62 protein-coding genes and 1 other RNA gene (1 of these 63 running past the window's edge) are annotated in these 57,671 nt (G+C 38.8%); 53 read left to right on the top strand and 10 right to left on the bottom strand.

Translation table 11 applies throughout. The annotated features are described in order from the left end of the window. The 8 genes from MLE14_RS03025 to MLE14_RS02990 form a co-directional block, all read left to right on the top strand. Window positions 1-395, top strand: partial view of a ReoY family proteolytic degradation factor gene (locus tag MLE14_RS03025; protein WP_243296827.1) — the 3' portion only. It extends 151 nt beyond the left edge of the window; the window shows 395 of its 546 coding nt (coding positions 152-546); its start codon lies beyond the left edge, outside the window; the stop codon is at window positions 393-395. A 937-nt stretch (window positions 396-1,332) separates the two neighbouring features. Continuing rightward, a complete protein-coding gene (locus MLE14_RS03020; protein ID WP_243296826.1) occupies window positions 1,333-1,794 on the top strand; it encodes a DUF2487 family protein in 462 nt (153 codons plus the stop codon). A gap of 128 nt (window positions 1,795-1,922) precedes the next feature. Further along, a complete protein-coding gene (locus tag MLE14_RS03015; RefSeq protein WP_243296825.1) occupies window positions 1,923-2,438 on the top strand; it encodes a QcrA and Rieske domain-containing protein in 516 nt (171 codons plus the stop codon). Window positions 2,439-2,443: 5 nt separating this feature from the next. Next, window positions 2,444-3,118 carry a menaquinol-cytochrome c reductase cytochrome b subunit gene (qcrB, locus tag MLE14_RS03010; RefSeq protein ID WP_243296824.1) on the top strand — a complete coding sequence of 225 codons (675 nt, stop codon included), beginning with the start codon at window positions 2,444-2,446 and terminating at the stop codon, window positions 3,116-3,118. Window positions 3,119-3,170: 52 nt separating this feature from the next. Then, complete coding sequence (locus MLE14_RS03005) at window positions 3,171-3,941, top strand: menaquinol-cytochrome c reductase cytochrome b/c subunit (RefSeq protein ID WP_243296823.1); 771 nt, start codon at window positions 3,171-3,173, stop codon at window positions 3,939-3,941. A gap of 58 nt (window positions 3,942-3,999) precedes the next feature. Further along, the gene (locus MLE14_RS03000; RefSeq protein ID WP_243296821.1) at window positions 4,000-4,599 is read left to right on the top strand and encodes a DUF1405 domain-containing protein; all 600 of its coding nucleotides are present in this window, start codon (window positions 4,000-4,002) and stop codon (window positions 4,597-4,599) included. Window positions 4,600-4,666: 67 nt separating this feature from the next. Next, complete coding sequence (gene ypjB, locus MLE14_RS02995; protein ID WP_243296819.1) at window positions 4,667-5,458, top strand: sporulation protein YpjB; 792 nt, start codon at window positions 4,667-4,669, stop codon at window positions 5,456-5,458. Between the two features lie 65 nt (window positions 5,459-5,523). After that, the gene (locus MLE14_RS02990; protein WP_243296817.1) at window positions 5,524-6,204 is read left to right on the top strand and encodes a zinc metallopeptidase; all 681 of its coding nucleotides are present in this window, start codon (window positions 5,524-5,526) and stop codon (window positions 6,202-6,204) included. Between the two features lie 100 nt (window positions 6,205-6,304). Here MLE14_RS02990 and MLE14_RS02985 read toward each other — a convergent pair whose 3' ends face one another. Further along, a complete protein-coding gene (locus MLE14_RS02985; RefSeq protein ID WP_243296814.1) occupies window positions 6,305-7,177 on the bottom strand; it encodes a YitT family protein in 873 nt (290 codons plus the stop codon). 218 nt (window positions 7,178-7,395) lie between these two features. Between MLE14_RS02985 and MLE14_RS02980 the strand changes: the two genes are divergently transcribed. The 19 genes from MLE14_RS02980 (at window position 7,396) to MLE14_RS02890 (ending at window position 24,562) form a co-directional block, all read left to right on the top strand. Continuing rightward, the gene (locus tag MLE14_RS02980) at window positions 7,396-7,731 is read left to right on the top strand and encodes a nucleotide pyrophosphohydrolase (protein ID WP_243296812.1); all 336 of its coding nucleotides are present in this window, start codon (window positions 7,396-7,398) and stop codon (window positions 7,729-7,731) included. 1 nt (window position 7,732) lies between these two features. Next, window positions 7,733-8,533, top strand: a complete 801-nt coding sequence (dapB, locus tag MLE14_RS02975; protein ID WP_243296810.1) for a 4-hydroxy-tetrahydrodipicolinate reductase — start codon at window positions 7,733-7,735, stop codon at window positions 8,531-8,533. A gap of 12 nt (window positions 8,534-8,545) precedes the next feature. Further along, on the top strand, window positions 8,546-8,956 hold the full coding sequence (gene mgsA, locus MLE14_RS02970; RefSeq protein ID WP_243296808.1) for a methylglyoxal synthase: 411 nt from the start codon (window positions 8,546-8,548) through the stop codon (window positions 8,954-8,956). A 4-nt stretch (window positions 8,957-8,960) separates the two neighbouring features. Beyond that, window positions 8,961-9,680, top strand: coding sequence for a bacillithiol biosynthesis deacetylase BshB1 (bshB1, locus tag MLE14_RS02965; protein ID WP_313897726.1), 720 nt, complete (start codon window positions 8,961-8,963; stop codon window positions 9,678-9,680). Continuing rightward, window positions 9,677-10,801 (top strand): N-acetyl-alpha-D-glucosaminyl L-malate synthase BshA, encoded by a 1,125-nt coding sequence (gene bshA / locus MLE14_RS02960; protein WP_243296802.1) that lies wholly within the window; start codon window positions 9,677-9,679, stop codon window positions 10,799-10,801. The genes bshB1 and bshA overlap by 4 nt, the downstream gene beginning before the upstream one ends. Before the next feature lie 14 nt (window positions 10,802-10,815). After that, complete coding sequence (locus MLE14_RS02955; protein ID WP_243296800.1) at window positions 10,816-12,006, top strand: CCA tRNA nucleotidyltransferase; 1,191 nt, start codon at window positions 10,816-10,818, stop codon at window positions 12,004-12,006. Further along, window positions 11,993-12,964, top strand: coding sequence for a biotin--[acetyl-CoA-carboxylase] ligase (locus MLE14_RS02950; protein ID WP_243296799.1), 972 nt, complete (start codon window positions 11,993-11,995; stop codon window positions 12,962-12,964). Before MLE14_RS02955 ends, MLE14_RS02950 begins: the two co-directional genes overlap by 14 nt. 266 nt (window positions 12,965-13,230) lie before the next feature. Continuing rightward, complete coding sequence (gene panB / locus MLE14_RS02945) at window positions 13,231-14,067, top strand: 3-methyl-2-oxobutanoate hydroxymethyltransferase (RefSeq protein WP_243296797.1); 837 nt, start codon at window positions 13,231-13,233, stop codon at window positions 14,065-14,067. Further along, the gene (gene panC, locus MLE14_RS02940; RefSeq protein ID WP_243296795.1) at window positions 14,064-14,918 is read left to right on the top strand and encodes a pantoate--beta-alanine ligase; all 855 of its coding nucleotides are present in this window, start codon (window positions 14,064-14,066) and stop codon (window positions 14,916-14,918) included. The genes panB and panC overlap by 4 nt, the downstream gene beginning before the upstream one ends. Before the next feature lie 15 nt (window positions 14,919-14,933). Continuing rightward, window positions 14,934-15,317 carry an aspartate 1-decarboxylase gene (gene panD / locus MLE14_RS02935; protein WP_243296792.1) on the top strand — a complete coding sequence of 128 codons (384 nt, stop codon included), beginning with the start codon at window positions 14,934-14,936 and terminating at the stop codon, window positions 15,315-15,317. A gap of 296 nt (window positions 15,318-15,613) precedes the next feature. After that, a complete protein-coding gene (locus MLE14_RS02930; RefSeq protein ID WP_243296791.1) occupies window positions 15,614-18,175 on the top strand; it encodes an exonuclease domain-containing protein in 2,562 nt (853 codons plus the stop codon). 116 nt (window positions 18,176-18,291) lie between these two features. Then, on the top strand, window positions 18,292-19,134 hold the full coding sequence (locus MLE14_RS02925) for a ComEC/Rec2 family competence protein (protein ID WP_243296789.1): 843 nt from the start codon (window positions 18,292-18,294) through the stop codon (window positions 19,132-19,134). A 136-nt stretch (window positions 19,135-19,270) separates the two neighbouring features. Continuing rightward, on the top strand, window positions 19,271-19,441 hold the full coding sequence (locus tag MLE14_RS02920) for a YpmA family protein (RefSeq protein ID WP_243296788.1): 171 nt from the start codon (window positions 19,271-19,273) through the stop codon (window positions 19,439-19,441). Between the two features lie 48 nt (window positions 19,442-19,489). Continuing rightward, entirely contained in the window at window positions 19,490-19,984 is a 495-nt protein-coding gene (locus MLE14_RS02915) for a cell wall elongation regulator TseB-like domain-containing protein (RefSeq protein WP_243296787.1), read from the top strand. Then, window positions 19,981-21,168, top strand: a complete 1,188-nt coding sequence (locus tag MLE14_RS02910) for a pyridoxal phosphate-dependent aminotransferase (RefSeq protein ID WP_243296785.1) — start codon at window positions 19,981-19,983, stop codon at window positions 21,166-21,168. The genes MLE14_RS02915 and MLE14_RS02910 overlap by 4 nt, the downstream gene beginning before the upstream one ends. 29 nt (window positions 21,169-21,197) lie before the next feature. Next, on the top strand, window positions 21,198-22,490 hold the full coding sequence (gene asnS / locus MLE14_RS02905) for an asparagine--tRNA ligase (protein ID WP_243296783.1): 1,293 nt from the start codon (window positions 21,198-21,200) through the stop codon (window positions 22,488-22,490). 162 nt (window positions 22,491-22,652) lie between these two features. After that, a complete protein-coding gene (locus MLE14_RS02900; RefSeq protein ID WP_243296780.1) occupies window positions 22,653-23,357 on the top strand; it encodes a DnaD domain-containing protein in 705 nt (234 codons plus the stop codon). A 24-nt stretch (window positions 23,358-23,381) separates the two neighbouring features. Next, window positions 23,382-24,035, top strand: a complete 654-nt coding sequence (nth, locus tag MLE14_RS02895; protein ID WP_243296778.1) for an endonuclease III — start codon at window positions 23,382-23,384, stop codon at window positions 24,033-24,035. Continuing rightward, a complete protein-coding gene (locus MLE14_RS02890) occupies window positions 24,035-24,562 on the top strand; it encodes a YpoC family protein (protein WP_243296777.1) in 528 nt (175 codons plus the stop codon). The genes nth and MLE14_RS02890 overlap by 1 nt, the downstream gene beginning before the upstream one ends. Before the next feature lie 57 nt (window positions 24,563-24,619). Here MLE14_RS02890 and MLE14_RS02885 read toward each other — a convergent pair whose 3' ends face one another. Together MLE14_RS02885 and recU are read right to left on the bottom strand one after the other, a co-directional pair. Next, complete coding sequence (locus tag MLE14_RS02885; protein WP_243296776.1) at window positions 24,620-27,280, bottom strand: penicillin-binding protein 1A; 2,661 nt, start codon at window positions 27,278-27,280, stop codon at window positions 24,620-24,622. A gap of 72 nt (window positions 27,281-27,352) precedes the next feature. Continuing rightward, window positions 27,353-27,952 carry a Holliday junction resolvase RecU gene (gene recU / locus MLE14_RS02880; protein ID WP_243296775.1) on the bottom strand — a complete coding sequence of 200 codons (600 nt, stop codon included), beginning with the start codon at window positions 27,950-27,952 and terminating at the stop codon, window positions 27,353-27,355. A gap of 143 nt (window positions 27,953-28,095) precedes the next feature. Between recU and MLE14_RS02875 the strand changes: the two genes are divergently transcribed. From MLE14_RS02875 to MLE14_RS02860, 4 genes are all read left to right on the top strand, one after another. Next, window positions 28,096-29,124, top strand: coding sequence for a DUF2515 family protein (locus MLE14_RS02875; RefSeq protein ID WP_243296774.1), 1,029 nt, complete (start codon window positions 28,096-28,098; stop codon window positions 29,122-29,124). A 341-nt stretch (window positions 29,125-29,465) separates the two neighbouring features. Then, window positions 29,466-29,702: a hypothetical protein gene (locus MLE14_RS02870; protein WP_243296773.1), complete on the top strand. Its 237-nt coding sequence runs from the start codon at window positions 29,466-29,468 to the stop codon at window positions 29,700-29,702. A 135-nt stretch (window positions 29,703-29,837) separates the two neighbouring features. Beyond that, window positions 29,838-30,203, top strand: a complete 366-nt coding sequence (locus MLE14_RS02865) for a YppE family protein (protein WP_243296772.1) — start codon at window positions 29,838-29,840, stop codon at window positions 30,201-30,203. 92 nt (window positions 30,204-30,295) lie between these two features. Continuing rightward, window positions 30,296-30,844 carry a YppG family protein gene (locus tag MLE14_RS02860; RefSeq protein ID WP_243296771.1) on the top strand — a complete coding sequence of 183 codons (549 nt, stop codon included), beginning with the start codon at window positions 30,296-30,298 and terminating at the stop codon, window positions 30,842-30,844. 85 nt (window positions 30,845-30,929) lie between these two features. On the opposite strand, the gene MLE14_RS02855 is transcribed toward MLE14_RS02860, so the two are convergent. After that, entirely contained in the window at window positions 30,930-31,409 is a 480-nt protein-coding gene (locus tag MLE14_RS02855; RefSeq protein ID WP_243296770.1) for an Hsp20/alpha crystallin family protein, read from the bottom strand. A 143-nt stretch (window positions 31,410-31,552) separates the two neighbouring features. Between MLE14_RS02855 and MLE14_RS02850 the strand changes: the two genes are divergently transcribed. The 10 genes from MLE14_RS02850 (at window position 31,553) to MLE14_RS02805 (ending at window position 42,224) form a co-directional block, all read left to right on the top strand. Next, window positions 31,553-33,814 (top strand): DEAD/DEAH box helicase, encoded by a 2,262-nt coding sequence (locus MLE14_RS02850; RefSeq protein ID WP_279326753.1) that lies wholly within the window; start codon window positions 31,553-31,555, stop codon window positions 33,812-33,814. 249 nt (window positions 33,815-34,063) lie between these two features. Further along, window positions 34,064-35,323, top strand: a complete 1,260-nt coding sequence (locus MLE14_RS02845) for a ribonuclease H-like domain-containing protein (protein ID WP_243296769.1) — start codon at window positions 34,064-34,066, stop codon at window positions 35,321-35,323. A gap of 353 nt (window positions 35,324-35,676) precedes the next feature. After that, the gene (locus MLE14_RS02840; RefSeq protein WP_243296768.1) at window positions 35,677-36,183 is read left to right on the top strand and encodes a spore coat protein; all 507 of its coding nucleotides are present in this window, start codon (window positions 35,677-35,679) and stop codon (window positions 36,181-36,183) included. Between the two features lie 185 nt (window positions 36,184-36,368). Next, window positions 36,369-36,917, top strand: a complete 549-nt coding sequence (locus MLE14_RS02835; protein ID WP_243296767.1) for a DUF1273 domain-containing protein — start codon at window positions 36,369-36,371, stop codon at window positions 36,915-36,917. 79 nt (window positions 36,918-36,996) lie between these two features. Next, window positions 36,997-37,299: a cell division regulator GpsB gene (gene gpsB, locus MLE14_RS02830; RefSeq protein ID WP_243296766.1), complete on the top strand. Its 303-nt coding sequence runs from the start codon at window positions 36,997-36,999 to the stop codon at window positions 37,297-37,299. Window positions 37,300-37,378: 79 nt separating this feature from the next. Continuing rightward, window positions 37,379-37,769, top strand: an RNA gene (rnpB, locus tag MLE14_RS02825) — RNase P RNA component class B. A gap of 309 nt (window positions 37,770-38,078) precedes the next feature. Further along, window positions 38,079-39,215, top strand: coding sequence for a THUMP domain-containing class I SAM-dependent RNA methyltransferase (locus MLE14_RS02820; RefSeq protein ID WP_243296765.1), 1,137 nt, complete (start codon window positions 38,079-38,081; stop codon window positions 39,213-39,215). Window positions 39,216-39,381: 166 nt separating this feature from the next. After that, window positions 39,382-39,567 carry a hypothetical protein gene (locus MLE14_RS02815; protein ID WP_243296764.1) on the top strand — a complete coding sequence of 62 codons (186 nt, stop codon included), beginning with the start codon at window positions 39,382-39,384 and terminating at the stop codon, window positions 39,565-39,567. A 104-nt stretch (window positions 39,568-39,671) separates the two neighbouring features. Then, window positions 39,672-41,192, top strand: coding sequence for a carboxypeptidase M32 (locus tag MLE14_RS02810; RefSeq protein WP_243296763.1), 1,521 nt, complete (start codon window positions 39,672-39,674; stop codon window positions 41,190-41,192). Window positions 41,193-41,453: 261 nt separating this feature from the next. After that, a complete protein-coding gene (locus MLE14_RS02805) occupies window positions 41,454-42,224 on the top strand; it encodes an SDR family NAD(P)-dependent oxidoreductase (RefSeq protein WP_243296762.1) in 771 nt (256 codons plus the stop codon). Between the two features lie 248 nt (window positions 42,225-42,472). Here MLE14_RS02805 and MLE14_RS02800 read toward each other — a convergent pair whose 3' ends face one another. Further along, window positions 42,473-42,925, bottom strand: coding sequence for a chemotaxis protein CheX (locus MLE14_RS02800; RefSeq protein WP_243296761.1), 453 nt, complete (start codon window positions 42,923-42,925; stop codon window positions 42,473-42,475). A gap of 238 nt (window positions 42,926-43,163) precedes the next feature. Here MLE14_RS02800 and MLE14_RS02795 point away from each other — a divergent pair, with 238 nt between their 5' ends. From MLE14_RS02795 to MLE14_RS22560, 5 genes are all read left to right on the top strand, one after another. Continuing rightward, window positions 43,164-44,258, top strand: coding sequence for a type III polyketide synthase (locus MLE14_RS02795; protein WP_243296760.1), 1,095 nt, complete (start codon window positions 43,164-43,166; stop codon window positions 44,256-44,258). Next, on the top strand, window positions 44,255-44,818 hold the full coding sequence (locus MLE14_RS02790) for an isoprenylcysteine carboxyl methyltransferase family protein (protein WP_243296759.1): 564 nt from the start codon (window positions 44,255-44,257) through the stop codon (window positions 44,816-44,818). Before MLE14_RS02795 ends, MLE14_RS02790 begins: the two co-directional genes overlap by 4 nt. Window positions 44,819-44,966: 148 nt before the next feature. Continuing rightward, on the top strand, window positions 44,967-48,578 hold the full coding sequence (locus MLE14_RS02785) for a dynamin family protein (protein ID WP_243296758.1): 3,612 nt from the start codon (window positions 44,967-44,969) through the stop codon (window positions 48,576-48,578). A gap of 22 nt (window positions 48,579-48,600) precedes the next feature. Continuing rightward, on the top strand, window positions 48,601-49,443 hold the full coding sequence (locus tag MLE14_RS02780) for a sulfurtransferase (protein WP_243296757.1): 843 nt from the start codon (window positions 48,601-48,603) through the stop codon (window positions 49,441-49,443). Window positions 49,444-49,470: 27 nt separating this feature from the next. After that, window positions 49,471-50,364, top strand: a complete 894-nt coding sequence (locus MLE14_RS22560; protein ID WP_243296756.1) for a 5'-3' exonuclease — start codon at window positions 49,471-49,473, stop codon at window positions 50,362-50,364. Between the two features lie 82 nt (window positions 50,365-50,446). On the opposite strand, the gene sspL is transcribed toward MLE14_RS22560, so the two are convergent. After that, a complete protein-coding gene (gene sspL / locus MLE14_RS02770) occupies window positions 50,447-50,581 on the bottom strand; it encodes a small, acid-soluble spore protein L (protein ID WP_243296755.1) in 135 nt (44 codons plus the stop codon). A gap of 131 nt (window positions 50,582-50,712) precedes the next feature. Between sspL and MLE14_RS02765 the strand changes: the two genes are divergently transcribed. Continuing rightward, window positions 50,713-50,979 carry a DUF6123 family protein gene (locus MLE14_RS02765; RefSeq protein ID WP_243296754.1) on the top strand — a complete coding sequence of 89 codons (267 nt, stop codon included), beginning with the start codon at window positions 50,713-50,715 and terminating at the stop codon, window positions 50,977-50,979. Window positions 50,980-51,028: 49 nt separating this feature from the next. On the opposite strand, the gene MLE14_RS02760 is transcribed toward MLE14_RS02765, so the two are convergent. Both MLE14_RS02760 and MLE14_RS02755 read right to left on the bottom strand, forming a co-directional pair. Further along, window positions 51,029-51,955 (bottom strand): DMT family transporter, encoded by a 927-nt coding sequence (locus tag MLE14_RS02760; protein ID WP_243296753.1) that lies wholly within the window; start codon window positions 51,953-51,955, stop codon window positions 51,029-51,031. Then, a complete protein-coding gene (locus MLE14_RS02755) occupies window positions 51,945-52,355 on the bottom strand; it encodes an RNase H family protein (RefSeq protein WP_243296752.1) in 411 nt (136 codons plus the stop codon). The genes MLE14_RS02760 and MLE14_RS02755 overlap by 11 nt, the downstream gene beginning before the upstream one ends. Window positions 52,356-52,533: 178 nt before the next feature. Here MLE14_RS02755 and MLE14_RS02750 point away from each other — a divergent pair, with 178 nt between their 5' ends. Further along, on the top strand, window positions 52,534-53,202 hold the full coding sequence (locus MLE14_RS02750; protein WP_243296751.1) for a reverse transcriptase-like protein: 669 nt from the start codon (window positions 52,534-52,536) through the stop codon (window positions 53,200-53,202). Continuing rightward, window positions 53,199-53,372: a zinc-finger domain-containing protein gene (locus MLE14_RS02745; protein WP_243296750.1), complete on the top strand. Its 174-nt coding sequence runs from the start codon at window positions 53,199-53,201 to the stop codon at window positions 53,370-53,372. The genes MLE14_RS02750 and MLE14_RS02745 overlap by 4 nt, the downstream gene beginning before the upstream one ends. 145 nt (window positions 53,373-53,517) lie before the next feature. Here the strand turns inward: MLE14_RS02745 and cspD are convergent, their stop codons facing one another. Beyond that, window positions 53,518-53,718, bottom strand: a complete 201-nt coding sequence (cspD, locus tag MLE14_RS02740) for a cold-shock protein CspD (RefSeq protein ID WP_046524220.1) — start codon at window positions 53,716-53,718, stop codon at window positions 53,518-53,520. Between the two features lie 421 nt (window positions 53,719-54,139). On the opposite strand from cspD, the gene MLE14_RS02735 reads away from it, so the two are divergent. The 4 genes from MLE14_RS02735 to mntR all read left to right on the top strand — a co-directional run bounded on the left by MLE14_RS02735 (window position 54,140) and on the right by mntR (window position 57,222). Beyond that, window positions 54,140-54,883 (top strand): metal ABC transporter ATP-binding protein, encoded by a 744-nt coding sequence (locus tag MLE14_RS02735; protein ID WP_243296749.1) that lies wholly within the window; start codon window positions 54,140-54,142, stop codon window positions 54,881-54,883. Next, entirely contained in the window at window positions 54,883-55,728 is an 846-nt protein-coding gene (locus tag MLE14_RS02730; RefSeq protein WP_243296748.1) for a metal ABC transporter permease, read from the top strand. Before MLE14_RS02735 ends, MLE14_RS02730 begins: the two co-directional genes overlap by 1 nt. Before the next feature lie 13 nt (window positions 55,729-55,741). After that, entirely contained in the window at window positions 55,742-56,686 is a 945-nt protein-coding gene (locus tag MLE14_RS02725) for a metal ABC transporter substrate-binding protein (RefSeq protein WP_279326752.1), read from the top strand. A 104-nt stretch (window positions 56,687-56,790) separates the two neighbouring features. Then, window positions 56,791-57,222, top strand: a complete 432-nt coding sequence (gene mntR / locus MLE14_RS02720; RefSeq protein WP_243296747.1) for a transcriptional regulator MntR — start codon at window positions 56,791-56,793, stop codon at window positions 57,220-57,222. Between the two features lie 92 nt (window positions 57,223-57,314). Here the strand turns inward: mntR and MLE14_RS02715 are convergent, their stop codons facing one another. After that, a complete protein-coding gene (locus tag MLE14_RS02715; RefSeq protein WP_243296746.1) occupies window positions 57,315-57,536 on the bottom strand; it encodes a DUF3892 domain-containing protein in 222 nt (73 codons plus the stop codon). Between the last annotated feature and the right edge of the window lie 135 nt (window positions 57,537-57,671).

Here is a 57,671-nt window from a genome sequence, read left to right as displayed (position 1 = left end):
CTCAATACTGTCCACGCGGACTGATCATGTCAACTCATTGTGTGGAAGAACCACCATTTAAGTTTTACAAAGGGAATGTAATGACAACGGATGCAGAAAAATCATTTCATGATATCCGTTTAAATCGGGATGAAGACATCTTTATTCAATTAAATTTTAGGCAGTCGCGCCATTCCTATCAGTATGTGGCGGTACTCGAAGAAAATCCTTACGTTCCAAAGCATCTTCAGGAAAATGAAAAAGACCGGATCATCGCAGAGAAGCTTCTTGAAAATAGTTTAAAGAGTTTTCAAAAAGAGAGACTGTTAAAAGAAATAGACCTGGCACTTGACAGTCAGGATAAAGAGCGGTTTTTAAAATTAACAAAAGAATTAAATCGGATCATCCACGGATAATTTCTTGAATAAACGTACATCGTTATACATAACGGTGTATTTTTTTTTCGTTTTTTGGGATTGCCCTGGTTATTAAGTGCAGTAACCGGATTGGTTCCTTGAAGCAGCTTTTAAAGGAATTTTAATCCATTTTAACTAATTGGTGGAAATGTCCATCATCGTTGGTGTGAAAGACAAAACCGCAGCACTTGGTGCTCGAAATGTCCGTCATCGTTCATATGAAAGACAAAACCGCAGCACCTGGTGCTCTAAATATCCGTCATCGTCCTTATGAAAGACAAAACCGCAGCACTTGGCGCTCGAAATGTCCGTCATCGTCCTTATGAAAGACAAAACTACAGCACTTTGCACTTGAAATGTCCATCATCGTTCATATGAAAGACAAAACTGCAGCACTTGGCGCTCGAAATGTCCGTCATCGTCCTTATGAAAGACAAAACCGCAGCACTTCGCACTTGAAATTGTCCATCATCGTCCTTATGAAAGACAAAACCACAGCACTTGGCGCTCGAAATGTCCGTCATCGTCCTTATGAAAGACAAAACCGCAGCACTTGGTGCTCGAAATGTCCGTCATCGTCCTTATGAAAAACAAAACCGCAGCACTTCGCACTTGAAATGTCCATCATCGTCCTTATGAAAAACAAAACCGCAGCACTTTGCACTCGAAATGTCCATCATTGTCCTTATGAATCGAGAAACGTCCGTGAACTGTTTCAAATGCACATTTTATCCGTTGTTCATATCGAGAAACGTCTTTGTACTCGCTATAAAGACACATTCTATCCTCTTAAAACCAACAAAATGCCTAACTACGATCTAATGAATTATCGAATAATGCTTAAATAAAGCCATGAAGAAAAAGTTCAGAAAACGTTCATAATTTATTTTGGGATTCATGATAAGATATTCTGTAGAAGGATCAGGAGGTGAGAGCATTGCAATGGAATGCGAAGGATCTTTCCTCTTTTAAAGAAGTGAGAGAATACATAGATACAGCTATTATCCCGCTTTTGCCCATTTCCTTAAAAGAAGATTTAGTTCAATCTGGATCAATGGTTGAGTTTACCATTCATGTTACCCGGTCAATTCAAACTCAATTTACCGGAAGAACACTTCTCTTTCCGCCTTATACATATTTTCGTCATGAAGATTTTGCTAAAAAAAGCATACGTTTGAAGGAATGGGAGCAAACTATTGAAAAAGAGGGATTTAGACATATTTTTTATTTCACCTCTGATTTAGAATGGCGGCAATATGAAACAGGGCAATACAATGAATGTTTCATTCTGCCGATGGTTCCGTTTGAATCGATGGAAGAACAATTTAAACGGTCCATGGTGGATGATCAGGTCAAGCAATTTATCCCTTTGATTGTTAAAAAATGGCAGGAACAATAACGATTTAGACAATTGCGATATTATATTGACCTTCATATAAGATTGATATATCATTGTTATGTCCTAGTTTTATAAGTGCAAATATATTGTCCCATCGGACTTACCTTAGAACAAGAGGGGGGAAAGACATGAGCAAGCATCGTGTTTCAAGACGTCAGTTCCTCAGTTATACACTCACTGGTGTAGGCGGTTTCATGGGTGCTGCCATGATCATGCCAATGGTTCGCTTTGCAGTGGATCCTGTTCTTAAAGCAGCAGGCGCGAGCGATTTTATTGCAACCGACGTGAAGGTTGCTGACTTGACAACTGAACCGACTCGTGTGGATTTTTCCTACGAGCAGCAAGATGCATGGTATACATCAACTGTAACCAGTACAGCCTGGGTGTATAAAAATGATAATGGAGAAATCGTAGCACTTTCTCCAATTTGTAAGCATCTCGGGTGTACGGTCGACTGGAATACGGATAAATCGAATCCAAACCAGTTCTTCTGTGCATGCCACTATGGGCGGTATACAAAAGACGGAAAAAATGTTCCAGGAACACCACCGCTTGGACCTTTAGATGTTTACGAAGTTCAGGAAAAAGATGGATATCTTTATTTAGGCGCAACAAAGCCTAATCCAATTGGACAGGGGGCGTAATTTGAATGCTGAATAAGATTTATGATTGGGTTGACGAGCGCTTAGATATTACGCCTCTTTGGCGCGACATTGCAGATCACGAAGTACCAGAGCATGTAAATCCGGCTCACCATTTTTCAGCATTTGTATATTGCTTTGGCGGACTTACCTTTTTCATTGTAGTTATTCAAATTTTATCTGGAATGTTTTTAACGATGTATTACGTTCCAGATGTTATCAATGCTTGGGAATCGGTATACTATCTGCAATATGAAGTAGCGTTCGGACAAATTGTACGCGGTATGCACCATTGGGGAGCCAGCCTTGTTATTGTTATGATGTTCTTACATACTTTACGTGTTTTCTTCCAAGGTGCTTATAAAAAACCGCGTGAATTAAACTGGATTGTTGGAGTTTTAATATTCTTTGTAATGCTTGGACTTGGATTTACAGGGTACTTATTACCATGGGATATGAAGGCTTTATTTGCAACGAAAGTTGGTCTTCAAATAGCAGAATCGGTACCGCTGATCGGTGAACAAATTAAGATTTTACTCGCAGGTGACTCCCAAATTCTTGGAGCTCAAACGTTAACTCGTTTCTTTGCGATCCATGTCTTCTTCTTACCGGCTGCGTTGCTTGGATTAGTGGGTGCCCACTTCCTAATGATCCGGAAACAAGGTATTTCAGGTCCACTATAATCATAAGGCAAGTAATTATAACGTTAGCTAGCAGAAGGAGGGGAATTGCTCGATGCATCGCGGAAAAGGGATGAAATTTGTTGGCGATTCACGTGTAAAAGCAAGTGACAGGAAGCCAAACATACCAAAAGATTATTCCGAGTATCCTGGTAAGACGGAAGCCTTTTATCCTAACTTCCTTTTAAGAGAATGGATGGTAGGAGCTGTTTTCCTGGTAGGATTTTTAATTTTAACAGCGGCACACCCGTCTCCTTTAGAAAAGATAGCGGATCCTACAGATACATCTTATATTCCGTTGCCTGACTGGTATTTTCTTTTCTTATACCAATTACTAAAGTATACTTATGCATCTGGTCCTTATAATATAATTGGTGCTATGGTTATCCCTGGATTGGCATTTGGTGCATTGTTACTGGCGCCATTTATTGACAGAGGCCCTGAAAGAAGACCAGGCAAGCGTCCATTAGCAACAGGTTTTATGCTTTTAGCCGTAGCGTCTGTCATTTATTTAACTTGGGAGTCAGTCGTAACACATGACTGGGAAGCTGCTGCCAAACAAGGTGAAATTGTAGCAGAAGTTGAAGTTGATACAGAATCTGAAGGATATCAAATATACTCCGGTCAGGCTTGTATCAATTGTCATGGTACTGACTTGCAAGGCGGACCCGGTGCTCCAGCCATTGTTGATACAGGACTAACTGCAGAAGAAGTTATTGAGATTATTAATAATGGTAAAGGGGCTATGCCTGCTGGACAATTCCAGGGTTCAGAAGAAGATAAGCAGAAGCTTGCGGAGTTTATCGAAAGTCTAGTAGCTGAATAGGTATTTTATAAGAAGCTGGCGGTTTTTCGCCAGCTTTTTTTCAAAATGGAGGATTAGTATGTTTCCATTACCACTGATTTTAAGAGAGAAATGGTTTCTATGGATATTGCTTATAATCAATGCATGCGGAACGATATACGGATACATATGGTATCAAAGTCAATTAGCTGTTACTCCTGATCATTTTCTAATTTTTGTCCCAGACAGTCCGACGGCAAGTCTCTTTTTTTGTTTTGTCCTAGCAGCGTTTATTTTTGGGAAGAATTGGGGGTTATTTGAGGCTCTTGCCCTCATTACCCTTTATAAATATGGAATTTGGGCCGTTGTAATGAATATCCTCACACTCATTGTAAGCGGAGACCTTCATTGGACTGGCTATATGCTGATGGCTTCGCATTTGGCGATGGCAATTGAAGGGGTTCTTTACGCTCCTTTTTATCGAATCAAATGGTGGCATTTTGTCGTGGCAGGGATTTGGACATTACATAATGATGTGATTGATTACGTCTTTATGATGTACCCCGTATACCATTCGATCTCGATGTATGTGAAGGAAATCGGATATTTTACTTTCTGGCTCTCCATTACAGCTCTGTTTTTAACCTACTTTCTTTGTTTTTCAAAAAATAGAGTTCAATGGTCACTAAAAAAATATTAGGGTTTTAGGGTCTACTCTTGTCCATCCCTTCATAGATATAAAAATAGGAATTATGGGGGGGACAAGAATGAGGATTCGAATTATTGGAGTGGTAATATCTTTATTATTTTGTTGGACATTTGTTGGACAAGCAGCCAATCTAACCCCATTGGAAAGCTTAAGTAACCTTTCTGAAAAAGCACTTCAGCTCACGAAAGCAGGCCACTATAATCGGGCAGAATCAATCATGGAACAGTTTTCAGAACAATTTCAGCAAGTATCAAGCCAAATGGTTTTTACAATGGATCAAGTCCAAGTGATTACAATAGCAGAGCAAGAGGCAAGGAATGCACTTGCTAACTCTGAATTAAGTAAAGATGATAAAGTATCAAGCATGGTTAAATTCAGATTAGTGCTAGATGCGCTTGTTTCCAACCATCAGCCTTTATGGACACAAATGGAAGATTCCATTTTAGGAATCTATAATGAGGCAGTGGGGGCAGCTCATGCAAAAGATATTGATAAGTTTCATATGCTGTACAACTCCTTTTTATCTCAATATAACTTAATCTATCCTAGCCTTAAATTGGATGTACCCGCAGAAGCTGTGCTTAAGGTTGATGCACGTATCCAATATATAGATGAATACCGTCCAGAATTAGTTAATGATCCGAATGGAATAAAAGAATTGGAGGCATTAGCTCAAGATTTACAACAGCTTTTTGAACAAAGCGAAGAGGACGAGGCTGATCCTTCACTTTGGTGGGTGATTACAACCACGGGGAGTATTATTATTCTAACCTTGTCCTATGTTGGTTTTAGGAAATATAAAGGGGGCCAGGAGAAGCAAAGGAGATATTCAAAAAAGCAAAATGATTGACTTTCATGTCTGCAATCCATACTATTTAGATAGAAGCATTCGTTTATATTTTTAAGGAGGTTCCTATGGGATATTTACTTTATTTTGCAATCCTGATTATTGTTCCAATATGGGCTCAGCTCCGTGTCCAATCTGCTTATAAAAAGTATTCAAAGGTAGCCTCATCTTCTTATCTCACTGGAAGTGAAGTAGCACGGCGAATCCTTGATGATAATGGATTGTATCATGTAGATGTTCAAGAAACGAGAGGATTTTTAAGCGATCACTATGATCCAAGGTCTAAAACAGTCCGCCTTTCTTCTAAAAACTATCATGGCCACTCTGTTGCCGCAGCTGCAATTGCTGCGCATGAATGCGGTCATGCGATTCAGGATCAAGAGGGATATGCATTTCTCCGTTTCCGTCATGCTCTAGTTCCAGTTGCGAGCATCGGTTCTAACTTTTCATGGATTTTAATTTTAGCAGGTATGCTAATGGGCATGGCTGATTTGCTATTGCTTGGAATCATTTTCATGGCTGCAGCAGTAGTGTTTCAGGTTATAACACTCCCTGTTGAATTTAATGCATCAAACCGGGCCATGGACCAAGTGGTTCAGTTAGGTATGATTCGCAATAATGAAGAAAGAGCAACGAGAAAGGTATTAAACGCAGCAGCGCTTACGTATGTTGCCGCAGCTGCAGTGGCTGTACTTGAATTACTAAGATTCGTTCTTATGTATGTAGGGATGAATAATAGTGATGATTAAGATATAAAAAAAGGTCATATAGGGAAAAAACCTATATGACCTTTTTTTATACTGCGGTGCTTGTAGCAACTAACTTTGCGAAAAACATCCATAAATTTAATTACCTCTCAATCGGTAATTTATTTTCATCTAATGTAAAGCCTTCACCTAATACATCATGCACAAAGGTAACCGATACGAACGCATGCGGATCAACGGATTGTATAATTCCTTTTAATCGGGTAATCTCATTTCTGGCAACTACACAGTATAAGACTTCCCGTTTTTGTTTGGTAAAGGACCCATACCCATTTAATACGGTTACTCCCCGATCCATTTCTTGCAAAATTTTATTTGCAATTTCTTCGTTTTTATCAGAAATAATCATGGCGCCTCTTGCAGAATAAGCACCTTCCTGAATAAAATCAATGACGCGTGCTCCGACAAAGACCGCAACTAATGTATACATTGCTTCTCGATAATTTAAATATGTAAAAAGGGAAAGAGTAATGACACATGCATCAAAGATAAACATCGTCCTTCCCATACTCCAGCCCATATATTTATGGAAGAGCCTCGCGATAAGATCAACTCCACCGGTGGTGCCTCCATATCTAAAGGTAATCCCAAGTCCAACCCCGATAAAAACCCCCGCAAATAGAGCAGCTAATGCCAGATCATCCTGCAATGGAATGCTGTAGTGGTATCTTTGGAAGATCCACAGAAAAAAGGAGACTCCTATTGTTCCCAATATCGTATAAATCAAGACGGTCCGTCCTAAAAGTTTCCATCCGATGAAAAAAAGCGGGACATTTAAGATCAAATTGGTATAGGAAGGATCCCATCGGAACACAGCGTATAGAAGAAGCGTAATACCGGTAAAACCGCCTTCTGCTAAATTGTTTTGAATATTAAAATGAACGATTCCAAATGAAAAAACCGCAGAGCCTATTAATATGAATATAATATTTTTCAGTTTTAAGCCAAATGGCATTGTTTACGTAAAGCCTCCTTACAATGATAAAGTATGAATATGCAGTCAGGATGAACAGTTTGCGATCAGAATCTATCTATAGCAATGATTTTGATTTGCGCCTTCATTATATATAAATAAAAATAGTGAAGGCAATAGACTAAGAAAAAAGATTTGTCTTTATCTGCCTGTTTCGGGTAACATGAACATGAACAGCCGAATAAAGGAGAATCATCGATATGAACCAGAAAACTATGCAAGAGATGCAAAAAGAAGTTGACGAATATATCGGTCAATTTAAAGAAGGGTATTTTAGTCCTCTTGCCATGATGGCTCGTCTAACGGAAGAAATGGGAGAGCTGGCAAGAGAAATTAATCATTATTATGGCGAAAAGCCTAAGAAACATACAGAGGCAGAAAAGACAGTGGAAGAGGAACTTGGTGATGTTTTGTTTGTCACAATTTGCCTCGCTAATTCTTTACATATAGATTTACAATCGGCACATGAGAGAGTGATGAATAAGTTTAGGATTCGAGATAAAGATCGTTGGACAAGAAAGGACGGCGAAAAATAGAATGGAGAAAATTAAGATTACCATAGCAGGTCCACGCGGGAAAATGGGACAAGAGGCAGTAAAAATGGTTGGAGACACAGTTCAATTTGAACTAGTATCAGTAATTGATTATAAGCATGAGGGAAAATCATTAGCTGCAATATTACCATTTGTACATACAGATATCCCTATATACGCAAATGCAAAAGATGCTTTTCAGAATACAGCACCTGACGTTTTAATCGATCTAACAACACCCGAAGCAGGCTTTCATCATACGAAAGCAGCTTTAGAGTTTGGAGTGCGTCCTGTAGTTGGGACAACCGGTTTTACCAATGATCAGATTGAGGAATTAAAACAGCTTGCAAAAGCAAAAGAAATAGGCTGTATCATTGCCCCTAATTTTGCAATTGGTGCAGTTCTCATGATGAAATTTTCGACTTGGGCTGCCAAGTATTTTCAGGATATTGAAATCATCGAAATGCACCATGATCAAAAGCTAGATGCACCTTCAGGAACCGCCGTTAAAACAGCCGAAATGATTAGTCAGGTAAGAACGGAGAAACGTCAGGGGCATCCAAATGAAAAAGAAACCATACCAGGTGCCAGAGGGGCTGACAGACAAGGGATGAGAATTCATAGTGTGCGTCTGCCAGGCTTAATCGCACACCAGCAAGTAATGTTTGGAGATAGCGGACAAATTCTTACCATCCGTCATGACTCAACCAATCGTGCCTCTTTTATGTCTGGTGTAAAAGTGTCTGTTGAAACGGTTATGAAATTAGATCACCTAGTATATGGTTTAGAAAATATACTGGAGTAGGGGGAAACACGTGTGAACATTGCCCTAATTGCCCATGATAAAAAAAAGACCGATTTAATCCAATTTGTTACTGCTTATAAATCTATTTTTGAAAAACACTCATTATTTGCAACGGGAACCACAGGATTAAAAATACAGGATGCTACTTCCCTTCCGATAACACGGTTTCAATCGGGACCGCTTGGAGGAGACCAGGAAATCGGCGCGATGATTGCTAAAAATAATATGGACATGGTCATCTTCTTCCGGGATCCATTGACAGCCCAGCCGCATGAGCCGGATGTCTCTGCCTTGATCCGATTGTGCGATGTATATGCGGTTCCGCTTGCAACGAATATGGGGACGGCGGAAATCCTGGTTCGTTCTTTAGAGCAAGGGGACTTGGAGTGGAGAAATTTGGTTAGAGGGAAAGAAGGAGATTAAATAAGTGAATCAGTCATCCTTACATGTACTGGCGTTTGGCGCACATCCAGATGACGTTGAAATTGGAATGGCAGGTACATTAGCAAAATTACATAACGAAGGGTTGAAGACCGGGATATGTGATCTCACATTGGCTGATTTATCTTCAAATGGCACGGTTGATATTCGGAAAAAAGAGGCTGATGCGGCAGCCGAAATTCTTGGATCCACCATTCGTGTGAATCTCGGGATTCCTGATCGGGGAATCAGGCTTGATAATGAGCAAATCAGTAAAGTAGTTACAGTGATTCGGACTTATAAGCCAAAGCTGATCTTTATTCCATATCAAATAGATCGCCATCCGGATCATGGCTGGTGTGCAAGGCTTGTAGAAGAAGCTGTTTTCTCGAGCGCGATAAAAAATTACCGTGATACAGAAAACCTTCCTTCTCATCGAGCGGATGCCGTTTATTATTATTTTATCAACGGTTTTCACAAACCCGATTTTTGTGTTGATATTTCAGAGACAATCACGCAGAAAATAGCGAGTCTGAAAGCTTATGCCAGCCAATTTTCGAAGGCAGATAGCGACCGCGTTGAAACACCACTCACAAATGGTTATATTGAAACAGTTGAAGCAAGAGAGCGCATGATGGGGAAAGAAGTAGGCGTAATATATGCAGAAGGATTTAAAACTGCACGACCGTTGCTATTGGATTCACACGGTTTAGGAGTAAACCAATGAAATTAAAAATTGGCATTACTTGTTACCCGACTGTTGGGGGATCTGGTGTCATTGCGACTGAGCTGGGAAAGCTTTTGGCTGAAAATGGACATGAGATTCATTTTATCACATCAAGCATCCCTTTTCGCTTGCAAAAAGTGTACCCGAATATATATTTTCATCAGGTTGAAGTCAATCATTATCCAGTTTTTCAATATCCGCCCTACGATATTGCGTTAGCTACAAAGATGGCAGAGGTCATTAAACGAGAGGAATTAGATATTCTTCATGTCCATTACGCAATACCGCATGCAGTTTGTGCGATTCTTGCAAAACAAATGAGTAAAAAGGACGTTAAAATTGTAACGACATTGCATGGAACTGATATTACCGTTTTAGGCTATGATTCTTCTCTGACTGGGGCAATCAGATTCGGGATTGAAGATTCAGACTGTGTAACAGCTGTTTCTGCTGCTTTAGTTGAGCAAACACACGAGTTAATTGCCCCAAATAAAAACATTATACCGGTTTATAATTTTGTGGATGACCGTATTTATTATAAAAAAGAAATGCCGAATCTTAAGAGGGAACTCGGGATTGAAGATGATGAAAAAATATTGATCCATGTTTCTAATTTCCGAAAAGTAAAGCGGGTCCCAGATGTAGTGAAGGCATTTGCTGGAATTGAAAAAGAGATAAAAGCCAAATTACTGCTGATTGGCGATGGACCTGAAATGAGTGTCGTTTTTAATTTGATAAATCAGTTAGACATTAAGTCAAAAGTGATATTGTTGGGAAAACAAGAAAATTTAGAGGAACTCTATTCAATCAGTGATTTAATGTTACTTTTATCTGAAAAGGAAAGTTTTGGTCTGGCTGCATTAGAAGCAATGGCTTGTGGAGTCCCATGTATTGGAACTGCAATTGGCGGAATCCCCGAGGTTATTGAAGATGGAATAACAGGATTTTTAGTTGAATTAGGTGATATAGAGGATGTACAGAATAAGGCTATTTCAATCTTGAGTAATCCTGCTGTTCATGAGAAGTTTTCACAAGCTTCCATTGAGCGAGTCCAAAACTGCTTTAAGTCTAGTTTAATTGTATCACAGTATGAACAAATCTATAAAAGACTGCTGGTGTAAAGGGATGAACATTGATGACTTCTCCATTTGAGAGCGGTAAACCAATCCTTGAAAAATTGAACGAAGCTGGTTTTGAGGCCTATTTTGTAGGCGGAGCAGTCCGAGACTTTCTGCTTGGCAGAAAGATTGGCGATATAGACATTGCTACTTCTGCAAAGCCAGAAGAGGTCAAATCGATTTTTCCCAAAACTGTAGATGTCGGGATTGAACATGGGACAGTCCTTGTGATATACAATGGTGAGGGGTATGAAGTCACTACTTTTCGAAAGGAATCCGAGTACGAAGATTACCGCCGCCCTAAAAGTGTAGAATTTATATCATCCCTTGAAGAAGATTTACAAAGAAGAGACTTTACAATCAATGCTCTTGCAATGGACCTGAATGGCGACATTCATGATCCCTTCAATGGCAAAAATGATCTAGTGAACAAAATGATTCGGTGTGTCGGGAGTCCTTCCGAACGATTTATGGAAGATGCTCTACGCATGATGAGAGCGATTCGTTTTCAGAGTCAGCTTGGATTTCAAATAGAAGAGGAAACATTTAATAGTCTGGTACAGCTTGCGCATTTATTAGAAAAGATAGCTGTCGAAAGAATTTTGATAGAATGGAGTAAGCTGCTTGGCGGAAAATATAAATCAAGTGCGTTTCAGTCATTAATTGATACAGGATTGTTTCAAAGACTTCCCGCAAATGAAGAGCTTTCATCAGGGATTCAAGATTTCTTGCATTATGAGGTGAACGACTTAGAGGCAGAAGAATCTTGGCTATTGCTTTTATATAAAAGCAATGTGCAATCACCATATACTGTTTTAAAAAAATGGAAGACTCCTAAAGCGTTGCAAAAAAAGCTGGATAGCCTGCTTATGTGGCTGCAATTTCGGCTCAAACATGAATGGACCCCATTTGCTCTGTATCGAGCTGGTATCGAGAACGCTTTATTAGTGGAACGTGTTTTTAATTGTATAGCTGGCCGGGAACTTTCTGTTTCTTCTTATACATTGAAGACTCTTTATGATCAGCTGCCGATACAAAACAGAGAAGACCTTTTCATCGATGGGAATGATTTATTAAAATGGACAAACCATACACCTGGCCCATGGTTAAAAGAGTGGATGGGATACATAGAAAAAGCAGTCGTTGAAGGCAGAATAGGTAATGATAAAGAGGAGATAAGGGAGTGGTTTTTAAATGAATTCAAATAAACAAATACTGCTCTCATTGTTTAATGAAACACAAGGGGGATTTTTGTCCGGACAGCAAATTGCAGATCAATTGGGCTGCTCGAGAACAGCGGTTTGGAAACATATTGAAAGCCTGCGAGAAGACGGATATGAAATTGAAGCAATCCGCAATAAAGGATATCGAATTGTTGAGCGTCCCAATGGTGTCAAGGAATATGATATTACGACTGGGTTAGACACAACTAAACTGGGACAAAACTACTTTTATTATGATACTGTAGCTTCGACGCAAAAAATCGCTCATGAACTAGCGCAAAAAGGGGAACCTGAAGGAACGCTGGTTTTAGCTGATCAGCAGCAATCTGGGCGAGGACGCATGGATCGGCCATGGTTTTCTCCGAAGGGTACAGGGATTTGGATGAGTCTTATATTAAGGCCAAGATTACTCCCTGCTCAAACACCACAATTAACCTTGCTTACGGCTGTTGCTGTTGCACAAGCAATTGAAGAAGTAACAGGTATTACCCCTTCGATTAAATGGCCCAATGATTTGCTGATTGATGGTAAAAAATGTACAGGGATCTTAACTGAGCTTCAGGCTGAATCAGATCAAGTACGATATTTGATTATCGGGATCGGGATTAATGTCAATCAGGTAAAAGAAGACTTCCCTGAGGAACTGCGAACACTTGCAACCTCATTAAAAATGATAAAAGGTCAGGAAATTTCTCGGGCAAAATTAGTTCAGGAGATATTAAAAAGATTAGAGAGACTGTATGATATATATTTAATGCAAGGTTTTAAGCCAATCAAATTGTTATGGGAGAGCTATGCCGACACGCTTGGGAAAATAATTAAAGCTAAGACCATGCATGGAACGATTCAGGGAAAGGCGATTGGATTATCGGATGAAGGAGTATTAATGGTAGAGGAAATAAATGGAACTCAGCACAAAATATATTCTGCTGATATTTCATAAGCTATTACATCCAGAGTTCCATTTAAGACGCAATTTGGTATAATAGGAGCGGGCGGTATCTATAGGAACTGCACCTTGTATGTATAATCCTTACAAACACACTTTACTAAATTCTGCCTAGATCCAAAAAGGACAAGGACAGAGGGAAGAGCCTAGATATTTTCAAAGCTGACAAGCATCCTTCTCTCTTGATGAGCAGTGATGCTTTTTTTGCTTTCAAAAGAGAGGATTTCCCTTTTTCCTTTTAAAAGAAAGGGGACATTTTTATGAAATCTACAACAGATTTTTTGAAGATGAAAAAGAATGGCGAAAAAATAGTGATGATGACCGCTTACGACTATCCTTCTGCCAAATTATCTGAAGCAGCAGGACTCGACATTATTTTGGTGGGCGACTCCTTGGGGATGGTCGTTTTGGGGTATGAGTCTACTGTTCCGGTGACTCTCGCAGATATGATACATCATACAAAAGCCGTAAAACGGGGGGCACCTGATACATTTATAGTTGCTGATATGCCTTTTATGACCTATCATCAATCGATGGATCAGACGCTTTCTAATGCTGGCAAACTATTTCAGGAAACAGGCTGTCACGCTTTAAAGCTTGAGGGCGGAGGAGATGTGATTCCGAAAATAAAGGCTATGACAGAGGCAGGAATACCGGTAGTAGCCCATCTAGGACTTACCCCGCAATCAGCAGGGGTATTAGGCGGTTATAAAGTACAAGGGAAGACAAAGGAAGCTGCTGAAAAACTAATAGAAGATGCAAGATTATGTGAGGCAGCGGGTGCCTTTGCCGTAGTTCTTGAATGTATTCCATACCAATTAGCAGAAACGATCTCAAAGCAATTAACCATTCCTACAATTGGAATTGGTGCTGGCCCTCATACAGATGGACAAGTCCTGGTATTTCATGATTTAATCCAATTTGGCATTGATCGGACAGCTAAATTTGTTAAAACCTATAACAATCTAAACCAATCTATTAAGGACAATATTGAAGCTTATATTCATGACGTAAAATCGGGAAGTTTTCCAGAATTAAAACATTCATATACGATGAAAGAGGAAGAATTGACAGCTCTTTACGGAGGAACTAAATGAAAATTATTACAACCATTAAAGAGATGCAGCAGGAAGTCAGACAGTTAAAAGTGCAGCAGTTGTCAATTGGATATGTACCAACGATGGGATATTTGCATGAAGGACATTCGGCTCTTATCGATGAAGCAAGGAGACATAATGATAAAGTAATCATTAGCATTTTTGTGAATCCTCTGCAGTTCGGACCGAATGAAGATTTTGATGCATATCCTCGCGATATTGAAAGAGATGAACGGATTGCCAAAGAGCATGGAGTTGATTTTATTTTTTATCCCTCAGTAGATGAAATGTACCCACACGAGCTTTCCGTTTCTTTATCTGTGAAAGATCGGACTGATGTACTATGCGGAAAATCGAGACCCGGCCATTTTGATGGGGTGGTCACCGTGCTAACGAAGCTATTTCATATTATACAGCCAGACCGTGCTTACTTTGGTTTAAAGGATGCTCAACAGGTTGCAGTAGTAGATGGATTAATTTCTGATTATCATTTTCCGCTAGAACTCATTCCTGTTCCTACTGTACGTGAGGAAGATGGTTTAGCGAAAAGCTCTCGAAATGTCCGTTTAAGTTCTAGTGAAAGAGAAGAAGCACCCCAAATTTATCAAACACTTTTACACGGGCAAGAGTTAATTCGTGCTGGAGAAAGAAACACTTTTCAATTAGAAGAAAGATTAAAAGAAAAACTTGCGAATTCTATTAGCGGTACTATTGACTATCTGGAAATTCTGACTTACCCTGAATTACGCAAGCCTGATCAGATTGAAGGGAAAATCATGATAGCCGTAGCTGTATACTATCACAAGGTACGGTTGATAGATAATCTGATTATTGATGTACCAAGAAAATAGAGGAGGCGGCATAGGATGTTTAGAATAATGATGAATGCTAAAATCCATCGTGCCCGTGTCACTGAAGCGGATCTCAATTACGTTGGAAGCATTACAATAGATGAAGCTATATTAGATGCAGTGGGGATGCGCCCCAATGAAAAAGTTCAAGTCGTAAATAATAATAATGGCGCCCGTTTTGAAACCTACATTATCCCTGGTGAAAGAAATAGTGGGGTTATTTGTGTAAATGGAGCAGCTGCGAGATTAGTCCAAAAGGGAGATGTTGTGATTATTATCAGCTACGGATTAATCCCTGGGGAACAACTCGATTCACATTCTCCAAAAATTGCGATTATGAACGAGAAAAATGAAATTAAAGAACTCATTAAAAATGAACCGGCCAGAACGGTTCTGTAAAGTAAAAACTGGGGCTTTCGATAAATATCTGCCTTTTTATAATTCAATCACTTTATATGTAAAAAGATAATGGAGAGGGCTAGCTCTTCTGCAGGGGCAGCCCTGTTTTTTTATTTCTTCGTTTTTATCAACTAGTTGCTGTAACAGAAACCAAGTTTAAATTCGATGATTATATAGTTACAATATACGTATAACATCTAAAATTGGTTTTTAGATAGTCATAAACTTTTAGCCGTGACTTGAACGTTGTTATAACCATACTATACATACATATATAACAGGATGGAGGTGGATCCATGAATCGCTTTGTAGTGGTTGATCTTGAAACGACAGGCAATAAAGTAAAAGCTGATGATCGCATTATCCAGCTTGGTGCTGTATTAATTGAAAATGGAGAGATCACGAGTCTCTATTCTACCTTTATTCAGCCAAAGCGATCGATCCCTTCTTTTATTACTGAATTAACTGGAATAGATGAAATGTTAGTGAAGGACGCACCCGTTTTTAAAGAAGCCGTCGGGCCCTTTATTGATATGTGCAAGGGTGCATGTATCGTTGCCCATAATAGCGCATTTGATCTAACGTTTTTGCAAGAGGAGTATAAACGAAATGGCTTTCCAATCTTTGATGGGAACGTCATTGACACAGTTGAATTAGCACGATTTCTGTATCCGACATCCCAAAGCTTTTCTCTTCAGGGGTTAGCGAGGGAATTGGATATTGATCATTCATCTCCTCATCGGGCAGACGCTGATGCTGAAGTAACAGCTCGGATTTTCCAAAAAATGATGCAAAAGCTAAAACAGCTTCCTATTGAAACACTTAAACAACTTGAACAGCTATCATTGTATTTAAAAAGTGATATACAGCTGCTTTTGCAATCTATACTTTTGCAGAAGGAGCACAACGATCATATTGAATCTTTTTCCTATTATAATGGGATTTGGTTAAAAGGATATACGCCTCCAAGTAAAAACAAGGGGGATTCACCTGAGGCACAGTCTCCTGCCATTCATGAAAGAATCAAAACCATACAGACAGCATGGAGCGAAGGAAAACAGTTCTTTTATGAAGTAAACCAAGTAACCCCTCGCTTTATTGAAAGTTTAGCTTTATCGATTAAGAATCAATTTGATGAACAGTTATGGATTATTACCCGGGAACCAAAAAAGTGGGAATCATTTTTTAATCAAGAAATAGGAAATATTTCTATTGCAACACTAAAAGGGAAGCATCATTATCTTTCGTTGAAAAAATTCAGTCAGGTCTTGAAAGAAGACGATCCTAACTATGATCATGTATTGACGAAGATGCAGATTTTAGTATGGCTGTTAGAGACAGATAAAGGAGATGTAGATGAATTAAATCTTTCCAGTTCATCGGAGGATTTTTGGATAAAGATTTCGACAGATGCAAGGGATGGACAACATGATCCAGCTCCAGCCATTTCCTTTTATCAGCGCACACTTATCGAGGCATCGCAGGCGGACTGTTTAATTACAAACTACCCTATGTTTTTATCTGAATCGCTCTATCTGGAAAATAGTCTGAATCGGCCATATTATTGTCTATTAGATCAGCCAGAAATATTAGTAGAGCAGATGCCAAAATATTTTGGAAAAAAACTGACTTTTGTTTCGTTTCGTGTCTGGCTTAAACAGCTGGAAGGACCATTTTTAAATAAAATAATGTCCCATGGTCAAACGGGAAAGAGAAGTTTTGCTGCAAAAGAATTTTTCGAAAAGCTAAAGGAAGAGAGTGAAGATTTTTTTCAGTTGGCTGCCGATTATGCTCTATTGCACGAGGAATCAATAGCAGGCTTTTCTCCTTATGTTTCTGCACCGTTGCAACCCTCCCATACTTTAGATTCTTTTCTGTATGCAGGAGAAAGGTTGTTATTTTCATTAAAAGAGCTGATATCTTACTTATCAAAACAATTTAATCAACTTTCAGGGACATCGGATTCTTATTATCAACTGAGGATTGATTGGGAGCCTTTTATAGCAGAAGCAGAAGAGATGATTCAAACTCTGCAATCCTTTATCTCACCAGCCGGTTACGGGGTCACGAAATGGATTGAAACGGACACAAGAGGTATGAGTAATTATACAGCTATTATTTCAAGACCTTTATTGGCTTCTAGACAATTTGGCGAATTTCTGAAGACACACGGAATCTCTGCTGTCTTTTTATCATCTGCATTTTCCGTAAACCGTTCATTTTTATTTTCTGCTAAATCTTTTGGGTTGACGCTGAACCAGGTTAGTGTCTATAAAGAAAAAGAGAAGAAAACAAATCAATTGTATATAGGAGATAAAAATTCCAGTATTGAGCAGATAGCATCATTTACAGCTCAAGTCTGCAAGGAGTATGATAAAGTTTTTGTTCTCACTAGCTCTTATGAGGAAACTCAAGCCTTAACAGAGGCGATTCAAACATTACAAAATCTTGAAGGATTTGTATTACTATCACAAAGTCAGGCGAGTATTGGCAGATTGTTAAAGCAGATGAATCGTTTTGATAAGGCGATCTACATTGGGAGTCAATTTTCTACCGACTACACCAGCAATGAAGAGAGTCGTGATGCGTTTATTATTACAAAGCTTCCTTTTTTATCACCAAAGGATCTATATCATAAGCTTCAGGCAGAGGAATGTGAGAAAGAGGGCAGGAATTCTTTTTATCATTTTAGTCTACCTTATGCTGTATTAAGGCTTAAAAGGCTGTTTGCAAAAATTAACTTCCCGAATAATCGGATATATCTGTTGGATTCAAGAGTTTGGAAATCGGAGTATGGCAAAACGTTTATCCAGTCCATTGACGGTCTCGAATGGGTACCTTTTGATTTAAATGCATGAATCTCCTCCAATAAGGTCAACACTAATGAAAAAATGCATTTTTTGCTTTCGTAAGGAGTTTTTTTGTTAGGTGTTGGTCTTGGCGTTAGCCAAGTTTTCTGTAGGAGGAGCCATTCATGTTATTTTCCCAGAAACTCGCAGCATTCATTTTGTTTGTATCATTTATTTGGAATAACTCCGCAATACCCTCATCTGTTGAACGAATTGATGTCAATTTGAGAGAACAGGAAATTGCGTTTACTTTTTTTGCTTTAACAAATGGAGAGGCAACCCTTTTACAGTTTCCAGATGGAGAAAATCTTTTAATTAACACGGGAGCAAGTTCAAGCCAAAAAGAATTGGATTATTGGCTGAATCTTTATGGGGTCAAACGAATTTCAACAGTAATTATCACAAAAGAAGACCCTGGGTATATCGGAAATTTAGAACATGTGATCAAACGCTATCAGTCACGGCAGATTATTCTCTCGAATCGGCTTTTTCAGCAATGGAAAGGCAACCACACTTATCCAAGTGATATTGCCGTACAGTGGTGGGATAGCGGAACACGAATTGAATTGCGCCCTGATGTAAAGTTAGAAGTTCTATATAACGGAACTTCTCCAACGGAGGGAATGGACTTCTCGATTACTTTTTTTGCTCACCGTTTTTTATTTTTAAGTTCTTATGGAACGGATAGCGAATCAAAATTGCTGTCTGAAAAATTGCAAGATGTTAATATCGTAAAGCTTCCCAATTATGGGGGACAGGCAATTACAAGGAAATTGGCGAAACACATCGATCCTCAAGTAGCGATATTATTTAATATGGATTCCATTAAACCGAATGAAAAAATGGTGAAGCTATTAAATGATATGTGGATCGATGCTTATCTAACAAAGGAACATGGAACGATTACGATTAAATGTACAGATGTTACATACGAAATTATCCATATACATCCAAAAGGAAAAGAATAAAGAAAAAATATGCTTGAAAATAGTTTTTGTTTGACGGCCATGTTGTTATAATGAGAGAGGATTTATCCTTATAAGAAGCGAAAGATCATTTAATTCAGGTTAAGTTGGATGTAACCTTATGCAGTCGGAGGTTTTTATGGGTAATCAGATTGAAATACTATCTACGATTCGGATTGAATACTCCAACGATCTATATAAAATTGTGGATATTCTGAATCGGACTTTAAAAAAAGAAGATTTAATGTTTGGCTTGTCACTTGATAAAAAAGACCCGAATATTGCTATTTTTACGATATACCGTACATAGGTAAATTTACTGCAGATAGAAGACAGAAAAGGGATTGAGCTGTAAACAATGAAAAAGTGGATCAATCTAGGGCTTGGCTTGTTCGTTTTAGCGGGAATTGCGATTTCAATTCTCCTTTATTTTTCGATTCAGCCATATAAAGACAAAGAAGAGTTAGCCTTTTCAGCCGCATTGGAAAAATCGAGCCTAAAAACGGCAGAGGAGTTTGACTGGTTTCGCTATAAAGAAGAGTATTTTATTGTAACGGGTAAAAATCAGGCCGGAGAAGAAACGATTGTATGGATGGATGCGGAAAATCTAACTGTCGTTGCTGAGTATCAAGCAAGCGAAGGGATTTCAAAAGAAGAAGTCCTCCAGTCATTCCAAGATGAGTGGGATATTTCTGAGGTAATAGATATTAAACTAGGATATGCAGATAAGCGACCGTTATGGGAGCTTACCTTTATAGATAAAAACAATAGATATACTTTCCTCCAAGTCTCCTTTTTAACAGGAGATTGGATTCGTTATTACCAATATAGTCAAGGAGGAGTTTCTTCATGAAACTGTCAAATCGTGTCGCTGCATTAACCCCGTCTTCGACTCTTGCGATTACGGCTAAAGCGAAACAACTGAAAGATGAAGGTCATGACGTGATTGGATTGGGTGCGGGAGAACCAGACTTTAATACACCTCCCCATATTATTAATGCAGCTATTAAAAGTATGGAGGAAGGCAAAACAAAATATACACCTTCCGGCGGTTTGCCTGCTCTAAAGGAAGCGATTCAAGAAAAATTAAAAACAGATCAGGCACTTGAATATGATCTGTCTGAGATTATGATTGCCTCTGGTGCAAAACATAATTTATATCTGCTGTTTCAAGCGCTCTTAAATGAAGGAGACGAAGTCATTATTCCATCCCCTTACTGGGTCAGCTATCCGGAACAAGTCAAGCTGGCTGAAGGAACACCTGTATTTGTAGAAGGTAAAGAAGAAAATGATTTTAAAGTTACCGTTGAGCAGCTGAAAGAAGCCGTAACTGAACGCACAAAAGCGTTAGTGGTCAATTCTCCTTCCAACCCCACTGGAATGATTTATTCAGCTGAGGAATTACAGGAAATCGGGCAGTTTTGTTTAGAGAATAACATTTTAATCATCTCCGATGAGATTTATGAAAAATTAACCTATAATGGCCATAAACATGTTTCAATTGCGCAATTATCACCTGAAATAAAAGAAATTACCATTATTATTAATGGAGTTTCAAAATCACATTCGATGACTGGATGGAGAATTGGTTTTGCAGCCGGAAATAAGGATCTGATTAAAGCCATGACAAATCTGGCAAGCCACAGTACGTCAAACCCAACTTCGTTATCTCAGTATGGCGCCATCGCTGCATACAAGGGAGATCAGCAATCTGTTGAAATGATGCGACAGGCTTTTGCTCAAAGATTAGAAGAGGTATATGAAAAATTAATCAACATTCCAGGGTTTACCTGTGTTAAACCACAAGGAGCTTTTTATTTGTTCCCTAATGCGAGAGAGGCTGCAGAGATGACAGGTTTTGAAAATGTTGATGACTTTGCTAAAGCTTTACTAGATCAAGCTCTTGTGGCAGTCGTTCCAGGGTCAGGCTTCGGCGCACCTGATTACCTTCGCATTTCTTATGCAACATCAAAAGAGTTGCTTTTAGAGGCTTTGGATCGTATTCATCAATTTGTAATCAATAATTCTGTTAAATAAAGATGGAATGGATGTTGGAGGTTATTTAATTGAAAGTTACAATTAGAGAAGTAGCAAACTATTTAGATCAGGAAATCACGATTGGCGCATGGTTAGCCAATAAGCGTTCTAGCGGGAAAATTGCCTTTTTGCAATTAAGAGATGGAACTGGGTTTATTCAGGGAGTCGTTGTAAAAAATGAAGTTCCTGAAGAAGTTTTTGCAAAAGCAAAATCTATTACGCAAGAAAGTTCACTTTATGTGACAGCTACCGTTCGAAAAGATGAAAGATCACCGCTTGGCTATGAATTGGCAGTGAAAGATATTGAAATCATCCATGAGGCAACTGATTATCCGATTACTCCAAAAGAACATGGAACTGAATTTCTGATGGATCATCGCCACCTATGGCTTCGTTCCCGTAAACAGCACGCGATTATGAAAATCAGAAATGAAATTATCCGGGCCACATATGAGTTTTTTAACAAAGAAGGCTTTGTTAAAGTGGATCCTCCTATTCTTACAGGAAGTGCCCCAGAAGGTACCACTGAATTATTCCATACGAAATATTTTGATGAAGATGCCTATTTGTCCCAAAGCGGTCAATTGTATATGGAGGCCGCTGCTATGGCACTTGGAAAAGTGTTCTCTTTTGGTCCGACTTTCCGTGCGGAAAAATCAAAGACTAGAAAACATTTGATTGAATTCTGGATGATTGAACCGGAGATGGCTTTTTACACGCAAGAGGATAATTTAAGGGTTCAAGAAGAATATGTAAGCTTTATTGTTCAATCTGTTTTGGAGAATTGCCAATTAGAACTGAACACATTGGAACGTGATACGTCAAAACTGGAAAACATCAAAGCACCTTTCCCTCGCATTTCCTACGATGATGCGATTAAACTGTTACACGAAAAAGGGTTCGATGATATAGAGTGGGGCGATGATTTTGGGGCCCCTCACGAAACGGCGATTGCTGAATCCTTTGATAAACCTGTGTTTATCATGAATTATCCGGTAGGGATTAAACCTTTCTATATGCAGCCGCATCCGGACCGCGATGACGTTGTTCTTTGTGCCGACCTGATAGCACCTGAAGGATACGGAGAAATCATTGGAGGCTCAGAAAGAATCCATGATCCAGAGCTCTTAAAACAGAGAATGGAAGAACATAAGCTTCCAGCTGAAAACTATAAGTGGTACTTAGATCTTAGAAAATACGGAAGCGTTCCACACTCCGGATTTGGTCTGGGGCTTGAGCGCACCGTTGCGTGGATTAGCGGGGTAGATCATATCCGTGAAACAATTCCGTTCCCAAGACTGCTCAACCGCTTATATCCATAATAAATTGCCAAAAGGGTCTGCCCCCTTTCGTATTTTACAGATGTATACAGTAAAGTCTTTGTTATTTACTGTATATGTAAGAGAGGGGACTGGCCCTTCCTTTATGCTTTATCCATTATCGTTTCGTCCCGTTCTGATATAATGATCATGAGGTGTCAATCTATGGACCAAAAATCGTTTATTTCGTTTATGCAGGGGGGCTCCGTATTCCTTCCGCTTTATTTTTTGCAGCATTATAAAGATCTCGGTATAAATGAAGCAGAGTTTACCCTGCTTTTGCATCTTCAATCCTTTATTGAAAGAGGGAATACATTTCCGACTTATGAAGAACTGGCGTCCAGGACCACTATGTCAAGCGAGCAATGCACGTATTTGTTAAGAAGGCTTATTCAAAAAGGATTTTTACTTATCCGGAATGGAAAAACAGAAGAAGATATTTTATATGAGCAATATTCTTTAGATCCGCTCTGGGAAAAGCTTTATTTGTTTTTACATCAGGAGAAAAAACAACTGGAAAAGGACGATAAACAAAAGAAAGAAGCTAATCTTTATCAGACCTTTGAGAAAGAATTTGGACGTCCGCTTTCTCCATTTGAAGTTGAAACTCTTTCGATGTGGCTCGACCAGGATCACCAGTCTCCAGAACTTATATTAGCAGCATTAAAAGAAGCTGTATTATCTGCAAAGGTAAACTTTAGATATATTGATCGAATTTTGTTCGAATGGAAGAGAAATGGAATACAAACCCCGCAAGAGGCTGCAGAGCACGGCCGAAAATTTAGACTGTATCAAAAACAAAAGAAAGAACATACCGCTCCAACTTCATCTAAAGAATTGCCATTTTACAACTGGCTTGAGGAAGACTAAAAGAAAGCAGGTGAACAGAATAGAATGTTAACCAAAAAGGAAATTCGGGAATGTTTAGACAGAATAGAAGATATGTTTCCTGACGCACATTGTGAACTGAACCATTCTAATCCCTTTGAATTAGTGATTGCAGTGCTTTTGTCAGCACAGTGTACAGATGTTCTTGTCAATAAAGTAACAGCTCAGCTGTTTAATAAATATAAAAAGCCTGAGGACTACTTAGCCGTTTCTTTAGAAGAACTTCAAAACGACATTCGTTCGATAGGGCTGTATCGGAATAAAGCAAAAAATATCCAAAAACTTTGTTCCATTCTCTTAAATGAATATGATGGACAAGTTCCAACAGACAGAGATGAGCTGACCAAACTGCCAGGCGTGGGCAGAAAGACGGCAAATGTAGTCGTTTCAGTAGCCTTCGGTATTCCAGCGATTGCTGTTGATACTCATGTTGAAAGAGTCTCAAAGCGGCTAGGTATATGCCGCTGGAAAGACTCTGTGCTTGAAGTTGAAAAAACATTGATGAAAAAAGTTCCAAAAGATGAATGGGGGATTACACACCACCGCCTTATTTTTTTTGGAAGATACCATTGTAAAGCTCAAAATCCAAACTGTCCGGAGTGTCCGTTGCTTTCCTTTTGCCGTGAAGGAAAAAAACGTATGAGGGGACTGGAAGAATAGTGACAGAGCTGTTAAATGTTCTCCCTCTGATGAGGCACCCTTTGCTTCTTCCTGATATTACTTGGGAATATGAAGATTCATTACTCGATTGGAAACAGCTACACCCTAGTTTTCGATATGATATTGCCTATCATTATGGCCATCCCGCCATAAAACCTTGGGAAAATCGGGAACCGGCTGTTCAAAGTGTGGTTCAAGAATGGAAGGCTGTTACAGGAGATATCCAAACATTTTTTAAAGACCGAAACAGTGAAGCGGCACTCCCTAATATGGTAAAGGGACTCCAGCTATACACAATGCTTCTATTTTGGGGGAATGGAAAACCTGTAGTACTTCAAGATCTCTTTGCTGCGCTTAATGAACTGAGTATCAAACCTGCTAATATCAAAGACAGGCTTTCATTTATTATGGAAAAACCTACATTGTTTCACTCTTATATTCAGTTGGGAGAACTTTTTAACGAATCCGAAAAGCAATTGATGAAGGACATAGTCGTAGCAAAAATAAAAAGCCAAAGGAAAATCTGATTTTCCTTTGGCTTTTAGTATATTTCCGACACTATCTTCTCATACTTCTTTATTCAATCATGGCTGCTCCGGCTGTTCCACTGAGTCTTCGTCAGGCGGAGGAGGGAAAGGAATAATATCTCCTTCACCGTCACCTTCTCCATCGTCAGGCGGCGGACTGTTTCCATCACCTTCGCCATCACCATCACCATCACCATCATTGCCGCCATTTCCGTTGCCATTACCATTTCCGTTGCCATTACCATTACCTTGTCCAGGTTCTCCCCCATTGCTGCCATTTCCATCGTCAGGGAATAGGTCATCCAAAGGATTATCCTGCTCGGCTTCTGGTATTTCAACGGTTACCTCAGCAGGTTCACTCTTCGTTTCTCCATCCGCAGCTGTAACTCTGAAAGTGTATACCGCACCAGGCATTGCATCCTGCAGTCGCAGATTCTTTTCAGTTGTTGAGGTTAAAGGCTGCATTGGTCCTTGATTCAAGGATACTTCAATATCAAATTGTACTTTTTGATTTTTATTTTTCGTATCATAATCCCAGGTTAAGAGAATTTCATTCGTTTCCTCATCATAGACTGCTGCTAAGTTTGCAACTGCATCTGGGATATCATAAGCTTCAGACACTTCTTTAGGTTCTGTTCCTTTTACAAACCATTCATACACAATTTTATTTTCAGGTGTATATTCACTCGGCAGTTTAGCTGGGGTAGATCCCACCTCAACTGGTGACTCGACCACACTTTTTGGGACGGTAAAGTCTGGTGTATCAACACCTTCATGAACTTTTTGCATGATAGCTTTATAAAGATGACGCGCTATTTTCTGATCATTTCCAGGCTGTACAGGCTGGAAGTAGTTGGAATAACCAGTCCAGATTGCGGTTGTATACTTGGTTGTATAGCCGACCATCCATGAATCTGGCACGGCTCTTCCATCGATACCGTGTTTTTGGCGGTCCTCTTCTGTATAGTTTGTCGTTCCTGTTTTACCAGCCATCGGCAGACCCGGAATTTGAGCAACTGTTGCTGTCCCGTCATAGGCAGGGTCAAATACACTTTTTAACATATCAGAAATCATAAACGCTGTGTAATCTTGCATAACAAGGTCAGATTTTGGCTTTGTTTCGATTTCAGTTCCATCTCTTGACACAATTTTGGTGATTGCATAAGGTTCTGTATATACACCCTCATTTCCAAATGCTGCATATGCACCAGCCATTTGTAGAGGAGATACACCTTTTTCAAGACCACCAATTGCATAGGATTCATAAATTTCATCCTGAAGCGGAAGACCTAGCTGGACCGCAAATTTTTGGGCATTTTCTAAGCCAACCTCTTGTAAGGCTTTGACGGCTGGGATATTTCGGGACATGGCCAATGCCCGTCTAATTGACATTTGTCCATAATAATCATCGTCCCAGTTTCCAACCGGAGTTCCTTTAGAGTAGGTGTAAGGTTCATCAACGATTTGATGATAGGTTGACCATTTCAAATATTCTATGGCTGGACCATAATCCAATATCGGTTTGATAGTTGAACCTGGTTGTCTTTCTAAGTCAGTTGCATAATTGAAACCGCGCTGTACTTCTTGATTTCTGCCGCCACCAATAGCGCGAATCGCGCCGGTTTGCGTATCAAGAAGAGTAATGCCAGCTTGAAATTCCTCATCAGGGTATTCCACAACCTGATTTGTTTCAAGGGCATCATACACAAATTTTTGAGCATTTGGATCTAAGGTTGTATAAATTTTTAATCCATCAGAAAAAATATCATAGTCTGGATATTTTTTTTGCACCTCATCTATTACATAATCGACAAAATCTTCATACGGATCTTTTTCTTCTTCAAGTTTTGGATCTGTTTTTTTAACCATAGCTGCTATTTCAACAGCTTGGGCTTTTTCCATTTCTTCCTTCGTAATGTAGCCATGCTTATTCATTAAATATAAAACCGTATTCCGACGCTGTTTTGCTTCCTCCGGATTTTCAAAAGGATCATAACGGTTTGGACTTTGCGGAAGACCTGCGAGCATGGCTGCCTGGGCTAAAGCGACTTCCTTAGGCGTATCAGCGGAAAGCTGATCTAAAGGCTTCCCAAAATAGTAATTTGAGGCGGTTGCTACGCCATAGATGTTTTCACCCATGAATATCTTATTAAGGTACATCTCAAAAATTTCATCTTTCTCATATTGCTGTTCGAGCTGGAAGGCTAACCACATTTCCTGAACTTTTCGTTCAATCGTCTTTTCTGGAGATAAAAATGAGTTTTTTATAACCTGCTGCGTTATTGTACTGGCCCCTTCAGCTCCAAACCCGTCTGTAATATTAGCGATGACAGCTCCGCCAATCCGGATCACATCAATTCCTTTATGCTTGTAAAATCTTGCATCTTCAGTTGCCAGAAAAGCTTCTTTAACAACATCAGGAATATCTTTAAAGGCAATTACATCCCGTTGCTCTGTACCAATTTCTCTAATCAATGTTCCATCCATTGCATAGACTTCAGAGGAAACAGGATCTTTCAGAAGGGCAGGGTCCAATTCAGGTGCTTGGCTTGCCCAATATGCAAAAACTGAACCGCCGGCAATCATCCCTAGTATACCGATGGCTACAATCCAAAGTGCAATTTTCTTGATTAAACCTTTATTGCTTTCTTTATTTTTCCCCTTTTGAGCGGCAAGCTGCTTTCTTCGTTGTTCGCGACTTTTATATTGTTCACTCATCTTGCTTACCCACCTTTCACTATCCCTGGTTTTTATATTGTGCAGAAGGGATAATCTAAAAAAACAATTTTATCAAGTCAATAGAAATCTGTCTATGATTTTTATATAGTCAATTCTTGGTTGGAAACCAATGGAAATTGAATGACCCACTTCTTTTAGTTCTTCCTTTGAAATAGATTTTCTCCCTCCGTTAGCCATTCGATGCCAAAAGGAAAGCAAATGAATGCCTTCTAATAAAAATAATTCATCTGTTAGACCAAAGCGAATAATGATAAATGTAATTCCTTGCTGCTGTATGACCGCTCTCATATGTTCTATTTGATGTTCATGAACATTTTTCAGTGGAAAAGATGTTTTGTTATTCGTTTCTTTTGCCTCAAAATCTATATATCTACCTTTATAAACTCCGTTATAATCTGTCGTAGAAGGCTGCCGAAAATAAGCTTCTTTAATAACGGCAGAACTTCTTTTTGGATAATCTACTTGAACGATTTGAATAGGCGTCGGCTTTTTATGAATGACAGCTATTCCCGATTGCCGATAGTACTCATTGGTTGCGTTCAGATCCTCCTCAAGGGTCATTCCTCTTTTACCATATTCAATTGGCGAAGTTTCCTTATGGTTTATGTGCGGAACTGTATATCTTTTGCCATTTGGGTATCGAATGTTCAAACCATCCACCTCTCATTTCCATTTCATCATACCAAAGTTTTAATGAAAAGGAATAAAAAGATGTATACTCTTCCAATTTAATAACTATACCCAACAAAATTAAGACAATTATTTAACGATTAGAAATTGGAGAAAGATAGCTCATGAATATATACCCAATCCTGAGAAAAATAAACGATTCACCCAAAACTGTAACAGACGAAGAAATCATTCACCTGATAAGTTATCAAGTGAATCAATCTAACTTGGATAATATCTCCCGCACAAAAGCATATGCTCAATTTTTTCAGAGTCATCCTGAAATAAGATGGGCATTTCTCGCCAGCATGGTTTCCAGAAATACTGGCTGGAATATGTGTGATCTTGAGGGAGAATGGCATCCCAAACTTTTATCTAAGCATTTTAGATACCAATTGTTCCTTACCTATGAAAGAGCAAATTGGCTTATTTTCCAAGATGCCTATCCACAGCTTTTGGTCTACCATTATATGACGAACATTAAGCGTAATTTGTTTCACATTCTCCCTAAATTTAACGTTTCCCAATTTATGGTGCGGGAATGGAGAAATTTTCAGCAAAATAAAGATGAAGAAAGATTATTGTTTGCATTAATCGTGAATGAACAGCATCTTATTCAAAGGCCAGTTATTGATAATCCAATTTTCAAAAAACATGTTTTTAAAACGAAATTGTTTGGGCTGCAGGATTCCTTTCATTATAGCTGCGTTCTTTTCCCGACTAAGTCAGGAAAGCTGTATGGTTCAAGTGTATCCCAATTTAGAAATCACAAAGAAAGGATTAAATTGGGGAAACGGCTCGCATCTATTTTATTTGCTCCTAATTTGCTGCCTGCGTTTTTGGCCTTTTCCAATGAGACAGAACCCACAGGATCAAGGTGGGATTATGAACAATATCAGGGTAAAAAGAAGTTTCGCACCACTCCATTTTTAAGAACGACTTTCCCAGTCATTCATCATACTATTTCGGATACCGATTCTTGTTTATGGGAGAAATATTTTCGTGTGGGCAGAAATTGGAGGTCTGCCGTTCTACCGGATAAAGCGATCGATTTAACAGATTGGTTTGAGGGAAAGCAATATGAAATGAAAGCATTCATTTCAGTCGAGCAAGCTTTTCAATATAGAAAAAAACAAAAAATAAATAGGAGGTAACACCTGCGTGTAACCTCCATAATGTATGAAGTCTGCTTAAGTAGAAGGTTTATCGGGACCATTTAGTTTCGGATTTCCTTTAATAGCACCTTTTCTCCCTTTATTTTCTTCCTTTTTAAGCCGTTGTTGTACACTATCATTTTTACCCATCGTACCGCACCTCCTTTTAATAGGTTTTGTCGAATGAATTAAAAATATGCGATGGGAGAGATTGCAAACGGATAAAAAAATTGTCACTTCCCCACTTTCTTTGCCGCTTTACTTCTAGTTTTGTCATAGGTGAAGGAGTTTTCTAAAACCGGGAAGAATATAGATGACTAAAGAAAAGGAGGATGGAAATTATGATAGCCATTTCTTCAGAAGAGGTCATACATCAGTTATTAGAGATTGAAAAGGAATTAATTGAGCTAGAAGCCTTGTTTGCGGAATCTTATGAGCAAAGAGAGAGAGAATTCATGGAATTAACGAATAAAAGAGTTCAAAAAGCAGAAGGAGATTTACAGGCTGCCCAAGAGCAATTTCAGCAAATTAAAGAGGAGTCATCCAATTTCTTTCCAATACGCAAAAGGGTAGGGTAATCACAAAGCTAGATTTGACCATAATCCTTCAATTATAATAGGAATAGCAATTAATAATGGAAGCAGGAGCATATGTCTCACTGCTTTTTTGTAATGTATTGTGTTTTCCTATTACGGTTAGTGAGGTAGAATAAATTGGAACAGAAATTGTTCGAATTAACAGAAGAGCTATTGCAAAAAAACGATGAAATCAAAGCGATTTTTGCTGATGTAAAAAAGGAGAATCAAGAAAGGGATTTTTATCAGGAAGTAAAACCATTTGCGGATGGTGTAAAAGCATTGCTAGATCAATGGGAGCCCCTATCCATCCAATGGCTGAAACAAAATCCCGTAAAGAATTTGCATCCGCAACAAATTACACATACCGCCGAAAATTTAGATATGATATCGATTCAATGCTTTTTTCCGAAAACAAGTTTAACACGGTTCCGTCATTATGCGGAGTCCGTAGAGTATGTTCTTAAAAATCTGCTGTTTGCCATTCAAAACAAAAGAGAATAATATAATTAGCTTCTTCATTCCCGGTGCCTTATGCACCTCCGCTTCTGCCTAATCATAGTATAAATAGTGGTAGGAAAAGGAGTGGATTGAATATGAAAGCAATACGCAGAATGTCCAGACATCTTCCATATATAAATCAGCAGGGCTATTTTCCTGGCAATACTCAAGTTCCTTTCAATTCTCAGTTTGGAAATAGCTCTAGCCTTTATCCATATTTGCCTAATAATCCAAATTTTGGGTCACATCCCATTCAGCCTGCTGTTCAGCCCTCTAGCATTAACAGTTACCAAGGGGTTTGGCCGAATACAAATTCATATAATCCATATTTGACATATGCTAATCCATCTTATCAGCAGCAGTTATCACCAGATCAATTATTGCAAAACCCGCTTCAGCCCCCTCAACAGAATATGAATCCGTTATTTCAATCTCAGCAAGTTACAACGCCATTTATGAACCCGTATCCAAAACATCAAATGTTTGTAAAACAAAAGCCTGGAGGATCTCTTTTAAACTCATTTAAAAGTCAGGACGGATCTATTGACTTAAACAAAATGATTAACACAGCAGGACAAATGATGCATGCTGTTCAGCAAGTTTCTAGCATGGTAAAAGGGCTAGGCTCTATGTTTAAAGTATAGGGTCAGCCCTTATTTTTTAGTTAATTATTATATAGAGGAAAAAAATAAAAAGAAGCTAATCATGCCTCTTTTCTAAAAATACAGCTTATTCTCCTCCTTCAATTTGTATTCGTTTCCCTTTTTGAGCTGGGATTATTATCGTAAGCAATCCGTTTTCATAGAGTGCCTTTACATTTTCAGGATTAATTGTATGAGGCAAAGATACGGTCCGGCTTGATTTTTGATAAGATGCTCTCCTTTTATAATAATGCTGCTTTGAATCCTCCTTAGTCTCTACTTCAGAGTTATTTATGCTAATTGTCACATAATGATCAAACATTTCAATTTCTAGCTGCTCTTTTTTGATGCCTGGAAGCTCAGCCGTAATGATGTGTTCTGTATCTGTTTCTTCTACATGGACAGGAAAACTCGAAAATCCAAATGGAGCAGGAGTTTTAAAAAACTCATCAATGCTCTGCAAGAAACCTTTTATGGGCCGATTATTAAAAAAATCATTCATCGAAACCATCATTTCCTGAAATGGGTCATTCCCTTTTTTGTTTTTATCCGGATATTTTTGAGACATTGCTGAATTCTCCTTTCCCATAGATTGGTTATGTTTTTTAACATTATATGAGAACAGCTTTCTTAATGTTTCTTTTAAATGTACAGAATCCTCTTTTTTGCGAACGTATTTTCGGTATAATAAGAAGAGGGAGTGAATGAATGATGTTTAAGAAAATGACGATAGATGATGCATTACAATATATAAAAAGCAATAAACAAATCTCTGACAATATTGTTCATTGGAAGAAAATCGAGGGCAGGGGTGCTTCCTATGTACCTATGCCGGACGATCTTCCAGAATCGCTTAAAAATGCATTATGCAAAAGGGGAATTGAGCAGCTGTATTCCCATCAGGGAGAAGCGCTTGCCCTTGCTAGAGCTGGGAGAAGCTTTGTCGCGATTACACCAACCGCATCAGGAAAAACATTGTGCTATAATTTGCCGGTCATTGAGTCTGTTTTAAGGGATCCGCAAACCAGAGCTCTATATTTATTTCCGACAAAGGCACTTGCTCAGGATCAAAAAAATGAATTGCACGAACTCGCAGATGGTGAAGGCCTGCAAATTAACAGTTATACATATGATGGTGATACCTCACCAAGTATCCGGCAAAAAATCAGAAAAGCAGGACATATTGTTATGACAAATCCGGACATGCTCCATTCTGGCATCTTACCTCATCATACAAAGTGGATTTCTTTATTCGAAAACCTGAAATTTGTTGTAATTGATGAGCTTCATACCTATCGCGGAGTGTTTGGGAGTCATGTGGCCAACGTGCTTAGAAGGTTAAAGCGAATTTGCCGTCATTACGGTTCGAATCCTATATTTATATGTACATCTGCTACGATTGCTAATCCTTTAGAGCTGGCAGCCGCTCTGACTGAAGAAAATATCACCTTAGTGGATCGGAACGGTGCGCCAAGCGGTGAAAAAAACTTTATTTTTTATAATCCCCCGATTGTGCATAAAGCTTTAAATATCCGTAAAAGCGCTACATTAGAGGCCCGTTCGCTAGCCGCACAATTATTAAAAGAAAAAATCCAAACAATAGTTTTTGCGAAGAGCAGAGTTCGAGTTGAGATTCTATTTACCTATCTAAAGGAGTTAGTTAAAAATCAGTTGGGGAGTAAGTCTATTCGTGCCTATCGCGGAGGTTATTTGCCTAAAGAAAGAAGAGAGATAGAAAAAGGACTGCGTGACGGTTCAATTTATGGCGTTGTCAGTACCAATGCTTTAGAATTAGGGGTTGATATCGGACAGCTGCAAGCTTGTATCATGACAGGATATCCGGGCACGATTGCCTCGGCATGGCAGCAGGCTGGACGCGCTGGCAGAAGACAAGGTAAAGCACTTGTTATTTATGTCGCAGATAATAATCCGCTTGACCAGTATATTGTACAGCACCCTGAATACTTTTTTCAGACGAACCCTGAGAAAGCATTAATAAACCCTAACAATTTAATCATTCTCGTCGACCATGTAAAATGTGCTGCTTATGAGCTTCCATTTCGAAAGGGTGAGACATTTGGGAACTTTGAAGTTGAGGAAGTACTTGAGTATTTAACAGAAGAGAGGGTACTTCACAGAAATGGAGAAAAATGGTATTGGATGAGTGACTCTTTTCCGGCACATAACATCAGCTTGAGATCTGCATCACAGGAAAATGTAGTAATTATCGATCAAACCAATTACCCTAATCACCGTGTAATTGGTGAAATGGACAGGTTTAGTGCGATGACACTCTTACATGATGAGGCTATTTACCTTCACCAGGGGATTCAGTATCAGGTGGAATATTTAGATTGGGAAGAGAAAAAAGCGTTTGTAAGGGAAGTAAATGTTGATTATTATACAGATGCAAACCTAGCTGTCCAATTAAAGGTGCTAGAAGTTGATAAATTGGAAGTGTACGATGAATTTGAAAAAGGATTTGGGGATGTAACCGTACAAGCGATGGCTACGATTTTTAAAAAGATTAAATTTGAAACGCACGAGAATATCGGATCAGGTCCTATTCATCTGCCAGAAGAAGAGCTTCATACAAGTGCGTGCTGGATCTCAATCCTTCAGGAGAATATCCATAAAGAGGAGCTGGAGCAGGGGCTGGTAGGCGCTGCTCACGCTCTCTCCCATATTATTCCCTTATTTGTTATGTGTGATCGCCATGATATAGTGGTCACGCCACAAGTAAAAGCTTCACATAATGAGAAGCCAACCATTTTTTTCTATGACCGATATCCGGGGGGAATTGGGTTAAGTGAAAAGGTTTATGCACATATGGATCAAATTTTGGCAGAAGCGAAGCAAATGATTTCTGGCTGTTCATGTAATGGCGGATGTCCATCTTGCATTGGTATGGAAACTGAGACCGAAAAAGCAAAATTTAATACGATTCGTTTGTTAGATTCAATTAGGCTTTAATTCTTAGTTTTTAATAGGCTGTTTTCTAAGAGATGGTTTTTTTGACAGATCACAATTTTGGATGAAACTTAACAAGCAGCAGATATACACGAAGACTCCTGCTGGAGAACGGTGTGGGGAGACCCCGCAGGCGCAATGCGCTGAGAAGGCTACCCGCATTGACCGCGGAAAGCGAAGTGTATTTCTACTGCGATGCTGTTAGCAACAAACTATTTGAAAGCATCCATAATATAGGAAGGAGAGACGGGGATGTCGATCAAAGGCAAACTAAATCGATTGAAAAATCATTTGTCGTTAGAATCAGTTCCAAATAAAGAGGAAGCATCCTCGCCAACCTTTCAAATCCCCAGTTTTGATAGCTGGAAGGATCATGGCTTTCGTGTATATGAATCGAAAGGCGGATATTGTTTTGTTAAGAAGAAAACGTACCCCCTCGATTTTCAAATTGGCCGTTACGGTGTAAAAGATTTTCAAAGGGCCGTCCGGATTTGGCAGCAATACAATGGGATTCACCCTCTTTCTGCAAAAGGCTATAAGGAATCAGATTTATTCTTTTTTGATACAGAGTCAACTGGTTTGGGGTCAGGAGCAGGGAATCATCTGTTTATATTGGGGCATGCAAGGATTGAACAGGAGCAGCTTGTTTTAATCCAGCATATTTTACCTGAACCCGGCTTTGAGGTGGCTTTATACGAGAGTTTCTTAAATCAGTGCAATGTGAAGGCTCTAGTAACTTACAATGGTAAGGCTTTTGATTGGCCGCTATTACAAGCTAAACATTCTCTCATTCGAAATGAGGTTGCTAAACTTCCTTCATTTGGACATTTTGATCTATATCATGCATGTAAGCGTCTGTTTAAGCATGAATTGCCTTCCATGAAACTTTCAATAATAGAACAAGAAGTGCTTGAAATTACAAGAGAAGATGATGTTCCAGGATACTTATCAGGTATGATTTATCAGGATTTTCTTGAAAGAAAGGACCCTGAAGGTATTTTTTCATTATGCGAGCATAATGAAAGGGATATTCTTGCACTAATTTCGTTGTACACCCATTTATCTTTTTTGGTGCATCAGCAAACAAAAGCCGTCTCAAGCGTGGCATTTGAAATGGGGAGATGGGAAGCAGCATCCGGAAATGCCAACCATGCAATTAATCAATTACAAATTCTTGCTGATACAGACAATGAATGGAACAGTCAGGCAAAAATTCAGCTTGCAAGTCAATATAAAAAAATAAAGCAAATCGAGGAAGCTATTCCTCTTTGGACTTCATTGGCTGTTCAATCTAGCGGGATTGAAAAAATCAATTCTTGTATCGAACTTGCAAAATGGATGGAGCATACAAAAAAAGACTTTAATGAAGCATTAAAGTTTACCGAAAAAGCACTTGAAGAAGCTGTCGAAAATAAGAAGTTAAACTCAAAAAAACGCAAAAGCTTATATGAGGAATTAATGAAGCGAAAGCTGAGATTATTAAGAAAATTAACGAATTCATTTCCTGGGTAAGCGCAGGATTCTGCTTTTTTTCGCGAAAAAAAAGAGAGAAAAATGTCACAATACGACAAGAGCCTTAAAAGAAATGTAAAAAACATGCAATTGTCACAATGGAAATATCCTTGTAAAATATAGACGGAAGTTTATTAACACCAAGGATGATGACAGATGAAAAAAACCATACTTTTCTTATTTTTTGTTGTTTTATTTTTAACCATCTTTTTATTTACCACATATAAAGAGACCTTCCATGCGGTATTTTAATTAGTATGACAAGTCCCTAAAAAATAGGTGTTTGTATTAGTACATGTCTCCTTTATCTTTCATAGGCTGTAATGTAACATATTAAAGAAAGGAGAATGTCGATGTACTGCAGACCACCAAAAGTGTTGCCAGCAGTAGTTCATCCTACAAAACATTGTGTTCAGCACGCTTTCTCGACAACTGAGGTTCCACACATTCATCCAACTCATAATACATTGGTAAACCACCAAATGTTTCAACATAAGCATTATTATCCGCAGACCCAATCAGTTGTAAATGAGGTATCGCATCAGCACTTTAATGCAGGTCCAATGGGACCAGGACCAGGAGTAGCAGGAGCAGCTATGCCTGGATATCCAACTGGTGTGGCAGGGGCAATGGCGCCAGGATATCCAACAGGTGTAGCGGGGGCAATGGCACCAGGGTATCCAACTGGAGTCGCAGGTGCGGCTGCACCAGGATATCCTGATAATGTCGCAGGAGCAGCCATGCCAGGCAAGCCATATCCTTCAAATGTTGCTGGAGCAGCCATGCCAGGCAAGCCGTATCCTTCGAATGTTGCAGGGGCAGCAATGCCTGGTAAGGAATACCCAATGTTTGGCAGATAACCAGGAAGCAAGGGGTGATCCCTTGCTTCTTTTAAATTTCTATGTTTTATAAAACTCGTAGATCTAAGGATATTGCTTGCATTTTAGGATGTTTTCTGTGATTGTATATAAAATAAGAAATTTCTACCTGTAATTCTTGAATAAAACAGGTATAATAGTGCTAGTTATAAGGGAAGTTGACCATTATGAAGGTTGTTTATTGCACAGGTTATAAAGGCTTTGAATTAGGAATTTTTCAAAAAGATCACGATGCAGTCCGATATATTAAAAAGGCATTTGAAAAAGAACTGCGTCTTTTATTAGATGAAGGGTTAGAGTGGGTCCTTTCTTCCGGTCAGATCGGAGTTGAATTATGGGCACTTGAGGCTGCCATTTCATTAAGACAAGAGTTTCCCACACTCAAAGTAGGAGTCATTGAACCTTTTCAAGGACAAAGTCAAAAATGGAATGAAGCGAACCAGAACTGGTACAATGAAGTAATAGGAAATTTAGATTATGTTAATTCACTTTATCACCAGCCTTATAAAGGCCCATATATGTTTAGAAGACATCAGGAGTTTATAATACATAAGTCAGACGGGGCTCTGATCCTATATGACCCGGAACGCGAAGGAACACCAAAATATTTTTATGAAGCTGCGATCAACTTCCAATTGCAACATCCTTATGATGTCCGAACGATTTCATTTTATGACCTACAATTGGTTGTGGAGCAAGAAAATGAAGAATTTTAACAGGAATATTGATTTTTCTTAAATTGACAAAGTTTATGTTTTTTGAAAAAATATTGATGAAATGATGAGGTGACGAACGGTGTTATCAGATAAAATTAGACTTTCTGCAAAGGAAATTTTAGAAAAAGAGTTCAAAACAGGTGTCAGAGGATACAAACAAGAAGAGGTCGATAAATTTTTAGATATAATTATTAAGGACTACGAAACTTTTAGCCAAGAAATTGAAGAATTACAGCAGGAAAACCTCAGGTTAAAAAAACAATTAGACGAAGTTTCTAAAAAACAGCAACCTGTCCAGCAAACTGGGACAACAAACTTTGATATCTTAAAAAGATTGTCGAACTTGGAAAAACATGTTTTTGGCAGCAAATTATATGACTGATTGTTTTTACCATTTATGCAAGTGATTCCCTGTTGATAAATGTTTGTGAAACTTATATAATAATAATCCGGCGTTAACAACGTTCGGGTAATCGCTGCATAGATTCTGTGCAGAGGAAAGTCCATGCTCGCACGCAGCTGAGATGCTCGTAGTGTTCGTGCCTGACGAATTCATAAGTCAGGGCAGCTGGGTTCTTTTACTCGGCTGACGGCTGGGAAAGCACCTAAGTCCTTTATGGATATGGTGTGAATACCTATAAAAGTGCCACAGTGACGTAGTCTTGTGAGAAATCACAAGAGTGGAACGCGGTAAACCCCTCGAGCGAGAAACCCAAATTTTGGTAGGGGCATCTTCTGATCCGGAAATGAACGGACAGAAGGACAGCTTTTAGGCTGTAGATAGATGATTACCGCCTGAGTACGAGGCGAGAGCCGCATGAAGTACAAAGGTACAGAACATGGCTTATAGAACGTTGTTAACATTTAACTCTCCTTAATGGAGAGTTTTTATTTATACTTTCTACAAGTATAAAATTTTAGCAATGAAGCGTATTCAACACAGTCAAAATTTTAAGGAATAAAGTACGAAGGCCAGGATGGCCAAGTCGAGCGATACATTAGGACGTGGTGTTTCGAGAGTGATAAGCGCAACTAGGCAATCGCCTTCGCCTAAAGGCTTGGCGTTAGACAAGTTTTCTTTAGAATAAAAAGATTGTTACAAATTCAGGATAAGATTGTACATACCTAATGATTTGAATCAGAAACCCGTGAGGTGGAAAAGTGACCAAATATCAATTAATCGCAACTGCAGCTATGGGATTAGAAGCAATTGTAGCAGATGAAGTTAGAAAACTAGGGCTGGAATGTACCGTAGACAATGGAAAAGTGCTATTTCAGGGTGATGACCTTGCTATTGCCCGTACTAATTTATGGCTGAGAACGGCTGACCGGATTAAAATTCAAATAGGCGAATTTAAAGCAACAACTTTTGACGAACTTTTTGAAAAGACAAAAGTGTTGCCATGGGAACAATTCATTACGAAGGATAGTGAATTCCCTGTCTCAGGAAAATCAGTTAAATCGACTCTGTATAGTGTGCCAGATTGTCAGGCGATTGTGAAAAAGGCAATAGTAGAGCGGTTAAAAAGTCAGTACAGAGGGGTTCAATGGTTTCAGGAAACGGGAGCAAAAGTTCCGATTGAAGTTGCTATCCGCAAAGATGTTGTAACACTCACTATCGATACATCTGGCGCCGGATTACATAAGCGGGGCTATCGGATCCAACAGGGTGCTGCTCCATTAAAGGAAACACTTGCAGCTGCGTTGATCCAATTAACGAATTGGACGCCAGACAGGCCTTTTGTTGATCTTTTTTGCGGTTCTGGTACGATTCCAATTGAAGCGGCTTTGATTGGACAAAATATTGCCCCTGGTTTTAACCGTGATTTTTTAGCAGAAGAATGGGAAATGATGTCTGAAGGTGTTTGGGAAAGAGCCAGAGAAGAAGCAGAGGATCTAGCTAACTATGACCAGCGTTTAGATATCATGGGAAGTGATATCCAGCATACTGCAGTTGAAATGGCAAAACAAAATGCGCAGGAAGCAGGGCTTGCTGGTGTTATTCAGTTTAAACAAATGCAGGCAACCGATTTTACGACGACAGATTTGTATGGAGTTATTGTCAGTAATCCTCCATATGGTGAACGGATTAGTGACCGTCCTGGTGTGGAGAGATTATATCAGCAGCTTGGCCAGACTTTGGCTGATTTAGACACCTGGTCCTTATATTTTATTACTTCTCACGAAGAGTTTGAAAAGCATTTCGGCAAAATAGCTACGAAAAAAAGAAAACTATTTAACGGTTTTATCCGAACCGATTACTACCAATATTGGGGAAAAAGACCGCCTAGAAATTGAAAATCTGTAAGTAAAAACCCTTACTGGCTAAGTTTGGGTTTTTTATACATTATCCGACTTTATTCTTAACTATGGACGGAATAAAAACATGATTTTATACATACAATGTATTTGTAATTGGATGGAAAGGAAAATTTTCTCAAACAGGCAAAGGAGGGATGTTTTCTTGTCTCTGACACCGCAAGACTTTGAAAAAATATCAAAAGCACTTTCTCAAACGTTTGCTTTGGTTCAAACAGATACTAACGGGGAGTGTAAAGGGCTTCAAAATCTATCGATGGCTGAGGAGGAATTAAAACAGGCCTATTCTTACTGCCTTTCACAAAAGCCGCCATCTATGCGCAATCCTTAAAAAGCAGGATTGCGTTTTTATTTTGGCATAATTAGTATGTGTCAATCTTCAGAAAAATGGTAATATAGGTATGATTAACTAAATACTCAAAAGGGGGAGAAAACATGGCTGAGAAATGGAAAGAAGTAGAAAATGAATTTCGCAGATATATAAAACAAATTACAGCCTATAATGAGGCCATTTCTTTAATTTATTGGGATATGCGAACTGGAGCTCCAAAAAAAGGGATTGAACAGCGTTCAGAAGTTGTTGGGATGCTCTCCAGTACCGTTTATGACTTGTTAACATCAGATACTATGGCCGCTTACATAGCAGAGCTGTTAAGCCCGGATGCACAAAATCATCTTTCGCCCATCACATTGCAGGCACTCAGTGAATGTAAGAAGGAATATGAACTAAACAAAAAAATACCGAAAGATGAATATGAGGAGTATGTGATATTACAATCCAAATCGGAGCATATTTGGGAAGAAGCAAAAGCGAAGGCGGATTTTTCTCTATTCCAGCCGTATCTTGAAAAGCTAGTTGAGACAACGAAACGATTCATTAACTATTGGGGATATGAAGGACATCCTTATAATCGCCTCCTAGACTTCTATGAACCGGGAATGACCGTTGATGTACTTGACAGAGTGTTTGGCCAGCTAAGACAAGACTTAGTAAAGCTTGTAAAAGAGGTACAATCATCGGCAACCAAACCTGATCCTTCCATTCTGTTCTTTCCTTTTCCCAAGGATAAACAAAAATCGTTCAGTCTGGAAATTCTTAAAGGGCTTGGGTATGATCTCGACGCTGGAAGATTAGATGAAACTGTTCATCCTTTCGCAACAGGAATCAATCGAGGGGATGTTCGCATTACAACAAACTATAATGAAAAAGATTTTCGAACCGCTGTTTTTGGAACAATCCACGAGTGCGGCCATGCGCTTTACGAACAGAATATTTCTGCAGAATTGGATTGGACTCCTCTTGCTAGCGGAACGTCGATGGGTATTCATGAATCCCAATCTTTATTTTTCGAAAATTTTATCGGACGTCAATTTGGCTTTTGGAAGAAAAACTTTGCTCTATTGCAAGACTATGCAGATGGCCACTTAGATCATGTATCCCTGGCAGATTTTTATCGGGCCATTAACGAATCAAAACCTTCACTGATTCGGATTGAGGCCGATGAATTAACTTATCCACTGCATATTATGGTACGGTATGAAATTGAAAAGGGATTATTTAGCGGTGATATTCAAGTGAAGGATTTGCCGGAAATTTGGAATACAAAATATGAGGAATATCTTGGAGTTGTCCCAAGACATGATGGAGAGGGAGTTTTGCAGGATGTTCACTGGTCAGGAGGCAGCTTCGGTTACTTCCCGTCTTATGCGCTCGGATATATGTATGCAGCCCAATTTAAACATGCCATGTTAAAAGATTTGCCACACTTTAATGAGCTTCTTGAGGCGGGTAATATCCTTCCAATCCGAGAGTGGCTCACTGAAAAAATTCATAAACACGGGAAGATGAAAAAGCCATTAGAAATTTTGCTAGATGTAACCAGCGAGGAACTAAATGCCAAATATCTAGTTGACTATTTGCGTAATAAGTTCTCTGGTGTCTACCAGCTTTCTTAAATTTGTACAAAAGTCACCGACTCCTCTTTATTTCATATACTGTTTGAAAGGAAAGAGGGTATGTTCGGATGATTAAATATTATTGTAATTTTTGCAGATCGATTGCTGACGAACCAAGCATTTGCAAGTCTTGCGGAAAAGATGATTTTACCCAAATCAAAATATCTGTACAAAAACAGCCGAATTATGATGAAAAAAAGAAATAAGAGGGGCACCTGTCCCTCTTCTTTCATTGACTTTAGCATAAAGGAGAGAAGTGATTTGTTTTTACCTTCAATGAGACTCGATGGAAAAAATGCGATAGTGACTGGTGCTGGCCGCGGAATCGGACGGGCTATTGCAATTGGATATGCAGAAGCGGGAGCGAATGTAGCCTTGCTTTCGCGGACAGAAAGTGATTTACAAGAGGTTGCAAGTCATATTGAAAGACTGGGCAAAAAAGCAATAGTTTTGCCGACGGACGTCACCAATAGGAAAGAAGTCCAAAAATCAGTGGCTGCTGCTAAAGAGGTAATGGGAACATTAGATATCTTAGTCAATAACGCTGGCATGAACATCCGAACAAAAGCCCTTGAAGTAACTGACGAGGAATGGGAAAGAATTATGCAAACCAATTTAAAGTCAGCCTTTATGTGCAGTCAAGAAGCAGGTCATATCATGAAAGAGCAAAACCATGGAAAGATAATAACGATTGCATCTGTGGCGGGTCAGATTGCGTTAAGAACGGGTGTTGTTTATGCGGCAACAAAAGCGGCTCTAATTCAAATGACCAAAGTTCTTGCCTTTGAATGGGGGCAATATGGTATAAACGTAAATGCAATCGGGCCATGGTATTTTAGGACTCCCCTAACGAAAGCTTTGCTAGAAGATGAGCACTATGTACGGGATATACTGGCAGTTACACCTCTTAAACGGATAGGTGAGCTGCCTGAGCTAGTAGGACCGGCTGTTTTCTTAGCGTCAGAAGGGGCAAATTACATATCTGGCCAAACTATATTTGTAGATGGCGGAATGACAATTCATGGATTCTAATAAAGAAAACTCGCTGATTGGCTAGCCATAATGCGAAGATGATGCTTAGTTGCACTTATCACGCTCGAAACGCCACGTCCTAATGTATCGCTTGATTCAAGTCTCCTGCCCGCCGTACTTTATTCCCAAAATTGTAACTACGTTGATTTATAGCATTGCAATAAATTTATACTTTCTTAAATTGTTATAAAAGACGGGATCAATAGGCGGTTTAATGGCCTATTAGTCCCGTCTTTTTTATATCTTCTTTATTCCTCAACAATTAACCATATATTCATTTTATCCGAACCGCCAAAAGAGGCTGCCAGCTTGTAAGCTTCTTTGCAATTATATTGCGTTGGTTGTCCGACAATTGTTTGGGGCGGAGTGATGTCAACCTGAATTCCTTTTTCAGATAACAGAGTCGATAAATGCCCCCCAATCATATTCCCAAGTTCTCCTGAAAAAGATTCTACCATTTCACCCATTAGGGGCATACCAAACATTTTTTCACCTAACTGGCTATATGTAGATTCTTTTCCCTCAAGGATTAGTCTTGTAGGAAAATCACCGGATATTCCTATAAAAACTCCAATTTCTTCTTGCAAGAACGGTTCATTTAAAACCTCAGGCTGGTCAATTTCTAATTCAACAGGCAGAACTTGATGTACCGATCTTATTGTACTGTCCAATATGGTATCCCATTGATTTAATTTTTGCATCAATTTACCTCCGATTTTTATTAAACCATCCTTTGAATACTAGTTAAATTTTCTTAATGACGATATTACCATATAAAGGTTCGAAAAAGTATAAAAAATGAATGAAAATATCGTAAAAGCGTGATTTTTAGGTATATAGTCACAGGGTAATTTGGTATATTCCTGAAATAATTGGAAATATTACCTTCATACTGAACAAGAGTCGCATCAGAAGTTCAGCTAGGAAGGGTTGTGTATAATGGCGACGATTTTATCAGTTGCAGAGGTTTCGCCTCCACATATAATCTTGCAAAAGGAAGCAGCAGAATTTGCCAGAAAGATGTTTGAGCCGGCATTCAAAAATATCAATCGGTTATTGGAAGTATTTAAAAATGGACAAATTGAAAAAAGACATTTTATTAAAGACTTAGATTGGTATAAAGAAAAAAGATCGTTTTCCGAGAAAAACGATTGTTTTATTGAGTCTGCTGTAGATTTAGGAGCAAAGGCAATCCAGGATTGTCTGGAAAATCCTGAATATCTGAAAAATAAAGTCCGCTATGAAGAAATCGATGCAATCATTACGATTTGTACGACGGGACTGGCTACTCCAAGTATAGAAGCTAGGATTATGAACAAACTTCCATTTTCGCCTCATACGAAAAGAATCCCAATCTGGGGGTTAGGATGTGCTGGCGGTGTTAGCGGGCTGTCACGTGCCTATGAATACTGTCTGGCCAACCCAAAGGCGATGGTATTGGTATTATCGATAGAACTATGCAGTTTAACATTTCAGTATGATGATCTGTCCAAAAGTAATTTAATCGGGACTTCCCTCTTTGCAGATGGAATAGCCTGTACACTCGTTGCGGGACATGATGTAAAAGCGGATAAGTATTCCAAAAAACAAGCTGTTCCAAAAGTAATAGACGTTCAATCTACCCTTATGCAAGACTCTTTAGACGTAATGGGCTGGGATGTAAAGGATGAAGGGTTATATGTTGTATTTTCAAAAGATATCCCTTCCATCGTAAAGAAATGGCTGCGCCCTAATGTAGATCATTTTTTAAGTCAACATGGGATGGCAATTGGGCAAATCAATCAATTTATCGCACACCCAGGAGGAAAAAAAGTATTAGAAGCCTATGGGGAAGCACTCTCTTTAAGCAATGAAAAATTAGCTCCTTCATTTGAGGTCCTCAAAGAATACGGAAACATGTCTTCTGTAACAATTTTTTATGTATTAAATCGCATCATGAGAAAGGTAGAATCAGCTAATCAATGGGGGTTAGCGGTTGCATTAGGTCCAGGCTTTAGTTCTGAATTATTGCTTGTAAGGTGGGAACAGCTATGAAGCTTTTTTGGATGATGTTTAGCTTTTTAATTGCACAAAGGCTGATTGAATTATTAATAGCTAATAAAAACGAGAAATGGATGAGAAATCGGGGAGCCATTGAATTTGGAAGTGAACACTATGGATTAATGGTTGCGATGCATATAGCGTTTCTTTTTTCACTTCTGTTAGAAGTACACCTTTTTAAACAAGAGCTGCAACCTTTGTGGCCTTATTTATTAGCATTATTTATCGGGCTTCAAGCGATAAGAATATGGATTATTCAATCCTTGGGCAAATATTGGAATACGAAAATTTTGGTAATCCCACATGCACAATTAGTCAAAAAAGGACTCTATCAATGGATCAGGCATCCGAATTACTTAATAGTAACGTTTGAGCTTTTTACGATTCCATTTATCTTTCAAGCTTATTTAACACTGATTCTCTTTTTCGTATTAAATCAAATTATTCTCTCCATCCGAATTCCGCTTGAAGAGCAGGTTTTAACACAATGGACCGATTACGAAACAGAATTTGAAAAACAAGCAAGATTTTTTCCTATCCGAAGCAAAAAATAAACGAGTAAAAGCAGCGAATCGCTGCTTTTTTCAGTACAGTCGATATCAGTTTTCCCAAATTGTGGAGAGAAAGAGGTGTCTCTTGGCATAGGCAAGAATTTGTGTGAAAATTGAGGGAGAAATTTTAAAAACTGGGAGACTTAAGAGGATGACAACTTCTGCAAATCAATCCAAACTTTATATACAATATGCTAGTCCTTTATACCACTTATCTAGCCTAAGCTTAGAAGAGCAGAATGAAAAGCTGGTATTTCAAATAAAAGGTATCATGGATCGGCTCGCTGAAGAAAAAATATATATAGCTTTTTGCGGACATTACTCCGCCGGAAAGTCTAGCTTAATGAATCAATTATTTGGGAAAAACTTACTCCCATCAAGTCCAATTCCAACGAGTGCCAATACAGTAAAAATGAAGGACGGAAAGAAAGAAAAAGCCATCATTTCATATAAAAATGGGAAGCTCCATGAGCAAAGTCCGCTTGATATGGAAGAGGTAAAGCGTTTTTGTAAAGACGGACGTGAAGTGCTTCAGGTTGAAATCCAGACACCTTATCCAAATTCATTGCCAAAAAATCTGGTCTTCTTTGATACACCAGGTATCGATTCAACAGATGATGCTCACCAATTAGCAACGGAAGGAATGCTTCATCTCGCTGATATCATTTTTTATATGGTCGACTACCATCATGTGCAGTCCGATATTAATCTCCAATTTATCAGGCAATTAAATCAACACGGAAAAAAAGTTTGCCTGATTATAAATCAAATTGATAAGCATGCAGAAGAGGAAATTCCGTTTCAGGTGTTTAAGCAAAGCACAGAGGCGGCATTCAAAACAGGCGGTGCTCAATTAGAGCGAATCTTTTATACGTCGCTGAAAATAAAAAATCATCCCTTTAATGAGTGGAGTGATTTTTATCAATATTTAATCGAAATTGACAAACAAAGAGAGGAATGGTTAAGCAATAGTTTTTTATTAACATTGGATCAATTAACATCAGAGTGGGAACAGTTTGTCGATGATTTATTTGCGGAACAATTAACCGAGATGAATGCAAATCAAAGCGGACGCTCCGTTGAGCAGCTTAAAAAAGAATTAGAAGACTTATCCGAACTGGCAGCTAAGCTCGAACATGCGGGGGAGAGCGTTAGAAGTCATTTTCAGGGAGAACTGGCTAAAACGCTTCATAATAGTTATTTGATGGATTATAAAACCCGTGAGCTAGCTCAACAGTTTTTAGAATCTCTTCAGCCACACTTTAAAGTAGGATTGTTCTTTTCCAAAAAGAAAACAGAGGAAGAGCAAAAGCTTCGCGAAACCCGGTTCTATGAAAAAGTAAAAGAACAAGTCAAAACTCAGTTTGAATGGCACCTAAAACAGCTTGCACTGGCTTCAGTGCAAAAATTTGTGCCACAGTCTGCCGAATTGACAGCAAAAGCCCAGCAAATCCAAGTAAGTGTCCCGCCGTCTATTCTAAAAAAGATCTACAAAAGCGGGGCTTCCTTAACTGGGCAGTATTTGCTTCAATACTCCAGCGATCTCGAAAATGAAGTAAAAAAGATTGTGCAGCGTGATGCAAGAACCTTTTTAGAACAGCTTCTATTAACGTTTGACGAGACCATGCAAATTGAAAATCAAGAGATATCCAATAAAATACAGTCGGCTGAAAGTGAATTAGCTTTGCTTAAGCGAATCGAAGAAATCCAAGAGAAAAAGTCACAAATGGTATGGAGATGGCAAAAATATCGGGAATCCACAGAAGAAGTGACATGGAATCAGTGGGAACAGCAAATAGTCGGTCTTAGTTCCTGGCTTTTACAAAAACAAAAAGAAAGTCAGTTAGAAGAATTAATTGAAGCTGCGCCTGAGACAGAAAAAAATAATACTGACGCTGAACCGGCTGCACACAGTGCTGAGCAAAAGACCTATTCTCAAAATGACACGCTTTTATTATCGATTGCTGATGTGTTCGCACAGATTCCGGCTTTACGTTCCGTTGCAGAGTCTGTCTCGGAAAAAGCGAATAGACTAAAGCAGCATTCTTTTACTGTTACTCTGTTTGGGGCATTTAGTGCCGGCAAATCTTCCTTTATAAACGGCTTATTAGGAACTAAATTATTGCCGTCATCACCGAACCCAATGACGGCTGCTTTAACAGAAATTAAGGCCCCTGGTAAGAACAATTCGAACCGTTCTTTAATGATTCATTATAAGACAGAAAAAGAAATAACCCAGGAATTATCGGAATTACTTAAAATAGAACCGGATCTTGGAATTGATGAGATATGGAACCAGGCTTGCAAACAAATCAGTCATACGGCGCCGCACCCATTTTTGCAGGCTTTTGTGGAAGGATATCCAAATGTGAAGGGGAAATGGGGAATAAAGGAGACTGCTAATCTTGAAAAGTTAGCGATATTTGCTGTAAAGGAATCAGTCTCTTGTTTTATCAAGAAAATTGAAGTGTTTGTAGATCACCCACTTACAAACGCAGGAATGACATTAGTAGACACTCCTGGATCCGATTCCTTAAATACAAGGCACACGGGTGTAGCTTTTGAGCATATAAAAAATTCCGACGCCATTATCTATGTTTCTTATTATCACCATGCTTTTGGCAAAGCCGACCGTGAATTTTTGATTCAATTAGGCAGAGTTAAAGATACGTTTAGTCTCGATAAAATGTTTTTTATCGTCAATGCTGCTGATTTAGCTGAAACAGAAGAAGAAAGAACTGCTGTAGTGGAGTATGTTCAGCAGCAGCTGCTTGGCTTTGGACTCAGGAACCCGCGTCTTTTCCCTGTCTCCAGTGTTAATCGTCTGGCGAATCAAATCGGGAGCAAAGATCGTCTATGGGATGGTTTTATTCCATTCTTAAGCAGATTTCAGCCATTTGTTGAGCAGGATTTAAAACAGGTCACGCGAGAAGGTGCCTGGAAGGAAGTCAGTCGCGGGGTTCAAATGCTGGAATCCTTTATTGAGCTTCAAAATAAAGGTGAACAGGAAAAAGAAATGATTCAGCGTAACTTTGCTCAGAAACAATCTATTATTCTGGAAAAATTGAATAAAGATCGTTCGCAAGTGTATGAAAGCCGTCTTATTCAAGAAACAAACGAACTATTACACTATGTACAAAAAAGGGTATTACTTCGTTCAAGGGACTTTTTCAAAGAAACTTTTAATCCTACTAGACTGCAAGATGGAAATGGTCCAATCAAACCAAAACTCCAGGAGTCGCTGGATGAATGGCTGGAGCTAATCGACTTTGATTACACCCAAGAATTGCGGGCTACCTCCTTACGATTGGAGAAATTTGCAAACGAATTAATCCGGCAGTTTTATCAAGAAGTAAAAAATGACATTCATACAATCTTAGAGATTCCGTTTTCTGAACCTAATCAGATGAAATGGGAAACACCGTCATTTGGAAGTTTAAGGAAAGCGGCAAAGGATATTTCCTTCCAGCCGGCTCTTCAACTGTATAAGAATGCAAAAGCCTTTTTTGAAAAAAATGAAAAAGAAAAAATGCTAGATAAGTTAGCAGATATTCTCGAACCTCTTGCTTCTGCTTATCAGAAAGAGCAGGAAGATCTATTAATCAAGACATATGGATCTTTACTAGCGGGAGCATTTGAGCAGCTGAAAGCAAATATGAATGATGAGATAGAGGCCTTTATTTCCGGACAGTTATCTGCTTTAAACAGCGATGAAACAATTGAATACGAAAGCCTATTGAAACAAATTCAGAACTATATTTAAAAAGGGTGTGGAGAATTTGGAAATGGGGATCAATCGTGTGTTTGTAGAGAGTGATGAATTGCTGAAAAAGATTGAAAATCAGGAACATTTGACGATATTAGATTGTCGTTTCAATCTGCAAAAGCCACATGAAGGCAGAGAACTGTTTGAAGAATCTCATATTCCGGCCGCACAATATGTTGACCTTGAGCAAGATTTATCAGGAGAGGTAGAAGAGCACGGGGGAAGACATCCGCTGCCGTCCATCGAATATTTAGAAAAAATGTTTCGGGAAAAGGGAGTTTCACGGGAGATTCCTGTAGTTATTTACGACAATGGGAAATCCCCATTTGCTGCACGGTTGTTTTGGACTCTACGTTTTTTGGGTCACACTAGTGTATACGTATTACAGGGCGGATATAATAGCTGGCTGCGTTTACATTATCCGACAGAGAAGGGGCCTGCTCAAAATGTACAGGGGGATTTTAAAGCCGAGATTAAGAAAGAGATGCTAGCTACATTTACTGAAGTAAATGAGCTGGTCAAGACGAAGAAAGGGCATCTCATTGACTCAAGAGAATATCAGCGCTTTTTAGGCAATGAAGAGCCAATCGATAAAAAAGCTGGCCGCATTCCGACTGCGCTTCATTATTTTTGGGGAGATGTATTCGAGGATGATCGCTATAAAACACCTGCCCAGTTAAAGAAGCATTTTCAGGCGCTTTCACAAAGTGAACCAGTGACAGTATATTGCGGCAGCGGAGTTACAGCGGCACCGAATGTTTTAGCTCTATACCAAGCGGGCTATAAAAATGTTAAACTGTATATTGGGAGTTTTAGTGATTGGATTTCATATGATGATACACCAATTGAAGCAGGCGGATAAATAATAAAATGGAAAGAAGGGTCCAATGTGGAAAAACAACGATTATTAATAGTGGATGGAATGGCACTTCTTTTCCGTTCATTTTTCGCAACCTCAGTATTTAATCAGTTTTTTTATAATGAACGCGGGATTCCGACGAATGCTGTCAGCGGATTAGTGAAACATCTTGAAGCGGCAATTCGTCATTTTCAGCCTTCTCATATTTCAATCTGCTGGGATACCCCAAGCCGTACATTTCGCCATGATTTATATGAAGAGTATAAAGGAAACCGTTCCGCGCCGCCCGAAGAGATGGTTCCCCAGTTTGATCTAGCCCAATCAGTAACAGACCAATTAGGCTTTTATAACATAAAAGTTGAAGGATATGAAGCGGATGATTGTATTGGTGCACTCGCTTCCATGTATCGCGGTCAAAGTGAGGTTCATAGTGTCACAGGAGATAAGGATTTGCTTCAGCTCCTGCATGATGGTGTTGAAGTACACCTCCTGCAAAAAGGCGTAGGGTCTTATGACCGCTGGACGAAAGTAAGATTTGAAGATGAAATGGGACTTTCGCCGGAGCAATGGGCCGAAGTAAAGGCGTTCATGGGTGACCCAAGTGACGGGTATCCAGGCGTAAAAGGCATTGGGGAGAAAACAGCTATTAAAATTGTGGCAACTTATGGATCAATTCAAGCGGTTTTAGACAATATAGAGCAGTTAACTCCGTCATGGCGTAAAAAAATAGAGGCAGACCAAAAACAGCTGCTTTTATCCTTTCAACTCGCCAAAATAAACTGTGACGTACCGCTTACATGTTCTCTAGACGAATTAAATTGGCAATTTAATCATGAGCAATGGAGAAAAACTCTAATGGATCATGATATCAGAGGTTTACGGGCATTGCTTGCTCAAATTGAAAAGGAAGAGTACGCAGGATAATAGAGGGGCTGTCCCTATCATTCCAGCAGGAATAATGGGGAACAGCTCTTTTTTAAAAGTTAATTCTTGAAAATGAAAGTAATTATATCCTTGTATTACTTTTCTTAGCCCGATTTTCGAGCTGACTTTTAGGATCATCCGAAAATTCTTGGTCAAAGCCTTGTGGATTAACACCGGGTGATGCTTTTCCGCGATTTTTGTTGTTTTTCTTGCTCATGCTCCCACCTCCGTCTTCTTTATTTTTTCCCAAATCGATTGGCTTTATCGATTATTGTCGAAATCTCATCGCAATTGTCATTAAAATCAAGTACAATGATAAAGTATCCTAAAATTGTTGGGTGAGTTAAAGTGAAATCGGCTGGAGAATACATAGCATTTTTACAATCAAAAGGATTTAAGCTTGGAGAAGATGCGATTGCCTTTATTTTTTTTGGCAAAAAATTTACAAAAGCATCAGACCAGCTAGTAATTTGGGCACTTGAATGGACCTTGAAAATGAAGCAAACCTTTGATGGGAGTTTTTATCTTCTTCTTTTGGAAAGACTGGCAGAGGAGAATATTACGGATAAACAGGGCCTTTTGACATTTATGAAAGATAATGGGTTTTCAGCATAAAAAACAAATATTTGAAAAAGGTCCCGCGTTTATACTGGCGGGACCTTTTTTATACCTGTGAAGTATGGGCTGGCAGATTTGCTTTCTTCTTGGGCGTTGGCAGTTCAGAAAGAATCATTGACAAAAAGATGAGAAGACAGCCAATGGCTGCACTCACCGAGAGACTCTCTTTTAATACCACATAGGATGTTAGAGCTGCAAATATAGGCTCAAATGCAAAAATGATTGCTACTCGCGCAGCAGACGTATATTTTTGAACTTTTGTCTGGATAAAAAAAGCTAATGCGGTAGCAAGCAATGCTGTAACGAATAAGGCAAGTACTACATCAAATTGAAAAAGGTAAGCGGGCTGAAACGCCTTCTGCCAATCCTCCAGTATAAAAGCAGTCAATAACGATAGAATACCAACAGTGACAATCTGTACAATCGTCAGCAAGATTGCATCTAATTTAACTGAAAATTTGCCGGTAATAATAATATGAAAGGCAAAGCCAAAAGCACAGATTAAAACGAGGCCATCCCCATAGTTAAAACTGCTGCCACCAGTCATTGTCATCATATACAAACCTGTAACGGAAAGGAGACAGGCAATCCAGATCATCAAACGCGGCTTTTGTTTAAATAGAACTAAAGATGCAAGCGGAACAAGGACTACGCTAAGTCCAGTAATAAAGGCTGCTTTTGATGAAGTTGTGTAAACTAACCCAATGGTTTGGAATCCGTAGCCAAAATACAAAAATAATCCCATAATAAAGCCTGAAAGCAGAATTGATTTTTTATTCTCCACCGGTCTGTTCTTAAACAGAAAGTAAACCGGGATAACCATTATAACCCCAGCCAGTAAAAAACGCAGTGCATTGAATGTAAAAGGGGGTAAAAAAGAAAGGGCATTTTGTACGATAACAAATGTAGTTCCCCAAATAAAAGCTACAAACAACAGCCAAATATCAGCTGTCCACTGTGATTTACCGATCATGATAATCTCCTCTTTCTGATAGAAGAATCGCTTGCTTTGCTAAGCGATCTGCATTACCATTTTCTTTACTTGGAATCCATTTGACGAAACATAATGGAAAAGCTGATAATGCTTCAAGGCAGTGCTTAAGCAGCGGCTCATAATTTTTATTTTTAACAAATTGTTTTTCAACCGCATTTGCAACTAGCTGGGAATCAGTCCGGATTGAAATAATAGCCTCTTTATTGGGCATACAAATTTGTAAGGCATGGTAGAGGGCTAAAATTTCTGCTTCATGATTGCTTAAGGATCCTAAGGGAATCGAGTACTCTTTGACAGACTGACCATCTTTTATAAATATACCAGCTCCGCTAGGTCCCGGATCTCCTTTGCTAGCTCCATCTATGTATACTTCAAGCATAGTTGTACTCCTTTGACGAAAAACTAATGAATGAAACCAAAACATTATTGTTCATTATACATGTTCTCTAACTTCTTGAACATGGATTATATTTTATTAAAAAGATTTTTTAAAGCCTTAATTATAACGAGCTAATCAACAGATAAAAAGTGTTTGATACATAAAGGAGAAAAAGGGAATGAATGTTAAAATCCAATTCACCTACTTATCAAAAGAAAAAGTTGTGTTTGAGTCAGAATGGCTTCCTCTTGAAAAAGCGAATAGAGTAATTAGAGATTTAAGTGATACCAGCAAAATCAATGAAATTCAAGTGATTGATGAAAAAGGAATGGTGTGGACTCCGAAGGAAGCGAGAAAGCTTCTTGAAGTCAGGGCATCTGAACCCCATAATATCCGCTTATATTTTGATGCAAGCTTTGATCAGGCAACCGGGGATACAGGGGTTGGCTACGTATTATATTATAATATAGGGGAAAGTCAAATCCGCTTAAGAAGAAGCAGAAAATTATCCAATATTGAGCATAGTTCCGAAGCTGAATATATTGCTCTATATCATGTATTTGATTTAATTGAAGAAGAGGAACTTACCGGTTTCGATTGTACCATTTATGGTGATGCGAAAGGTGTAATTATGCAAATGATTGGAGAATGGCCATGCTTCGATGAAAACTTGAACCGTTGGCTAGACCGCACAGAGGAAAGGGTAAAAAAGCTCAAATTACAGCCCTCCTACCGTTACATTGAAAGAAAACAAAATATAGAAGCGCATCGTTTATCAAAAAAAGGAATGGAAGGAATTGAGCAAGACAGTAAGCTGGAACGGAATGGAGAGGAGGATCACGAATGAACAGAAAAGCTTTATTACAAGAGCTTGATGATATGGTTATGACTTATTGTAAGGGATGCTTTGTTCATAAAACCCTCAGAAAAGAGAATGGCAAAAGATATGCCCATCGCTTTTGTATTTCGAAATGTACGGTAGGTGAAAAATTACAGGAATATGGGAAGAAGCTTTAGGAGTTTCGATCAGAGACAGACTTATTCGACCTAATTTTGGCTAATTACAACACCCGAAAAATGTCAAATTCTTCAGTTTTGAAGGAATAACCCAATAAAAAGAGGCTGATTTTACAATCAGCCTCTGCTCATTTTTAAGTTTGATTTATAGTTTAACCACGTTAGCAGCTTGTGGTCCGCGATTTCCTTCAACAATTTCAAAAGAAACTTCTTGACCTTCTTCTAAGCTTTTGTAACCTTCGCCTTGAATTGCAGTGAAGTGTACGAATACATCGTCTCCGCCTTCAACTTCGATGAATCCAAAACCTTTTTCGTTGTTAAACCATTTTACTTTACCGTTTTGCATGTACTTAAATCCTCCTAAAACAAAGCACTTTCCGTGCCGTTAAAATAATTATCAATACACCAAAGCATTTGGTATAATGATGATTTAACTATACACAATCCAAGGAACGTAGTCAAGAAAGGCCGGGATTAATTTTTTTGGAACTGTTGGTGCTGTGCGTTGTTTTTAGAAAATGCTTCCTTAAATGGCTTGACAAAATAAAAAAACATATTGACATTAGGTCAATATCCCTTAAAATTTGGATAAGGCAAACTTTTATGAATGAATATAAAAATTATAGTATAAATAAAAAAACATGAACTAATTCAAAAACAGGCGCATATCATTATGTGAAAGCAAATTAAGATGGCCTGATTATTTTTTCTTAAAAAGTTGCCTTAAGGAAACTTTTTTAGAGACATGAAAAGGGAGGAGTAATTAAATGGATGAAGCAATTCAAGTCAAAGGTTTATCTGTTTCATACCATGGGGTCCAGGCAGTAAAAAACATAAGTTTTTCGGTGAAAAAAGGCAGTCTTGTCGGACTTATTGGTCCAAATGGAGCTGGAAAATCAACACTTTTAAAAGCATTATTAAACCTGATCCCAATTGATGCGGGAAAAATTATGATTAATGGAGGCACGGTAAAAGAAAATCGGAAAGCAATAGCCTATGTGCCGCAAAGAAGCCTGATTGATTGGACTTTTCCGATTACAGTATTAGACACCGTACTCCTTGGAACATATCCTTCCATTGGTTTATTTAAAAGGCCCAAAAAAACAGAAAAAGAGTGGGCTTTTCAATGTTTAAAGCGGGTGGGATTAGAATCATACAGTACGAGGCAAATCGGGGAACTGTCTGGAGGTCAGCAGCAAAGAGTTTTTTTAGCTAGAGCACTTGCACAAAAAGCAGATTTGCTCTTTCTCGACGAACCCTTTGTAGGCATCGATATGTCTAGTGAAGAGGCGATTATGGAGATTCTGAAGGATTTAATCCACTCAGGCAAAACAATTGTAGTTGTACACCATGATTTAAATAAAGTAATTGAATACTTCGATCAAGTTGTTTTAATCAATAAAGAGCTAATAGGGTTCGGTGAGAGTGAGCGTGTGCTGCGTTCAGAAATATTGTTAAAAGCTTATACAAAGCAAGTTCCGTTTTTAAATCAATTGGAGGTGAAACTATAATGGCTTTTCTTGAAGCGGTTATGCAATATGGCTTTTTGCAAAAGGCCTTATTTACCTCAATCATAGTTGGAATTATTTGTGGCGTAATTGGCTGCTTCATCATTTTAAGAGGAATGGCGTTAATGGGTGATGCGATTTCCCATGCTGTCCTCCCAGGAGTGGCTTTTGCTTACATGATCGGATTTCATTTCTTCATTGGTGCCGTTATTTCTGGCTTGTTCACAGCAATCGCCATCGGTTTTGTCAGTCAGAATAGCAGGATAAAACATGATACATCGATAGGAATTATGTTCACGGCTGCTTTTGCCCTCGGTATTATTCTGATTACGCTATTAAAAAGCAGTACTGATTTATACCATATTTTATTTGGGAACGTACTAGCTGTTAAATCTTCGGATATGTGGATAACACTTGGAATTGGAGCACTTGTTTTGATTTCAATTGCTGCTCTTTATAAGGAATTGCTGATCACTTCCTTTGATCCGACCATATCCACCGCCTATGGCTTGCCCGTAAAAGGTATCCATTATCTCTTATTGACATTGCTAACCTTAGTTACAGTAGCCTCATTGCAAACAGTAGGGATCGTATTGGTTGTAGCGATGTTAATTACACCTGCTGCAACGGCTTACCTTTTAACCAATCGGTTATCTGTGATGATTTTTCTATCAGTTGGTTTAGGAGTAATGGCTGCTATTGGAGGATTATACTTTAGTTTTACTTATAATTTAGCCTCGGGTGCAACGATTGTATTAGTGTCAACATTATTGTTTCTGCTTGCCTTTTGTTTTTCACCAAAACAAGGATTACTCTTGAGAATTTTACGCAAAAAAAGAATGGTGTAGAGGAGGAGTATGCTTGAAACATGTGGGGAAAATATTATTTGTAGGTCTCATCATAGCTTCTTTCTTAGCAGGTTGCAGGAGTGATACGGCAGTTCGTGAAGCTGATGAATCATTAGTTCAGGTTGTGACAACTAATTCAATCTTATATGATATCGTTAAAAATATAGGCGGAGAATTTGTGGAAATCCACAGTTTGGTTCCAATCGGAGCGAATCCGCATGAATATGATCCGCTTCCGCTAGATATACAAAAGACGCAGGATGCAGATGTTGTTTTTTACAATGGATTAAACTTAGAAGAAGGGAATTCATGGTTTGCAAAGCTAATTGAAACAGCGGGTAAAGAAGTAGATTCAGCTTCTGTTATTAAGTTAAGCGAAGGGGTTGAAGCGATGTATCTGTCTTCTCAAGGAAAGGAAGGAGAAGAGGATCCCCATGCCTGGCTAGATATACGTAACGGGATTAAATATGCCGAAAACGCAAGAGATGCTCTTATCAAAGTTGATCCTGAACATGCAGAAATTTACAGAAAAAATACTGAGGATTATATTTCAAAGCTGGAAATCCTTCATAATGATGCGATTGAAAAATTCACGCAAATACCTGAAGAAAAGCGGTTTTTAGTAACAAGTGAGGGAGCGTTTAAGTATTTCAGTGCAGCTTATAACTTTAACGCAGGCTATATATGGGAAATAAATGCGGAAAATCAGGGAACTCCTGAGCAGGTTGAACAAATTGTAGAACTGATTAAGAAAAATAATGTACCTGTATTATTTGTTGAATCTAGCATCGATCCCCGCAGTATGGAAATGGTTTCTGAGGAAACAGGAGTACCAATTGGGGGAACCCTATTTACAGATTCGCTTGGTGAAGAAGGCGAGACCGGGGATACTTACATTGGTATGATGGAATGGAACATTGATATCATTTTTGAACAATTGCATTCTAATAGTAAATAATATGGCTTGGAGATTGGCGTTGATTTTCATTAACGGTTGCTACATCCCTTTTCATAAAGTATACTGTTGAAATGAAAATGTTTGAAAATATTGGGGGTTAAGGGATGCCAACGCCAAGCATGGAAGATTATATTGAGCAAATTTATAACCTCATAGAGCAAAAAGGATACGCTAGAGTTTCGGATATAGCGGATTCTTTGTCTGTTCATCCCTCCTCTGTAACCAAAATGGTTCAAAAACTAGATAAAGATGGATATTTAGTTTATGAAAAGTATCGCGGATTAATATTAACTCCAAAAGGCAAGAAGCTTGGGAAGCGACTAGTGGACCGCCATGAATTGCTTGAACAATTCCTGAGGCTGATTGGCGTAAAAGAGGAACATATTTATAGTGATGTTGAAGGGATTGAACATCATTTAAGCTGGAATTCCATCGATCGGATAGGGGATGTCATCCAGTTTTTTGAAGAGGACAAAAAGAGACAGGAACAGTTAAAACTGATTCAAGAATCTTCAGATCAAATCAATCAAAACTAAAAGCAGATAGGTCAACTCCTTTATTCATTTAGAGTAAAAGAGTTGACTTTTTTCATAGGCTTGAGAATGTTTTCTTAAGCAGACATATCAACTTAAAAAGGCGGGAGCTCATTCATTAATCGATTTTCGGTATCAATTGAGTGAATTTTAGGCAGGGGCTGATCGTTTGGAATCAAATCATAGCCTCTTATTATGCCCTCATCAATTTCCTGAATAGCTTTACGGTAAGAAATAATTCTTCCTGAACTGGTTTGAAAGCTCATAATTTCTCCAAATGCGTTTTTTTGAACGGCAACTAAATACTCACCTTCCACTTTAAAACTCCTCGTATATTAGTAGTAAGAGCTCTTTCTAGTAGAATTTCCAGTTGATCCGGACAACTGGGGATCTATTGGATTCCTATAGGAAAGTGGTTGCCTTTCGGCTCCCTCACTCTTTTTGTTTTGCCC

This window comes from Bacillus litorisediminis, assembly GCF_022808645.1.
In the GTDB taxonomy this organism is placed as follows: Bacteria; Bacillota; Bacilli; order Bacillales; family JC228; genus Bacillus_BF; species Bacillus_BF litorisediminis.
The sequence above is the reverse complement of the archived record's forward strand: the minus strand, read 5'-3'. Positions and strand labels throughout refer to the sequence as shown.

Coding starts and splice junctions, on each gene's coding strand:
- MLE14_RS03015 (WP_243296825.1), top strand. CDS start 1,923: ATGAGCAAGCATCGTGTTTCAAGACGTCAGTTCCTCAGTTATACACTC.
- qcrB (WP_243296824.1), top strand. CDS start 2,444: ATGCTGAATAAGATTTATGATTGGGTTGACGAGCGCTTAGATATTACG.
- MLE14_RS03005 (WP_243296823.1), top strand. CDS start 3,171: ATGCATCGCGGAAAAGGGATGAAATTTGTTGGCGATTCACGTGTAAAA.
- MLE14_RS03000 (WP_243296821.1), top strand. CDS start 4,000: ATGTTTCCATTACCACTGATTTTAAGAGAGAAATGGTTTCTATGGATA.
- ypjB (WP_243296819.1), top strand. CDS start 4,667: ATGAGGATTCGAATTATTGGAGTGGTAATATCTTTATTATTTTGTTGG.
- MLE14_RS02990 (WP_243296817.1), top strand. CDS start 5,524: ATGGGATATTTACTTTATTTTGCAATCCTGATTATTGTTCCAATATGG.
- MLE14_RS02985 (WP_243296814.1), bottom strand. CDS start 7,177: ATGCCATTTGGCTTAAAACTGAAAAATATTATATTCATATTAATAGGC.
- MLE14_RS02980 (WP_243296812.1), top strand. CDS start 7,396: ATGAACCAGAAAACTATGCAAGAGATGCAAAAAGAAGTTGACGAATAT.
- dapB (WP_243296810.1), top strand. CDS start 7,733: ATGGAGAAAATTAAGATTACCATAGCAGGTCCACGCGGGAAAATGGGA.
- bshA (WP_243296802.1), top strand. CDS start 9,677: ATGAAATTAAAAATTGGCATTACTTGTTACCCGACTGTTGGGGGATCT.
- MLE14_RS02955 (WP_243296800.1), top strand. CDS start 10,816: ATGACTTCTCCATTTGAGAGCGGTAAACCAATCCTTGAAAAATTGAAC.
- MLE14_RS02950 (WP_243296799.1), top strand. CDS start 11,993: ATGAATTCAAATAAACAAATACTGCTCTCATTGTTTAATGAAACACAA.
- panB (WP_243296797.1), top strand. CDS start 13,231: ATGAAATCTACAACAGATTTTTTGAAGATGAAAAAGAATGGCGAAAAA.
- panC (WP_243296795.1), top strand. CDS start 14,064: ATGAAAATTATTACAACCATTAAAGAGATGCAGCAGGAAGTCAGACAG.
- panD (WP_243296792.1), top strand. CDS start 14,934: ATGTTTAGAATAATGATGAATGCTAAAATCCATCGTGCCCGTGTCACT.
- MLE14_RS02930 (WP_243296791.1), top strand. CDS start 15,614: ATGAATCGCTTTGTAGTGGTTGATCTTGAAACGACAGGCAATAAAGTA.
- MLE14_RS02925 (WP_243296789.1), top strand. CDS start 18,292: ATGTTATTTTCCCAGAAACTCGCAGCATTCATTTTGTTTGTATCATTT.
- MLE14_RS02920 (WP_243296788.1), top strand. CDS start 19,271: ATGGGTAATCAGATTGAAATACTATCTACGATTCGGATTGAATACTCC.
- MLE14_RS02915 (WP_243296787.1), top strand. CDS start 19,490: ATGAAAAAGTGGATCAATCTAGGGCTTGGCTTGTTCGTTTTAGCGGGA.
- MLE14_RS02910 (WP_243296785.1), top strand. CDS start 19,981: ATGAAACTGTCAAATCGTGTCGCTGCATTAACCCCGTCTTCGACTCTT.
- MLE14_RS02900 (WP_243296780.1), top strand. CDS start 22,653: ATGGACCAAAAATCGTTTATTTCGTTTATGCAGGGGGGCTCCGTATTC.
- nth (WP_243296778.1), top strand. CDS start 23,382: ATGTTAACCAAAAAGGAAATTCGGGAATGTTTAGACAGAATAGAAGAT.
- MLE14_RS02885 (WP_243296776.1), bottom strand. CDS start 27,280: ATGAGTGAACAATATAAAAGTCGCGAACAACGAAGAAAGCAGCTTGCC.
- MLE14_RS02875 (WP_243296774.1), top strand. CDS start 28,096: ATGAATATATACCCAATCCTGAGAAAAATAAACGATTCACCCAAAACT.
- MLE14_RS02870 (WP_243296773.1), top strand. CDS start 29,466: ATGATAGCCATTTCTTCAGAAGAGGTCATACATCAGTTATTAGAGATT.
- MLE14_RS02860 (WP_243296771.1), top strand. CDS start 30,296: ATGAAAGCAATACGCAGAATGTCCAGACATCTTCCATATATAAATCAG.
- MLE14_RS02855 (WP_243296770.1), bottom strand. CDS start 31,409: ATGTCTCAAAAATATCCGGATAAAAACAAAAAAGGGAATGACCCATTT.
- MLE14_RS02850 (WP_279326753.1), top strand. CDS start 31,553: ATGTTTAAGAAAATGACGATAGATGATGCATTACAATATATAAAAAGC.
- MLE14_RS02845 (WP_243296769.1), top strand. CDS start 34,064: ATGTCGATCAAAGGCAAACTAAATCGATTGAAAAATCATTTGTCGTTA.
- MLE14_RS02840 (WP_243296768.1), top strand. CDS start 35,677: ATGTACTGCAGACCACCAAAAGTGTTGCCAGCAGTAGTTCATCCTACA.
- MLE14_RS02835 (WP_243296767.1), top strand. CDS start 36,369: ATGAAGGTTGTTTATTGCACAGGTTATAAAGGCTTTGAATTAGGAATT.
- MLE14_RS02810 (WP_243296763.1), top strand. CDS start 39,672: ATGGCTGAGAAATGGAAAGAAGTAGAAAATGAATTTCGCAGATATATA.
- MLE14_RS02800 (WP_243296761.1), bottom strand. CDS start 42,925: ATGCAAAAATTAAATCAATGGGATACCATATTGGACAGTACAATAAGA.
- MLE14_RS02795 (WP_243296760.1), top strand. CDS start 43,164: ATGGCGACGATTTTATCAGTTGCAGAGGTTTCGCCTCCACATATAATC.
- MLE14_RS02790 (WP_243296759.1), top strand. CDS start 44,255: ATGAAGCTTTTTTGGATGATGTTTAGCTTTTTAATTGCACAAAGGCTG.
- MLE14_RS02785 (WP_243296758.1), top strand. CDS start 44,967: ATGACAACTTCTGCAAATCAATCCAAACTTTATATACAATATGCTAGT.
- MLE14_RS02780 (WP_243296757.1), top strand. CDS start 48,601: ATGGGGATCAATCGTGTGTTTGTAGAGAGTGATGAATTGCTGAAAAAG.
- sspL (WP_243296755.1), bottom strand. CDS start 50,581: ATGAGCAAGAAAAACAACAAAAATCGCGGAAAAGCATCACCCGGTGTT.
- MLE14_RS02760 (WP_243296753.1), bottom strand. CDS start 51,955: ATGATCGGTAAATCACAGTGGACAGCTGATATTTGGCTGTTGTTTGTA.
- MLE14_RS02755 (WP_243296752.1), bottom strand. CDS start 52,355: ATGCTTGAAGTATACATAGATGGAGCTAGCAAAGGAGATCCGGGACCT.
- MLE14_RS02750 (WP_243296751.1), top strand. CDS start 52,534: ATGAATGTTAAAATCCAATTCACCTACTTATCAAAAGAAAAAGTTGTG.
- MLE14_RS02745 (WP_243296750.1), top strand. CDS start 53,199: ATGAACAGAAAAGCTTTATTACAAGAGCTTGATGATATGGTTATGACT.
- cspD (WP_046524220.1), bottom strand. CDS start 53,718: ATGCAAAACGGTAAAGTAAAATGGTTTAACAACGAAAAAGGTTTTGGA.
- MLE14_RS02735 (WP_243296749.1), top strand. CDS start 54,140: ATGGATGAAGCAATTCAAGTCAAAGGTTTATCTGTTTCATACCATGGG.
- MLE14_RS02730 (WP_243296748.1), top strand. CDS start 54,883: ATGGCTTTTCTTGAAGCGGTTATGCAATATGGCTTTTTGCAAAAGGCC.
- mntR (WP_243296747.1), top strand. CDS start 56,791: ATGCCAACGCCAAGCATGGAAGATTATATTGAGCAAATTTATAACCTC.